The organism is Salmonella sp. SAL-020 (genome assembly GCF_017372215.1).
Lineage (GTDB): Bacteria > Pseudomonadota > Gammaproteobacteria > Enterobacterales > Enterobacteriaceae > Salmonella > Salmonella enterica.
The window spans coordinates 687,635-745,305 of sequence record NZ_CP071690.1 but is presented as its reverse complement, the minus strand read 5'-3'; the positions used below and the strand labels follow the sequence as shown (position 1 = coordinate 745,305).

The following is a 57,671-nucleotide window of genomic DNA, read 5'->3' as shown; positions in this document are numbered from 1 at the left end:
AAGAAACACTTCCACCTTGCCAAATACTTCAACACCAATGGCATTCAGTAACCCGAAAACCACTACCATGCCGACGCCAACCATCCAGGTATTGTGCTGCATGGCCACGTGTTCGCTAACAGACTCAAAGTTCACCAGCGCCATGACGCCAGCGAGAATCGTTTCTGCCGTGCCGGCAAAAATGTGTACGATCAGGTAAGCGCAAAGCGCACCGGTGATAGCGAAAAAACGCCCCATCCCGCAGGAAATATAGTCGTAGACGGAGCCAGTCGTGGGAATAAGCGTTGCCGCTTCGGCAAAGGTGGTAATCTGCGCTTGCATCATAATAAATGCCAGTAATACCGCAAGAGCAAAGGTATCTCCCCCTGAGCCAAAACCACTGGTCACGGTCAGGATCACCGGGCTTGCCATAATCAGCCCGACGGAGCTGGCAAGCGTCGTGGGGAAACCAATAACGCCACGTTCAAGATGGCTGGCAAGTCTGTTTTTAAACATGGTCAACCTCTTCACTATTATTACAACAATAAATTACCGCTCCGGAATAACGCTTATTTATGGCAGGCACCGTATCTAACAGGTATCGTCCTGAAGAGGGATAACGGTAAATAACGTTGTGACGCCGTCCCCGCATGCGCTAATAGCAAGTGGGGAGCGCGTTATTCTCCCCAGTGATGCCAACGCTACTGACGAACAATTAAAGGATTCAACCCTGCTTATGGCTTTCAACTTTTGCCAGATAATGTTTTACAAAACGGGGCGTTAAAACTTTCCATGCCACTTCGGTTCCCTGTTCAACAAACCAACTATCGCCTGGTGAAAAACGTATCGGTTCCTGACCCGCAACAGTGAGTTCCACTTCCCCTTCCAGCACGGTTGCGTGCTCGGTAAAGGGATAAATCATAGTGAAACCGCCGCGGGTCGATGAAAACAGTCCACAGGTAAATACGTCCTCAGGTTTACCGTAAATCATCGCAACGGCGACCTGGGGATCGCCTTCTGTTGGCAACGCCCCCAACAGGCTGACACTCCCGATTGGCTGTAATTCAGGAACAGGTTGATTGAGTTTAAAAGCGTGCATTAATGTTCTCCTGGTTAATTCCGGCCTTTCCAGAAACCGGCTGTTTGATGTATCAGTTTTCCCGCACTGACCAGCAATAGACGTAGACTGTCGCGACCATAAATTGTCGCGTGGGGAATGCTACTCATCAGACGATACCGCTCGGAACCGCCATTTATTCCTTCGGCCAGGATTTTGCATACAATATGGGAAGGCGTGACGCCAAATCCGGAATAACCCTGAACATAAAAAACATTATTGTGCTCACGAAGCGTGCCAATCTGCGGAAACAGATTCGCGCTACAGGCCATCGGTCCGCCCCAGGCAAAATCGATTTTAACGTCTTTCAAATAAGGAAAGACCTCCGTCAACAGAGTGCGGTTCCAGGCAGCAAAATCGTGCGGGGTATATTCAAGAAACCTTGTGGCGCTGCCAAACAGCAGACGGTTTTCTTTTGTGAGACGGTAGTAATTTATCACCGGGCGGATATCACTAAAAGCCCCGCGCAAGGGACTGATCCGCTCAACAAGCTCGCTGGAGAGAGGTTCTGTAGAGACCTGATAAGAATAAGTAACCAGCGTTTTCTTATAAATTTCTGGTTCCAGATTATTGAGAAAACTATCACAGGCCCACAGCAATTTGGCCGCTTTTACGCTGCCCATCGCAGTACGTACCCGCACAGTTTTACCGTAACTGACCTCAACCACAGGTGAATATTCGAATATCTTCACCCCCAGCGAATTCGCAGCCTGAGCGGAGCCCAGCAATAAATTCAGCGAGTGGACATGCCCTCCCCCCATATGCTTGAGAACACCGCAGTAGACGTCGGAACCAATAACCTGCTGCACGTCTTTACCGGTATAGAGTTCAATATCATCTTCCGGCGTAGCAGCTTTGAATTCTTTTTCCCATTGTTGCAGCGTTTTTAACTGCCGCTGGTTGTAGGCCAGATAACCATATCCGGGGACAAAATCAGCCTCAATATGGTATTTACGAATTCGCTCCCGAATAATACCTGCGCCGAGGTTCGAGATTTTAAACAGCGTCTCCATTCCCGCTGCGCCTACATATTTTTTAACGGCTTCGATGTCGTGACCTATACCGGCCATCACCTGACCGCCGTTTCGCCCGGTGCCGCCATACCCAAGATGGCGGGCTTCCAGAACGACAACATTAGTGATCCCCTGCTCCGCCAGTTCCAGCGCGGTATTGATGCCTGAAAAGCCACCGCCAATGATCACCACATCGGCATCAATATCGTCTTGCAGAGCAGGAAAATGCAACGGGTATTTTTTCGTCGCGCCGTAGTAATTCAACGCATCGATTTTTGTATTCATCGCGTTACCTTGTCATCACGCTTGACTAAGACCGCTATCACAGCACGGTAACGTTTTACAAAATATCGTCCGGAAGAATGACGTTCTTTGGAACGATATTCAGTTCCAGGCAAGTATGTTGAGATGGAAAAACGTACATTCCTGACCTACAGGCACTTCTGATGAGCGACGTGACATTACTTGCCGAAGTAACGACTTTTTTACGCCAACGACACGGACAATTTATTGCAGGTGAACGTCAGGCCGGAAACGGCACGAACTTCTCGGTCACTAACCCAGCCACCGGCAAAATCATCGCCGACGTTGTGTCGGCAACCCCTGCGCAGGCAGAAGAGGCCATGCAGAGCGCCAGACGGGCGTTTGATGTCTGGCGTAAAATGCCAACGTTACAACGCGGCGCATTACTGCTGAAACTGGCTGATACTCTTGCCGCTCATCGTGAAGAGTTAGCTCAACTGGAAAGCGTCTGTTCAGGTAAAACGATTACGCTGTCGCGCGGTCTTGAACTCGATCAGTCAGTGGCCTTCCTGCGTTACTTTGCCGGTTGGGCAGGAAAAATAACCGGTGAAACGCTGAATGTCTCCCTGCCATCAATGGGAGAAGAGAGATACACAGCGTTTACCCAACGCCAACCCATTGGCGTGGTCGTCGGTATTGTGCCGTGGAATTTCTCAATTATGATTGCTATCTGGAAGCTGGCCGCAGCGCTGGTATGTGGCTGCACCATCGTCATTAAACCAAGTGAATATACCCCGCTGACACTGCTGCGAGTCGCTGAACTGGCTAAAGAGGCAGGTTTCCCTGATGGCGTAATTAACGTGGTAAACGGTGCTGGCGGTGAGATAGCGCAACAGCTGATCGCGCATCCAGATTGCGCCAAAGTGAGTTTCACCGGGTCAGTTGAGACAGGTGAGAAAGTCCGGCGTTCGGCAACATCGTCAGGAAAACGCGTTACCCTCGAACTGGGAGGGAAAAATGCGGCGCTGTTTCTCAATGATCTCTCGGCACAAGCCATGGTCAACGGTATTCTTGAAGCCGGTTATCTGAATCAAGGACAGATTTGTGCTGCCGCAGAGCGTTTTTATCTGCCCCAGGAAAAACTGGATACGGTCATGACGCTCCTCAGGCAACGGTTATCGGAGATCGTGCCCGGCTCGCCTTTAGATGAAAAAACGGTGATGGGCCCGCTGGCGAATCAGGTTCAGCTTGAAAAAGTGCTGCATCTGATTCAACGCGCACGGGAAGAAGGGGATACTATTGTTTACGGCGGTGAAACTTTACCCGGCGGAGGGTTCTTTTTACAGCCGACAGCGGTAAAAGTGCGTAGTAAAAACAGTACGCTGATGCACGAGGAGACCTTTGGCCCTGTCTGTAGCTTTATCGGTTATCAGAATGAAAAAGAGGCGCTTTCGCATATCAACGCTTCGCCATTCGGCCTTGCTGCAAGTGTGTGGTCGGAAAATATGTCTAAGGCATTACGCTACGCTGAAGATATTGATGCTGGCATGGTGTGGGTCAATATGCATACCTTCCTCGATCCCGCGGTACCCTTTGGAGGGATGAAAGGATCGGGTAGTGGTCGTGAATTTGGCAGCGCGTTTATTGATGACTATACCGAACTTAAATCTGTCATGGTCCGTTATTAACCATCCTGAAAATGATGCAGGCAGATCAACCATACCGAAAGGTGGACTGTCTGCCTGATTATCAGGTTCGCTCGCTGCGTTTTTTTGCTTTTGGGATAATGTTAAACGCCCGGCCCGGCGTTCCTTCCTGCATTACTAGCGCCATCTACCGTTAGAGTAGGCTATCTCCAGCCTTAACGGTTCAGACTCATCCTGTAACATCGCTTCCAAAGACAACGCCAGCGTCTGATGATGGGCATCTTTTACACTGACTTTCAGCATGTTGATGCTCGGTTCATAACGTAAAATAGCAGCGCGAAGCTCACGGCAAAACCAGTTGAGAACCCGTTTGTCACCCACATTCACCTCGTGCCATTCCGGCATACCCCGAGTGAGCAGCGGCGGTAATGTCTCGCCACCTGGCACGGCGCAAGAGTTGAATAAACACATTAACTTGCGTCGTACCAATTCATGTGGGCTTATCCCCTCAACCAAGAGCCTGTCGAATAGCGCGACCGGAATGGTTGGCGTCATCATCATTTCCCTATCTGGTCCATCGCCAGATCCCATACTGACGTTCTGGACTCCTGCTGAGCGCCGTCTGATTTCTCGGCAGTGATTTGCCATTCGATTTTCGTGAAGTTCAGCGACATCGTTTCCACCGGCTTACCGCCGGCGCCGCCGCTAACACTGAGTTGTGATATCAGCACGTTTGTCAGGGTATAAACGATAAGCGACCGCATTTTGCCGTCGTCATTGCGGCACAACGTCAGCACCGCGGTTCTAATTAGCCTCCCGCTACAGCAGTACTCATTGAGCACAGGCGTGGCGAGGTCGACAAATTTGGTGAGCGACATTTCACCAACATGCGCGCGCCCGGAAGTCCGCTCAGTGAGGCTAACATCGTTATTTACCTGCATTGCCACATTGTGGCTATAAGACATGATCTCTATCTGATCTTCAAAGCCTTCAACCTGGCTTTCGCCTTTGATATTGTCGAGCTTTAAAAAAATCGCATCCATGATTTATCTCCTTGTTGATCAGGTGGCAGTTCAGCAGCCAGACGAATACCGGCGGCCAGCGCTTGTGACTCTTATTAAAAGCGCAACGACCAAAAAACACAGCGTGAAAAGCGCCAGGTTTGCAGGGATTTTGCCGACGTTTACCCACGTCTGATGAACGTTATTCCGCTGGTTGCAAAGCAATAGAGGGTTTTGGCCCGCTGTGGCCAAATACAATTGAGGTTATACTGAACGCTCTCTGCCATATTCAATCCCTTTTATCGCAAAGTATCCCTGGTGCCGGTATCACAGCGTCGTTATTCAAAAATTGACATTTCAGAATAATAATCAGCTATATATAAAAAACACATCAAAAAGCAAATATCAACTTAATTTTTACTTATTTAATAAAAAAATCCAAATTGATTTACATCAATTAACACACACAAAAACATTAAAAATCAAAGGGTTAAATGAAAATTAATCACTATGGAAATTTTATTTTTCTTAATACTCACATTATAAATGTTATTTGCTTATTATCCTGTGAAAACTAAAAAATGATTTAAATCAAAAAACAAACTATTCTCGTTGATTAACGTTTTGACCGAAATAAAAAAGATTTTATACGTCCCGGGATAGTCTCCCTTTCTGATGGACAATATGCATTAACGAGCGGGCAAACAGGTAACTTCTGCCCGGGTAATCCGTTACCCGACTGATATTAACATTGTCATGAGGTGATATCATTTGCCCGGCCAGCCATAATCATCCGGAACCGGCGCTACGCCACGAACATCAGGACGGAGCATTTTTTGTCGATCCTCTTCGTCATCCACCCAGACACTGGCTATCTCTTCACAGGTTGCAAACCATACGCCATCATGCCCTTTAATATGTTCAATCAAACGTGACAACATCATCATATGATGCCCATGACCGATTATCTGCGGATGAAGGGCCATCGCATATAAACCGTTTTCCTGATGGTGATAAGCATAGGTAAAAATATCCTTCCAGCGTCGCAGAACACCGTCAGTATCGCTCATCCCCTCCTGGTTGCCGGTATACGCCAGTGCGGGAAAATCATCCAGATACCAGCTAACAGGAATTTCCAGAATCGCGCTGGCCGGGCCTGCGATATTTCCCGTCTCCCAATTCACCTGCCAACGTTGAGGATGGTAAGGCACAAGATCTCTCGCCATCAGGCTACTGTCATAGAGAAAACCGGCTTCCTCCAGAAGATCCAGCGTATTCTCGCTATAATCCCAATAGGGAGAACGGTATCCCACAGGGCGTATGCCGAAATGTCTTTTATAACAGGCGAACGCCAGATCCATAAGTCGGCGTTCTGTATCACGATTCACCAGCGTCGGATTTTCATGATAGTAGCCATGGTGAGCGATTTCATGCCCGGCATCAAAAATTGCTTTAATGATTTCCGGGAAGGTGTCTACAGTGTGTCCGGGAATAAAAAAGGTGGTTTTGATATTATTTTCTTTGAACAATTTCAGAAGCCTTGGTACGCCAACTTGAGCACCAAACTCTCCTCGTGACATAAAGGATGGCGACGGTCGATTAAATCCGCCCAGCCATAAAGACTGAGCATCTACATCAACACCAAGATTGACCGCAATCCTTTTACCCTCAGGTAATTTTAAATATCCCATAACGACCTCCAGCTAATACATAGAAGGGACACATTCTGTTATTTAATGTGTGATGGCCAGATATTATATATGCCTGCTTTTCTGCGTCTGTCCTTGAACGTTGTTGCTGCCCCCCCAAGTCTATTTTCATATAGAACATCGAGGTTAATTTCTCCTGAAATGACATCCTCTTGATTGACGTGCGCCTCTGCGATAATACCTTGTGGATTTTTCCACACGACATCACAGGGGCTTAAAATTGAACTTCGGGCCCAGCAGCCTGGCAGTGGCCCGCCCGGGTTTCCGCCCAGGCAACAGTGAACAAGATAAATTTGATTTTCAATACAACGTGCGTGGCAACAATGCCTGACTCGCCAAAATCCCTGTTCAGTAAACGTAGCGGAAGGCGTTAAAATTAACTCCGCACCCTGTTCCGCCAGCGTCGCGGCACACTCCGGTATTTCTGCTTCATAACAAATATTAAAACCCACCTTTGCAAATGGCAGTTGAAAAACAGCCATTTTATCGCCTTCCTGAGTATACCAACCCCGTTCAGCCGGGAAGATATGCGTCTTACTGTGAGCATAATGTTCGCCATCGGGTCCCCATATATGCGCAACATTCTCATAGCGATCTGCTCCAGTCTGCTCCAGATGAGAGCCAGCAATAATGAACTGTCCTCTTTCTTTCGCTTCCTGTTGAAAAAGCTGCTTATAGGCATCCGTGAACTGATCAATTAAAGTAAGGTGTGAAATGGGTCTTTCTTGCCATTTTTTCAATAATGTAAATAACTCAATGGTAAATAGCTCCGGGAAGATAACGACATCAGCACCCTGACTTTTATTAAGAAGTATCCTTACTTTTGTTATGAAATCTTCAAAAGTGTTTATTTCGGTAACAATATACTGACAGGCTGAAACAGTAAAATTACGTGACATCGTGATATCCCCGGCATGAAATTTAAACTTAAATTAACGTATAGCGCATGGAGAATATTAGGGAGCGGACATTACGACATCAGGTTATTTTTTGTGAAGCTGCGCAAAATATATGGGGAAAAGAGTAGAAGCATTTAACCTTTATTTACATAAAGGGGACTTTATCGATGATCGCAGCGAGACAGAGAGTCGATAAAAATCCAGGCGAAAAACAATAACCCTTACCACAATATTATTTTCAGCATCTGAAAATAATCAGGCAAACTAAATGATAACGCGCTGGTATAAAACCAACGCGTATTTTTACCGATAAGGGTAATGAAGACGGCCACCCGAAGGTGGCCGTTAGAACCCGGTAGCGCTTCGCTTATCAGGCCAGTGAAACCGAGACAGCTTTAGCGGTGAGACGCCAGCGGCTGTTCCGTCATTGGCGGGTGGTGCTTTTCTGGATCTTTAATCAGTACCCACAGGATGATGGCGCCGATAATATCGAACAGACTGAGTGCAATGAAGAACGGGCCGTAACCGATAATAGCGACCAATGCCCCCATAAACAGGTTGAAGCTTAACTGTCCCATCCATGCCGCAGATCCTGCCAGACCGGCAACCGTCGCGACCTCATTTTTCTTGAACAGGTCAGCGCTCATGGTAATCACGACGGTAGACAGCGTCTGGTGCGCAAAACCGCCAATACTCATCAATGCAATGGCGACATACGGGTTAGTCGTAATGCTGACAAAACCGATCGAAATCATCAAAACAGCGCCGATGGTAAAGCTACAACGACGCGCATTGATCGTGGTCATGTGCATCTTTTCCATGAAGAACTTCGCCAGGAAACCGCCTGCAACGCAGCCAAAGTCCGCCGCCAGGAACGGCAGCCAGGCAAACATGGCGATCTCTTTTAACGGCAGATGCATCACGTTAATCAGATACAGCGGCATCCAGAAACTCAGCGTTCCCCATGCCGGGTCAGCCAGAAAACGGGTAATCGCCAACGCCCAGAAGTTACGCTTTTTAACGATCTCTTTAACGGCCGGTTTTTTATTATCGTCCTGGAGATAGCTTTCCTGGCCGTCTTCGATATAACGCAGCTCTTTGTGGGTGATCCACGGGTGTTTATTTGGCGAGTTATAAATCAGGAACCAGGTGATGGCGAACAGCACGCCGATCCCACCGGTAATCACAAACGCCATTTCAGTACCGATGCCGCTATCAGCAAAGGTCAGCATCGCCCAGACCACCAGCGGCGGCGCCAGCATCGCGCCAATCGAAGTACCGATATTAAACAGTCCCCCCGCAATACCGCGTTCTTTCGTCGGGAACCATTCGGCGCTGGCTTTAATCCCGGCCGGAATCGCTGACGCTTCGGTTAGCCCCATCAGACCACGCAGAAATGCCAGACTTATCCAGCCGCCGGCCAGCGCGTGCGCCATGTTGATCAGCGACCATAACAAGGCAAAGATAAAGAAGCCGATTTTCAGTCCGATGACATCCATCAAATAGCCGGTGATCGGCTGCGCAATGGTGTAACAAAGCTGGAAGGCGCTCACCACCCAGGAATATTGTTGCTCATCAAAATGGAGTTCTTTCATCATCGCTGGCGCCGCAACGCTAAGCGAGCTACGGGACAGGTAGTTTACGATGGTCCCTACGCAGACCAGGCCGATAATCCACCATCTTAATTTTGTCATCTTCATGATAAAGCCTCGTTAAAAAACATTAGCTCCGCGCCGTCTGACCTGTAGCGGGAAAACTGAAATCACAAAAATTGGTTGACCAATCAATATTTTCTCATCCGGACCGGTCAAAATCTGGCGGCAACTCCCGCCCTTAATATTCTTGAAATAAATACATCAACTCATTTCAAGTTGAATGGTGAATGCTTTTCACCCAGCAAAAATTGACACAGATCAAATAAATAAAATTGGCAGACCGTGAATGATGATATTTGTGATTTGGTTAGCCAATTTAGACAATAAGGTTGACATGAGAAAAATTTTGGTTGAATTTAGGGGTCAGAACGGGTTTACAAAGCACGTTTCGATGTTGGCTGGCAATGGGTCAACCACGAAGACGTTATCGCAAGAAGAGGAAACGAGATATGAAACAAACCTGGCGCTGGTACGGACCTAACGACCCGGTAACGCTGTCAGATGTACGCCAGGCTGGCGCAACCGGCGTGGTAACGGCGTTACACCATATCCCGAATGGAGAAATTTGGTCGATAGACGAGATCCAGAAACGTAAAGCTATCGTTGAAGAGGCGGGTCTGGAGTGGTCTGTGGTAGAGAGCGTACCTATCCACGAAGATATCAAAACCCACACCGGTCAGTACGATTTATGGATCAAAAACTACCAGCAAACGCTGCGTAACCTGGCGCAATGCGGTATCTATACGGTTTGCTATAACTTTATGCCGGTGCTGGACTGGACACGTACGGATCTGGAATACGTATTGCCGGATGGTTCAAAAGCGTTGCGTTTTGACCAGATTGAATTCGCCGCGTTCGAACTGCATATCCTGAAGCGTCCGGGAGCAGAAGCCGACTATACGGCAGAAGAAATTGCTCAGGCAGAGCGACGTTTCGCCACCATGAGCGAGGAAGACAAAGCACGTCTGACCCGCAACATTATTGCCGGTTTACCTGGCGCGGAAGAAGGCTATACGCTGGATCAGTTCCGTCAACACCTGGCGACGTATAAAGATATCGATAAAGCAAAACTGCGTGAACATTTTGCCTATTTCCTGAAAGCCATTATTCCGGTTGCCGACGAGGTTGGCGTGCGTATGGCCGTTCACCCTGACGATCCGCCGCGCCCTATTCTCGGCCTGCCGCGCATTGTCTCTACCATTGAAGACATGCAATGGATGGTGGAAACCGTTAATAGCATGGCGAACGGCTTCACCATGTGTACCGGATCTTACGGCGTGCGCGCCGACAACGATCTGGTTGATATGATCAAACAGTTTGGTCCGCGCATCTACTTTACGCATCTGCGCTCTACGCTGCGCGAAGAGAATCCGAAGACCTTCCACGAGGCCGCCCATTTGCACGGCGATGTGGATATGTATGAAGTCGTTAAAGCGATTGTGGAAGAAGAGCACCGTCGTAAAGCCGAAGGTAGCGACGATCTGATCCCAATGCGCCCGGACCACGGTCATCAGATGCTGGACGATCTGAAGAAGAAAACGAATCCGGGTTATTCCGCCATTGGCCGTCTGAAAGGGCTTGCGGAAGTCCGCGGCGTCGAACTGGCTATCCAGCGCGCTTTCTTTAGCAAATAACCTTCTTTCGCATGGCGCGACGCGTCATGCGATTTCCCCTACTCAATGCAATAGCAACATGCCTCGCCCCGGAGATCGCGGGCGAAGACGTCGAATGACAGGAGTTTGCAATGGAACAGAATATCGCCACCGCCCAGGTTTCCGTCGCCCGCCCAAACTGGGACAAATCACGTCTGGTATCCCGTATTGTGCATCTGGGCTGCGGGGCGTTTCACCGCGCGCACCAGGCGCTCTTTACCCATCATTTACTGGAAAAGAGCGACAGCGACTGGGGCATTTGTGAAGTGAACCTGATGCCGGGTAACGACGCGCGGCTGATCGCGAACCTGAAAGCGCAAAATCTGCTGTACACCGTTGCAGAACGCGGCGCAGAAAGCACCGAACTGAAAATTATCGGTTCAATGAAAGAAGCGCTGCACCCTGAATTCGACGGCCATGCAGGGATTCTGGCGGCAATGGCGCGCCCGGAAACCGCCATCGTCTCCTTAACCGTGACCGAAAAAGGCTACTGCACCGACCCCGCCAGCGGCGAGCTTGATGTCAATAACCCGCTGATCCAAAACGATCTTGCCCATCCACAGCAGCCTAAATCCGCCATTGGCTATATTGTCGAAGCGCTAAACATGCGCCGGGAGCAAGGACTGAAAGCTTTTACCGTGTTGTCATGCGATAACGTACGCGAGAATGGTCACGTCGCGAAGGCTGCCGTCCTCGGCCTGGCAAAAGCTCGCGATGCCGCCCTCGCCGCATGGATTGCCGACAATGTGACCTTCCCCTGCACCATGGTTGACCGCATTGTTCCGGCGGCGACCGAAGAGACGCTACAACTGGTTGCCGACCAGTTAGGGGTTTATGATCCTTGCGCTATCGCCTGCGAACCCTTCCGCCAGTGGGTCATCGAAGATAACTTTGTGAATGGTCGCCCGGACTGGGACACCGTCGGCGCGCAATTCGTTGCAGATGTCGTACCGTTTGAAATGATGAAGCTGCGTATGCTTAACGGCAGTCACTCTTTCCTCGCCTATCTGGGTTATCTCGGCGGGTATGACACTATCGCCGATACCATGACCAACCCGGCTTACCGTCGCGCGGCGCTGGCGCTGATGCTTGATGAACAAGCGCCGACGTTATCAATGCCGGAAGGCACCGATCTGGAAGGGTATGCGAATTTGTTGATCGCGCGTTTCACTAACCCCTCGTTGAAACACCGCACCTGGCAGATCGCGATGGATGGCAGTCAGAAACTGCCGCAGCGTTTGTTGGACCCGGTACGTCTGCACTTGCAACAGGGCGATGACTATCGCCGCCTGACGCTGGGCGTCGCCGGATGGATGCGTTACGTCGGCGGTATCGATGAACAAGGTAAAACCATTGATGTCGTCGATCCGCTGCTCGCGCAGTATCAGGCGATTCATCAGCAATATCAGACGCCGGAAGAACGCGTTCGCGGGCTACTGGCCATCGAGTCTATCTTTGGCAGCGACCTGCCGAAGAACCACGAATTTGTGCAAGCCGTTACCGACGCTTACCAACAGCTATTGCAGAACGGCGCGAAAGCCACGGTAGAAGCGCTGGCTAAGTAAGGAGATAAATCATGGCTACGTTTATGACTGAAGATTTTCTACTTAAAAACGACATTGCCCGCACGCTGTACCATAAATACGCCGCGCCCATGCCGATTTATGACTTCCACTGCCATTTAAGTCCGCAGGAAATCGCCGACGATCGCCGTTTCGATAACCTCGGTCAGATCTGGCTGGAAGGCGACCACTATAAATGGCGAGCGCTACGAAGCGCAGGCGTGGATGAGTCGCTGATCACCGGCAAAGAGACCAGCGATTATGAAAAATATATGGCCTGGGCCAATACCGTACCAAAAACGCTGGGCAATCCGCTGTATCACTGGACGCACCTTGAACTACGCCGTCCATTTGGCATTACAGGTACGCTGTTCGGACCGGATACCGCGGAAAGTATCTGGACGCAGTGTAATGAGAAACTGGCGACGCCGGCCTTTTCCGCGCGCGGTATTATGCAGCAGATGAATGTGCGGATGGTCGGAACCACCGACGACCCGATAGATTCTCTGGAATATCACCGCCAGATAGCCGCCGACGACAGCATTGATATTGAAGTCGCGCCAAGCTGGCGCCCCGACAAAGTTTTCAAAATCGAACTGGACGGCTTTGTCGATTACCTGAGGAAACTGGAAGCGGCGGCAGATGTCAGCATTACCCGTTTCGACGATTTACGTCAGGCGCTCACTCGCCGCCTCGACCATTTCGCCGCCTGCGGCTGCCGCGCGTCGGATCATGGCATTGAAACGCTGCGATTTGCGCCGGTGCCCGACGACGCGCAGCTTGACGCCATTCTGGGCAAACGTCTGGCTGGCGAAACGCTGAGCGAACTTGAGATCGCCCAGTTTACCACGGCGGTGCTGGTCTGGCTGGGCCGTCAGTACGCCGCGCGCGGCTGGGTGATGCAGCTACATATTGGCGCGATCCGTAATAATAATACCCGGATGTTCCGCCTGCTGGGGCCGGATACCGGCTTTGACTCCATTGGCGATAATAACATTAGCTGGGCGCTCTCCCGTTTGCTCGACAGTATGGATGTGACCAATGAACTGCCCAAGACTATCCTCTATTGCCTGAACCCACGTGATAACGAAGTCCTGGCGACCATGATCGGTAACTTCCAGGGGCCGGGAATTGCCGGAAAAGTGCAGTTTGGTTCCGGCTGGTGGTTTAACGATCAGAAAGACGGTATGCTGCGCCAACTGGAGCAACTGTCGCAAATGGGACTGTTAAGTCAGTTTGTCGGGATGCTGACCGACTCCCGCAGTTTCCTTTCTTATACGCGACATGAATATTTCCGTCGTATTCTCTGTAACCTGCTGGGACAGTGGGCGCAGGACGGAGAGATTCCTGATGATGAAGCGATGCTAAGCCGTATGGTTCAGGATATCTGCTTCAATAATGCCCAGCGTTATTTCACGATTAAATAATCGCTATTAATCTGTGAGCACAGGTCTCAGGTATTTCGAGGGGCAGGAAGGCGGTAAGAGAGTGAGAAATTTAGCAGTAACGCACTTTTCCAGCCAAAGTCTGGCCGCCGATAAAAAGCAAAGATGTCGCTGATTAATCCCGAATCACTTACTAAGGTAAGTGATTCGGGTGAACAAACACAGCCATCTTCTGCGTCATGCTTCTTTTCTCTGTCCGGAATAACTCCAGTGCAGAAAGTGCGATACATCAGTCCTGTTGATGATGGCTCCTGTTGGTTATACGGTAATAACTCATGACTTCACAGTGTGGTTTCTTTTAACAAATCGACAGCCAGCATTTCCAGCTGGTTAACCACCTCATTACTGGATCGCTCCATTCTGTCGAGTTCTTGCGACATCGCATTCATATCGCCTGCGGCAAAATAGTTCAGCGCAGAGTGGCCAGCGGTATGCACCTCTTTATGAGGCGCTTCCAGACTACGGAAACTGTAGTAATTGCTAAACTGCTGTCCTTCAAAACCGTAGTACCATTTCCCCAGCCGACACTGATCGTGCATCGTTATTTTACTGTTTATGTCTTTATTTAAGAGTAATTTGTAGACTTCCATTTTCCAGATAACATGGTCAACTTTGACAATATTCAAAAACTGCACCGTAGAGATGTACTGCATGACCGATTTCATGCTCAGCGATTTATCGATGACGATGCCAATAGACTCCACAATTTGATTTATGTTAGTCGTAATATTATCAATAACCGGCTGTTGGTTATCCAGTACCTCACTCACTCTGGCCGTATTATCTTTGATTACAGAGGTTAACGTACTGACGCTTTTCGAACTGTGTTTAACATCTTCGGACAGGTTTTTCACCTCTTTCGAAATAACGCTAAAACCACGCCCGGCATCCCCTACGCGCGCGGCCTCGATCGCGGAGTTAATCGCTATCAAATTGGTCTGGTTAGCGATCTTCTGTATCTCTTTAATACACGCATTAATTTGCGTTAAGGAGGTATTTAAGTCGCCCATACGACAGCCAATATCCGATGAAGTCGTGCCAATTTCGGTGATAAATTCCACGAGCGATTTTAATGAACTTCTGGCTTTATCATTCTGTTCGTTAAGTTCATTAATGCGTTCTTTTTCAATGTTGAGCTGCTCACAGGACTTAATGATGGCATTACGAATGATATCGATCGTCGAGATCCCCATCAGAATTTTTTGACACAGTATCCGCTCATAAGGCTCAGGAGTATCCACCACCACGTCAGATGCATTAGCGCCAGATTCTGCTGGCGGCGGTATTTTTACAACATTATTATTCCAGTGGCGCAAGCCTAATACTTTTTTAAACATATACCATTCTCCTTATTATATGTGGACATCCTGATCTATGCCTGGATAAAGTATTATCAACTCATGCTAACATAATGAAAAATCGGCTGTCATCTGCCATAACCATACGTTCACCAGAATAAGACAAAACGTCCACTAAACTTAAATAATTACAGAGTAAACTATTCAATAATACCATTAATAGTCATAATGGAAGTCGCTTCGCTTTATACGGAAATATTATTTACAAGGCTGACAACAATAGCTGAATAATAATTAACTGCATTTACTTAGGTGTAGCTATATCTCGCCACGAAGATTGCAGACAGGGTTTAAACGCAAACTTTTGCAATAGAAAAATAACCTAACGTAAACTTTTTATATGACCAATAATATCATTTGGACTCATCAATATATTATGCTGTCCGTTTACCAGCCAAACAGGCATGACCTAAATCCAAAGGAATGGGGGCAGCGTAACCAGCCGCAAAAAGTATCGAGTAGTCGAAAATCAGGAAACGGATGCGCCAACGCGGCGAGCGTCACCGCCTGCGTCAGAAAAGTTAAGAATAATTTGTGATATTATTTCTCATATGTTACCAGTAAATGGCAGGCTGATAGCCGTTCGCTGGTAAACACAACAGGCGGGATATCGGCACCCACGCCGATATCCCGACGAGAATGACCCCGTTACGCTTTGATGACGATTAACGGTTCAATATCGCTCTCTTTTTTAATGACTAATGAATCATCGCCGCGCAGGCACGTACCGCCGTAGTTACCGCCCACGGTAAACGTACAGACCTGAATATACTTCCCGGCGACCTTCGGCAGGCACCACAACTGCTGATAGATATTTTTCTGCGTGGCGAACTTGCCGCTGGTTTTATCCAGGAGCTCTTCCTGATGGCTCACCAAATCAATATTACTACCGCAACGTCCGGCAATCGGTTTTACCGCATAGCCGGTCTGCACCAGCTCATCGTTAACGGTAAAATCCGTGTCGAGCAAATAGCGATGATGCGGGAAGAGCGACCACAGGATGGGCAGGATCGCTTTGTTACCCGGGATCACCGTCCACAGCGGTTCAAACACCAACACTTCCGGGCGCAGTAATACATCAATCAGCCGGACTTCATTTTCCGGGTGCCCGGTACGAATAGGCACTGCGGCATACTCCGTCTCGCTGACTTCGCGTATCTGCTCCATCGCCGTTTCCCACGCCCAGGTTTTCCAGACACAATTCACCAGCCGTCCGTCGCCATCGATCAACTGCCCGGCGTCATCCCAGCGCAACTCGCCCAGACCGCGGAGAATTTTGCTCGCGAAACCGGCCTGATGCAGCGCCTGCTGCATAAACTGCGCGTGATAGTCCTCCTCGATATCATCATCCTGCATGATATGGACGAAAGGACGCGCTTTACTGTGTTTCCAGGCGCCTGCCAGCTCGTTAATTAAGCCCTCCGCCGGGTTATGCCCTTTACCGGTATAGCCCTGCTCAGCCCATTTTTCGAGAATTAATCCCGCTTCGGTATGGCATGATGCGGAATCGGCATTGTATTCATAGACTTTCAGCCCGCGTTCATCCATGCAGAAATCCATACGACCGGTGATCATATGGTGACGACGGCGCTGCCAGGAGAGACGCAGGCGCGGCCAAAGAATTTTGGGGATATCGAATAGCGCCAGCAGATTATCGTCTTTTAAAACTTTGTCCGTGGCGTGCAGGTACATCAAATGCAACTCATTGGTCGCTTTGATAAGCTCCTGTTCAGCGCTCTCGGTGATGGTAAAATACTGGTACGGGTCCTGATTGATAACGTGTCCGTTCGCCTGTACATAGGCTTTTTGTAACGGATCGCGCTCATCCAGCCACGGACCGTCAAACTGACCTTTCTCTGGCAGTCTTGCGCCGCGAATCGCCAGCGACTGATTCGCGATGTCAGGCTGTGACAAACTGTATTGCGTGTCGTCGGTCTGGATCATCCAGCCTAAAATCGTCGTGTCATCAAAGGTGTCGCGCAGGGTGTAACACCCGTTTTCTACGACCATTTCCAGTTCGCGAGTCCACTGCTGCCCTGGCGGCAATGGCGTGTGGATAACGTTTTGCTCAGCAATACGAATTTTGTTATCCAGGAGTTGGGTGATAATCGCAACGTGCCCGGTTTCGTTAAACTCGCCGCCCTTTTGCCAGATGAGCAACGCCCCGGCCTCCGGCGCGCGCGGCGAACCGTTCGGGAAGGCCTGCAAAGGCAAAATATTGTCATTCACGACCTCGCGCAGAAAACGCAGCGAGAAAATTTCCCAGGCCATGCCGACGTCAGTAAAAACAACGCCATAATTCAGAAAGAGAAAACGGCGGGCAAATTCCACGCACTGCCATTTATGCCCCATGTATTCATCGTCGATGTAGCTACGAAAAGCTGCGTCGTCGTCGTCCCACGGATCGAGGGAATTGTAATCTGAAGAGTAGATCGCTACGCCGCCGGGGGCGTAACCCAATAATGTCCCGAAGGGGGCATCCTGACTGGTGGTTCCTTTGCTCATGCACTTACCTCAAAACAAGACCGCCTGAGCAGCCTGGCGTGATTTCGCTCTGATTGTCTGCTCTGTGACACTAACCGGACAGAGGTCGACATAATCATACACCTCAATAAGGCACACTGAGGCCAGAAGGTTAAAATTTCACTCGCCGGAATGTCCCAATCGGTTAAATGTCCGACTAGCAAGCTGCTACACTGCTTCAACACCACCACTGTGAAGGCAGGTCAATATGGCAGATAATACTTATCAACCCGCAAAAGTCTGGACGTGGGATAAATCCGGCGGCGGCGCGTTCGCTAACATTAATCGCCCGGTTTCCGGCCCGACGCACGACAAAACGCTGCCCGTCGGCAAACATCCGTTACAGCTTTATTCGCTGGGGACGCCTAACGGCCAGAAAGTGACTATTATGCTGGAAGAGCTCCTGGCGCTGGGCGTGACCGGCGCCGAATATGACGCCTGGTTGATTCGCATCGGCGAGGGCGATCAGTTCTCCAGCGGCTTTGTTGACATCAATCCGAACTCAAAAATCCCGGCGCTGCGCGATAACTCACACAACCCGCCGATTCGAGTTTTTGAGTCGGGCGCAATTCTTGTTTATCTGGCGGATAAGTTTGGCCATTTCCTGCCGCAGGATCTGGCTAAGCGCACAGAAACCCTTAACTGGTTGTTCTGGCTACAGGGCGCGGCGCCGTTCCTCGGTGGCGGTTTCGGTCATTTCTATCATTATGCGCCGGTAAAAATTGAGTACGCCATTAATCGCTTCACCATGGAAGCCAAGCGTCTGCTGGACGTGCTGGATAAGCAGTTAGCTCACCACCCGTATGTCGCGGGAGAAGAGTACACTATTGCCGATATGGCCATCTGGCCGTGGTTCGGCAACGTGGTGCTGGGGAATGTCTATGATGCAGCGGAGTTTCTGGATGCCGGAAGTTATCAAAACGTACAACGCTGGGCGAAGCAGGTAGCCGAACGTCCGGCGGTAAAGCGGGGGCGCATTGTCAACCGGACCAACGGCCCATTGAACGAACAGCTTCACGAACGCCATGACGCCAGCGACTTCGAAAACAATACCGAAGATAAACGTCAAAGTTAAACCATGATGCCGGATGAGGTAGTAATGTCGTCATCCGGCATGGTATTCCCTGCTGACGCTTCGCTTATCAGTTCTGCGAGTGTGTCATATTCGGCGCTTCACTAAACCCATGTTGCATGAGAATCAACCTCGCCCGTGCTGACAGTAAAAAGTCGGCAAGCGTTTTTCCCTGCTCGCTCAGGCAGGCAAAGCCATATTCAGCCACGGGATTATAAGGTTCCGGGATATCAACCACTCGCAGCGAATTAACCTGCCGTAGCCTGGGAGCATAGCTGGCATAGCCGATAAAGATATCGGTGTAATCATGATTGATGAGCCATTCCGCAGCCAGCCGGCCCGCCGGTAACGGCAAAGTCTGCCTGCCGCCAACCAGCGCTACCGCGCGTTTTCGGACCGCTTCGCCCTCCTTGCCCATCCGCGAAAAAAGCTGCTGCGTATAATCGCCGGAAGGATCGCAACCTGCTGTTGAGGTGCCGATCCGCAGATCCCGCCGGGTTAATAGCGACAGCCAGTCCTCGCCTTCACGCATCGCCTGTGCCCGCACGCTCAGGCACAAACGGTTCGTCGTAAAAGGCGCGACCCGCAGCGCCCGCCCGCTTTCCAGCAGCGCCTGCGGATGCGCCAGGTTCGCCGAAGCAAAAAAGTCGCACGCTTCGCCCGCTTCGATGCGTTCACGTAACAGCCCCGCCGGACCGAAATCACATACCGCATCCGCCTGAAATGCCGCCATTAGCTGCGGCCAGACGACGCGCAAGCTCCCCGCAGCCAGTATTCGCATCACTGTACGCCCTGATAGTCAGTACGGTAAAAACGTTGATACCAGTCGTTAGCGGCCTTTTGCATGTCAATATCGTGGAATTTTTCCGGATAGAGTTTTTTCGCCATCCACAGTTCGCCGATTCCCACCGCCTCCGGCATCGGATATCCCCAGGCTTTGGCATAATCCGGCATCAGGTAAACCCGATGATGCTTCACCGCGTCAATGACCTGCCACTGGGGATTGTGCAGGATCTCATTGACGACCTTTGGATAGCGATTCTGGACAAAGATTACCTGTGGATCCCAGGCGATCACCTGCTCCATTGTCACCTGCTTAAAGCCTTTCACCGAGGATGCCGCTACATTCAGCGCCCCCGCATGGGCCATCATCAGACCGGTGTATTTACCGGAACCGTAGGTGGTCAGCTCCGGATTCGCCATATAAGCGCGAACCCGCTCATTTTCAGGAACCGACTGCAAACGGTCGCTGACCATCTTGCGACCTTTATCCATCGCCTCAATCAGCGCTTTCGCCTCCTGCGGTTTATTGACGATATCGCCAATCAGCGTTATTCCTTCACGCAGCCCGCGATTATAAGCCTGCTCTTCATCGGCCAGGGTCGGGTTCATTTTAGCCCGCTCGCCAGCAACATCATGGCGCAGCGAAATCGCCACCACCGGAATGCCAAGACGGCTGATTTTGTCGATCATCTCCTGCGGAGCGTAATTCGTGACAAACACCACCTGCGGGCGCAGCGCCACCAGTTTTTCAGGATCAACGTGCGTTAGATCGCCCAGCGAGGCTTTTTGCGCCAGTTCCGGCGCCAGACGCGCATAGCCGTCGCCTAATTGCTGTTTCCAGTTCGCCATGACCCCAACGATTTTGTCAGTGGCATTCATCTGTACAAGGAGATTGAGCGTTTGATGCTGGAGCACCACCACTCTGTCGACGGTGTCGGGAACCGTGACCTGGCGGCCAAGTTGATCGGTAAAAGTACGCGCCGCCTGTGACATTAACGGCCAGCAAAAAAGCAACGCCAGCAGAGAGAGCTGGCGCAAAAATTTATTCATAGGTTTCGCCCCACAATCGATATATAAATAATTATACAGCGATTATAGAGCGATATAATAGAGGTGATTAAGGGATCACGCGCTGGTGATGTCGTACTCCATGCGGCGCAGCGCATCTAACGTGGCTTTCGCTTCGTCTTCGTCAATGATGCTCATCGCAAAACCAACGTGTACCAATACCCATTGCCCTACCAGATCGGCTGGCTTACCTTCACAAATCAGAGCAATATTGACATCACGTTTGATGCCACACACTTCCACCTGCGCAAGCTGGTGAATATCATCTCCGACGGCCAGCACCTGACCGGGGACGCCAATACACATAATTAACCACCTGAAATAAAATGCGGGTTATTCGACCTCAATACTCTTTACTTTCAACGAATCGCCGGTATCCACCCGCAGGCGATCGCCATGACAACGCGGACATTGCGCGTCATGCCTGAGAATTTCCACCACCTGACTGCAATCCCAGCACCAGGCCTGGGCCGGTCTGTAGTCGATGTGCAATTCGCACCCTTGCGCTAAAGTTCCCTGGCAGGCGATGTCAAAGCTGAAACGAACCGCGCGCTCTTCAACGCACGAAAGCGCGCCTATCTCCAGCCATACGCCGGTGACGCGCGCCACGCCGTGCTGTTCTGCCTGCTGCTGAATAATTTCAACGGCGCTTTGGCAAAGAGACAGCTCATGCATTCTCACAGCTCCGACGGCCAAACAGCAACGCACGCCGGCTTGTCTGCGGCGCATCAGGATTGCTTACCGGCAGGGATAACAGCATCCGCGCGCAGTCATCCGCCAGCCGGACGCCCTCTTCCGGCGACAGGCTACGGGAAAGCGGCGACATCAACGAGCAGGCAAGATATTGTGAAACGCCTTCCAGTTCGCCAACGGTAAAGGTCATCGTGCCATAAGGCAGTTGCAGACCGAGTTTTTCACCGATGGTACGCCCGGGCCAGATCTGGTCCGGGCCAGGGAAGATTAATGCGCTTAACATCCACGGCGTAATTACCGTGCCCGTCCATTGTCCTTCAAACAACGTAAAATCAGAGACATGCACCGGCATAGTCGGATGCAGAAACGAAAGATCGTGCATCGAACGATGGGCTATCTCTTCAAACGCCGCCTGAACCCGGGCGACGGGCGCCGTGTCGAATCCGGAAAACGTTTCAGACATGCGCCGTCTCCTTAGGAATTGCTTCGACGCCGGATTCTCGCAGCGCAGCAAGAACCTGCTCAAGCGCAGGTTCAATCATCGCCTCGACGGTTGGCGTTAAGCCGATGTGCGGTTCCAGCGACTGTGGAATAACGCCGACCAGGGTCAGTTTCTTCGGAAACTCGCCGGTAAAGCGGAGGGCCGACAATACGTCGGCCAGTCCAAGCTGATGGGGGGAGATTTTGTTGGTGAACAGCGCCGGAACTTCATCGTCGCGCAGTACCATAATGGTTCCCGGCGCGTTCTTTTTCGACACGATGGCGTCGGCAATGATCAAATGATCCCGACTCGCCATATCGCCAAGAAGTTCCATTCCCGCCGTACCACCATCCAGAATCTCAACGAAATCCGGCAGGGTGTATCGTTGCTCTAACGCTTCAACAATACGCACCCCGATGGCTTCATCGGTCAGCAAAATATTGCCGACCCCTAAGACTAATATCCGCATTACAAAACCTTCACCGAGACCACTTCATTGCCATCGGCGTCCACCACGTGTACCGCGCACGCCATGCAAGGGTCGAAGGAGTGGATGGTACGTACCACTTCCAGCGGCTTCGCCGGATCGGCGATCGGCGTACCGACCAGCGACTGTTCGTACGGCCCCACGTCATCGTTGAAGTTACGCGGACCTGAGTTCCAGGTCGATGGCACCACCGCCTGATAGTTACTGATAATACCGTCTTTAATCACCATCCAGTGAGACAGCATACCGCGCGGCGCCTCCAGGAAGCCCACGCCTTTGAACTCGCCCGTCGCCGGAATGTTCGGCTTCACAAACGTGGTGTAATCGCCTTTGCCGATATTTACAATCAGCGCGTTGTATTGATCCTGCAATATGTTTTGCAGTTCACAACAGTGAACGGTACGCCCGATGATACGACCCAGCGTAGAGTGAAGTTGCGCCATTTCCAACGTTTTGCCGGTCAGCTTCTGATAAAGCGCAATGATTTCATTGAGCTTGGTCTGCGTGGATTCACGACCTGCAGCCAGTTTACACAGCATGTTCGCCAGCGGCCCGACTTCGACGGTTTTGCCGTAGAATGTCGGCGACTTGACCCATGAGTATTTACCGTCATCCGACCAACCGTCGTAAGCCGGGATCGTAGTGCCTTCCCACGGCGCCTGCGGCGCTTCATCTTTGTACCAGGCGTGCTTCGCGCTCTCCTGAATACCTTTAATCAGGAATTCGTCGGAGTGAGAGGTGATCGGACGGTATGTCGACAGATCGGCATTGGTAATGTAACCGCCCGGGAACAGGAAACTGCCGTTTTTACCGTCGGTCGGGAATTCCGGCGCGCTCAGGTAGTTCACCGCGCCTTTGCCGCGCTCCAGCCATTCCGGATAGTAGGCCGCGATGACTGCGGTATCCACTTTATACACCTGCTCGACAAAATCGCTCAGCTTATCGATAAACGATTTGATGTACATCAGGCGTTCAAGGTTCAACGTACCGATGCTGTCGAGATTGATCGGGTTCGCCACCCCACCGACCGCCAGGTTCTGGATATGCGGCGATTTACCGCCCAGCAACGCCACCACGCGGTTAGCGTCACGCTGACATTCCAGCGCCTGCAGATAGTGGGCGACCGCAATCAGGTTGACCTCCGGCGGTAACTGCATTGCCGGGTGCCCCCAGTAGCCATTGGCGAAAATACCTAGCTGACCGCTGGCGACAAGATCCTTGATCTTGTTCTGAACTTTCGTGAACTCTTGCGCGCTGTTCAGGTGCCAGCTCGACACGCCATCCAGCATCGCGGAGGCTTTTTCCGGATCGGCTTTCAGCGCAGAGGTAATGTCCACCCAGTCCAGCGCAGAGAGCTGGTAGAAATGGACAATGTGGTCATGGGTGGTATGCGCCGCCAGAATAATATTACGGATATACTGCGCGTTGACGGGAACATCAATATTCAGCGCGCTTTCCGCCGCACGAACGGAGGAGATCGCGTGAGTTGTCGTACAAACGCCGCAAATACGTTGCACAATCATCCACGCATCGCGCGGATCGCGGTTCTTCACGATCTCTTCCATACCGCGCCACATGGTGCCGGACGCCCATGCTTTGGATACGACGCCGTTCTCAATTTCGCAGTCAATGCGTAAATGACCCTCAATACGGGTTACCGGATCAATAGTAATTCTCTGGCTCATGCTTTGCTCGCCTCATGACGATTATGATCGTTTTGTTTTAAAGGAGGAAGTATCGGCAGTAGACGAATGAGTACGATGTATGCACAAATCTCAATAGCCACAAAACCAATAGAAATCAACAATTCTTCCCAAGTTGGGAAGTAGTGGTAGCCGCCACCCGGGTTGAATGCCACCAGCGAATAGGTCAGACGCCACGTCGCGCAGCCCAACAGCGCGCTCAGCGCCGACAGGTACAGCATACGAGAGTCATTACGCAGTTTCGCCACACGCAGCACCACTAACGGGAAGACCATCAGGACGACTTCAATCCAGAACATAGCGGAGTAAAAATCGCCGGCAAACGCATAGGACAGCTTGTCGCGATAAATCAGTTCGCCAAAGCGCAGGACGACGAAAATCGCCAGCAGCACGCTGATGGTATTCGTCAGCTTAACAAACAAATTTTTCTCATCCGGACCGTTTCCTTTCAGGCCTGCCTGAACCAGCGAACCCTCAAATATGACAATGGAGAAGCCCATGATAAACGCGGTCAGAACCGAGAACAGCGGCAGCATTTCATAGCTTTGCCATAGCGGATGCACTTTATAGCCCGCCGAGATCATCAATGACCCCATTGAGGACTGGTGCATCGTCGGCAACAGCGCGCCCAGCGCGATAATAAAGAACATCACCTTATTCAGACGCTTGAGCGACACTTTCCAGCCCAGACGTTCAAACAAGGCAGGCGCAAACTCCAGCGCCATCACGCCGATGTAGATGGTCATACAGACCGCCGTCTCAAACAGTACCGAGTTCACGTTGAAGTGACCTGGAATGTAGAAGTACGGCAGGTTCCAGTAACGACCGACGTCGATAGTGATCGACAGGCCGCCCAGCGAGTAACCAAACAAGCTTGCCAGCAACGCCGGGCGCACCAACGGATGGTATTGCCCACGGTTAAAGACATATACCGCCCATGCCAACGCCCAACCGCCGCAGGCAAAGCCAGTGCCGATCAACAGGTCAAAGGCAATCCAGACGCCCCATGGGAAACCGCCGTTCAGGTCGGAAACGGAGCCCAACCCGAAGACCAGACGCTTCACGATAAGGAGCATACACAGGACGATTAACGGTCCAAAAATAATGACCGGTTTACTGATGATTTTTCCGCCCAGCGGTTTTGGATCATGACTCATGATCGTCTCCTCCATCGTGATGGTCGTTTTTGCTATTACGACGAACCAGCACGGTTAAGCCCGCCAGCGCAGCCAGGGGTAGTATCATGCCTTTATAAAGCGTGTGTTGAACATGCTCGGAGCGCGCTCCGGTTGAAAGGTCATCCAGCTTCGGCAGATCCAGATCTTCATAAGGAACGCCTGTCAGCACCAGCACCTGAGTACCACCGCCCTCTTTTTCACCGTAGAGGTGTGGGTAGTATTTAGGCACCGTATGCAGATAGGTGTCGTCCGTTTTCAACGTCTGGCGCGGATAGTGATATTCACTGCCTGGTTTGAGGGCCAGACGTTTTTTCGCTTCCGCCATCAGCTCTTCACGAGTACCGAAAATGACGGCCCCTGCCGGACAAACTTCCACACACCCAGGCAAACCGCCTTTATCCAGACGCTCAACGCCTTTCTGGTTACACAACTCACACTTGTGAAGCGCGCCAAACGGGTTGTTGTAGTCGTACTTAGGTACGTTGTACGGACAGGCGACCATACAGTAACGGCAGCCGGTGCAGACATCTTTGTCATAGTGGACGATGCCGGTTTTCGGATCTTTTTTCAGCGCCGACACCGGGCAAACGGAAACGCAGTTAGGATCAACGCAGTGCATACACTGTTTCTTGATGTAGGCATAGCCGTTCTCTTCCTGATCTTTGTTCACGCCCGTGCCGCTACGCCATACCTGAATAATGTTATTGGTATACGGCGACAGCTTGTCGTTGTTCGACCAGGTCTGCTCCCCTTCCGGGTTACGCGCCGGGAAGTTGATATCCTGACACTTTGTGACGCAGGCCTGACAGCCCACGCACAGAGTGGAGTCATACAGCATACCCAGCGAACCTGGAATCGGCGGACGGTTTTCTGCAGCCGCATGGCTGACAGACGGCGCGGCGCCCAACAGCAATGCTCCACCGGAGGCTGCTTTAATAAAGTCACGTCTGTTCACGGTTATTCTCCCCGTGAGTCAGCGTTATCTTTCTTTTGCTGACGCCCCAGTTCACGTACCGCCATCACGCTGACGCCGGCAACCAGACCGACTACGCCGCCAAGCAGACCGACAGCGCCCGCAGAGATATTGCCGCCTTCTTTCATATTGACGTCAGGTTTCTCTGAACGCGGAGTTTGGTTTTCGACATGAGCAAGCTGGTGAATGCCCTTATGGAAGCCGATACCTTCTTCGTTACAGCCATAGCAAGGATGACCGATCGCCACTGGCCAGACGCCGCCAACGTCACAGAACTGTAACGTAGAACAGTTGCCCCAGGTTTCCGGCCCTTTACAGCCAAGATGGTAGAGACACCAGCCCTGACGGTGGCCTTCGTCGCCAAATTCTTTGGCAAAACGGCCTGCGTCGAAGTGTGGACGACGTTCGCAATGCTCATGAATCAGACGGCCATAGGCAAAGGTTGGACGATTTTTCGCATCCAGCTTCGGCGGCGTGCCGTAAGTGATGATATGCGCGACGGTCGCCAGGAAGTTATGCGGGTTTGGCGGACAACCTGGAATATTGATAACCGTTTTGCCCGGTAAGACTTCCTGCAGACTGACAGCGCCGGTTGGGTTTACGCCAGCCGCAGCAACGCCGCCCCATGCCGAGCAGGAACCGATAGCGATAATCGCGGCTGCGCCGTCAGCGGCTTTGCGGATGTGATCCACGATCGGCTCGCCGGCAACCATGCAGTAGATACCGTTATCTTTTAGTGGGATAGAACCATCCACCACCAGAACATATTGCCCTTTATACTTCTCCAGAGCGTTATGTTTGTTTTCTTCGACCTGGTGACCGAATGCGGCGGAAAGTACCTCGTGGTATTCCAGAGAGATAGTCTCCAGAACGAGGTTTTCAACGGTTGGGTGTGTAGCACGAAGCAGTGATTCGGTACAACCGGTACACTCCTGAGCGCCAATCCAGATAACGGGCGGACGCTGTGGATTGGATACCGATTCTGCCATTTCTGCGGCGGCTTTGCTACTGAGCCCCATAGTAGCGGCCAGTGCTGCACAAAGCTTCATGAAATCACGACGGTTAATGCCGTGAGAAGTGATGAGAGTATTATCTCCAGTCATTTTATAGTTATTCCGTTACGAAGACCTGGCTTTTATTTTGCACTGTTCGCGAAGAAGTTATTGCGATCGGTACGCCATTTACCACACTTTTTTTATGGTTATGTGCGCCATAATACTTCGACGGAACAGTAAAACGAAGGGAAGAGGCGATAGTGTAATTAATTAAAGCAAGATAATACCCCTGTTGGATCAACCTTCGAGTCGATAACCGACCATAAAGAAGCGAACCGCCATCCCGGAATGATTCTCTTTAAAGAAATCCATCACCATTTCTTTATCCAGACCATAGCGACGCGTCAGAATTCCGGCCTCCCACGCGCTAAGTTGACGATCGCCGGTCTTTTCGAACATACGGTGTGTAAAACCCAATACAAAGCCACGTTTATACTCAGAACAGAAATTCACCGCATGATGCGCGCTATATGCATATGGCGCGTGCAACCCAGCCATTAACCCTTTCCCAAAATGATTATTCATCTGACCTCCTTAGTCGCTATATAATAAATTATATAGCGACTGATTAAATGAAGGCCAGCGCATTACGCGCTTTTTTGCTTCACATCAGAAGGAAACCCATTCATCAGTAGACTGTGCGGGAGCCGACGCCATTCTCTGAACGCCAGGCGCCGCTTTCGCCGTTACGCGTTGTTGCGGCTCACTAGCGGAAAGCCGGAACTGCTGTACGGAGCGTTGCAAATCCTCCGTCTGCCGTTCCAGCGCCGCCGCCGCCGCGGAAACCTGCTCAACCAGCGCGGCGTTTTGTTGCGTAACGCTATCCATTTGCGTGATCGCCACGCCAACCTGAGAAATACCTTTACTCTGTTCTTCGGAGGCGGACGCGATCTGTTTCATAATCGTCGTCACTTCCGTGACGCCGCGCAGGATGGCGTCCATCGTCGCGCCGGTCTCCTGGACCAACTGCGCGCCCTGCGCTACGCGACGTACCGATTCGCCAATTAAGGCTTCAATTTCTTTCGCCGCCCCCGCGCTGCGGCTGGCCAGGTTACGTACCTCACCGGCGACCACCGCGAAGCCGCGTCCCTGCTCGCCCGCTCTGGCCGCTTCTACCGCTGCGTTCAAGGCCAGAATATTGGTCTGGAAAGCAATACTATTAATTACGGTAGTAATTTCCGCGATCTGCTGCGAACTGGCGGAAATACCGTTCATTGTTTCTACCACATCGGAAACCAGTTCACCGCCTTTTCCTGCCGTTAGCGAGGCGGCATCCGCAAGCTGACTCGCCTGGCGAGCGTGTTCGGCGTTCATTTTCACCGTTGCGGTAAGCTGTTCCATGCTGGCGGCAGTTTCTTCCAGCGCGGCGGCCTGTTCTTCCGTTCGGGAAGAGAGATCGTTATTACCGGTAGAAATTTCCGTCGCGCCGCGCCAGATATTGTCGCTTCCGGCGCGGATCGTACTCACGGCTTCGCGTAAACTGTCCTGCATCGCGCGCAGTAGCGGCACCAACCGGCCTACGCAGTTACGCCCCAACGCTTCAATCGGCTGGCTAAGATCGCCTTGCGCGATACGCTGAAACTGCTGACGGATACGCTCCAGCGGTTTCACCATCATTGCAACCAGATAGCGATCGGTAAAAATCAGGATAGCAATGCCCAGAATCACCGCCGTGATAAGCAGGATGCGGATGGTATAGGTTTTACCATCGACCATCACACGGGTGTTATCCAGCATGGCGCCAGCTTCATGACTAAACCGTTCCGCGCTGGCGCCGAACGCGCGACTGAGTGCGGGCGTGACCGTACTGGCATGTTCGCTCCAGGCGGTTAGCGATCCTTGCTGCACCAGTTGCATTTGAGGAACGACGCCTTTCTCCAGCAAGGCCTGCCAGTTGGACAAGACCTCCCTTGAGATATCAGGGTTCATCGGCCCTGGCGATAGCGCTTTCATCTCCTCCAGCTTCTGACGCATATTCTCGAGCGACTGCCGGGCGGGCGCAAAATCGGGCGTGCCGCCGCCGATTTTTACATCCATCGCGCGGCTAAGGCGGGTAACAAAGCGGAAATATTGATCGTTACCCTGGCTTAGCACCGTCATTTGCCGCACAAGATGCCGGTCAATATCATTTCCTTCCGAAACTTCGGATAAAGCATGGACGCTGTATAACCCCACCCCCGACCAGAGTAGACAAAAAAGTCCCAGTATCGTCAGCATGACCATACGAATAGTAAAGTTTTGCAGCAAACGCATATGAATTTCCTTGCTGAATATAAGAGATTAGTCATCTGATGATGACGCACTCTCGTTATCGGCAAGGCGCGGAGAATATATAATGCATTCTCCATTTTTTTACAGTTATCGCCGTTTACGTACCCGCAGATGTTATATATCTGTGAACACAGAGAAAATCTTTTAGTCTTATTACTGAGTAAATGAATAGATGTAGTAAAAATATTGCGTAAGGCTGCAGGGAGACGGTTATCCGCCGTTAAAGAAGCGCTGTTTTACAGCCGGGCTCAGCGTCCTTTGCCCGACTGCCCCGCCGTTGACGGCGGCTCAATGGTTATGCCGCGTCAATCTGTCCAGATAGCCCATAACGAATGCCGACAGGACAAAGGTCAGATGGATGATGACATACCACATTAATTTGTTATCCGGGACGTTTTTCGCGTCCATAAACACGCGTAACAGGTGAATGGAAGAGATAGCGACTATCGATGCCGCCACCTTATTTTTTAGCGACGTCGCATCCATTTTCCCCAGCCAGTTCAGCTTCTCCTTGCCCGCAGAGATATCCAGCTGAGAGACAAAATTCTCATACCCGGAGAACATGACCATCACCAGCAATCCGCCGACCAGCGTCATATCAACCAGCGATAACAGCACCAGAATCAGATCGGCCTCCGCCAGGGCAAAAACGTTCGGCAGAACGTGTAGAATTTCCTGGAAAAATTTTAGCGCTAAAGCGATCAGCGCCAAAGAGAGGCCAAAATACACCGGCGCGAGCAGCCAGCGAGACGCATACATTACATTTTCAAGAAAGCGTTCCATAGGGACCTGTCAGGTAACTAAAACCAGCAACAGTATATCTCAACCATGCAACATCAGATCAACATGCCAGTTAAGAGCCTATCCCACCAGGCGTTATTGGCGCAGCCAGTTTGGACACGGACAGCGCGCAAAAACCGGAGCGTACACGTAGTACGTGAGGTTTGACTCGCTACGCTCGCCCTTCGGGCCGCCGCTAGCGGCGTTCAAAACGCTAACGCGTTTTGGCGAGCACTGCCCAGGTCCAAAATGGCAAGTAAAATAGCCCTAATGGGATAGGCTCTAAATCTCATCCGGGTTAACCTGCGGGCGCTGATATTCCGGCCATACCAGCGCGACCAATGCCGGGTAGGCTTCAAGACTGAACTCGCGAAAACACTGGCGTAAATTAAGGACGTCCAAATCCGAATACGGCACCTTTTCTCCGTTCAGACAACGCTTCTTAATATTGTCGTAATACTTATAAACGGCAGAGTTAAGGTCGCTGCAACGACGCTGTGCGTCAAATAATCCAGGCGTTTCATTCAACTCAGTCATTGTCATTCGTTTTATCGTTGCATGAAGGAAATCGATATATTCATGGTTAACGCGCCAGTACCATACCGGCGTTATCGAATTCATTAATACTGAGAAATGATCTTCGCCCTCTTCCTTTGTCATGGGTTCAGTTTGATTTAAATTTACGATTTTTCCACCAGGACGTTTTTTATTAACCTCCCACATCAGGAAGAGTATCGCGCCGGTCAGTAATAGCAATATAATAACAGAATAAAAAATACTGTTCATAGCAGGCTCCATTTTTTTTGATTTTAAAATTACGCCATGTTATTGTCAACGAAACCTACACTATTAAAAATAGTATACCACTGATCGTAAAGGATATTTAGTCATGCTTCCTGAGCATCTGGTTTCCTCTCATTTTCGCCTGTCATCGCCGCCCCCTGAAGCCACAGAAAACAGTAAAAATTTGCCTCAGGGAAAGACAAAACTCAGCGATTACGAGCCCGATATTTTAATTTGCGCTAACGCAACCGGGCAACACAGAAACGTATTATTTGAAGAACGCGACCGTCATATTAAAGAACGTCTGTATTGTGTGGCTAAAATTGAAACGTTTGCCCGCCTGATAAACGCACTACAGGCAGAAGGCAATATTGATGCCCAAACACTAAGTAAAATACTGGCGGATAAAACCGCAATGATAAATGAAAAAGGTAATGCCATTTGGCTTAATTTAATCACTCGCGAAACCAATATGCCGCTATTTTATTCACTGGAAGATAAAGATGAAAGAAGTTGAAGACAATAACGTTTATTTGGCTTTAGACAACCATAAAAGTGATGAATTTATCTTAAAGCAAAATCTTGCAGCGCTAATCGCCAGTAAAAATGCCACCCTGGAAAAGGTAACGCAGGAGGTGGTATCCATACCGGCGGCGTTAGTGCGCCTGAAGTGGCAAAACCGACGAGAGATGTATACGTTACAGGTCAAAGAGGAGATTTATGGCGCGACCATCAATGCTATTATCGAGCAGCATCCTGAATTACGAGACAAAATTATGTCTCGTCTTGAAAGTGACTGGCAGCATCTGCTGGCTCGCGAGACGGCAACCTTACGTCTGACGCGTAAGCTTTCCGATGGCGACTACCGGACGCGCAACGTCACCACCGTCGCACGGCAAGAAAAATAACCTTCATGGCTAGTTAACTCTGTTGTGAATACGGGCGAAGCATAAGGATCGTTCTGATTCTCCCTCTTACGGTAGTAAAAGTGTCTACGCTTAAAGGGTGTTCAACCTGAAGGGAGAAGCTCAATGTCTCATCTATACGACCCTACCACGCAGTATTACACCGGCGAATATCCTAAGCAAAAACAGCCGGCGCCCGGCGTCCAGGCGAAAATGACGCCTGTTCCTGACTGTGGCGAAAAAAGTTATGTCGGCAGTGGTCGCCTTAAAGATCGTAAGGCGCTGGTGACAGGGGGCGACTCCGGGATTGGGCGCGCTGCCGCTATCGCTTACGCGCGTGAAGGCGCAGATGTCGCGATCAACTATCTGCCAGCGGAAGAAGAGGACGCCCAGCAGGTTAAAGCGCTGATTGAGGAGTGCGGTCGTAAAGCGGTGTTATTGCCAGGCGATCTTAGCGACGAATCCTTCGCCCGTTCGCTGGTCCATAAGGCGCGTGAAGCGCTGGGCGGGCTGGACATTCTGGCGCTGGTAGCCGGTAAACAGACGGCAATCCCGGAGATAAAAGATCTGACCAGCGAGCAATTTCAGCAAACCTTCGCCGTTAACGTTTTTGCCCTGTTCTGGATAACCCAGGAAGCGATTCCGCTGCTGCCAAAAGGCGCCAGTATTATCACGACGTCGTCTATCCAGGCGTATCAGCCCAGTCCGCACCTGCTGGATTATGCGGCAACCAAGGCGGCAATCCTCAATTACAGCCGTGGCCTGGCGAAACAGGTGGCGGAAAAAGGAATTCGTGTGAATATTGTCGCGCCTGGCCCTATCTGGACAGCGCTGCAAATTTCCGGCGGTCAAACCCAGGATAAAATTCCGCAGTTTGGTCAGCAGACGCCAATGAAGCGGGCCGGCCAACCGGCAGAGCTGGCGCCGGTGTATGTCTATCTGGCAAGCCAGGAATCCAGTTACGTTACCGCAGAAGTGCACGGCGTGTGCGGCGGGGAGCATTTAGGCTAACGCATGAAGTCGATTAAGGTGGCGCAATTCTGTTAAGCAAGGCACCATCTTAGGCAATAAAAAAGCCGGGTGGCGACTTCGCCTTACCCGGCCTACAGCGTCAGCAGAATACTTATTTCGCTTTCGCGGTCTCTTCGCCGACCAGACCAATCTTGAGATAGCCCGCCTGATGCAGCATATCCATCACTTTCATCAGGGTTTCATACTCTACGGTTTTATCCGCACGGAAGAAAATCGTAGTATCCTTTTTCCCTTCCGTCAGGGCCGTTAGCTCGGCAATCATCGTATCATCCGTCACCGGATCGTTACCGATAAACATGGTGTTATCCGCTTTCACCGACAGATAAACCGGTTTTTCCGGACGCGGCTGTGGCGTACTGGTAGAAGCGGGCAGATTCACCTTGACGTCCACCGTCGCCAGCGGCGCAGCCACCATAAAGATAATCAGCAGAACCAACATGACATCGATAAACGGCGTCACGTTGATTTCATGCATTTCGCCGTTGTCATCCAGGTTCTCGTTAAGACGCATTGCCATGACGCATTACCCTACCCGTAATTTCTGCGCGGCGCGTACCGGCTGCGCACTGGCGCTCGCATTCAGATCAAGATCGCGGCTTTGCAGCAGCAATACCTGCGCCGCCACGTCACCCAGCGTCGCTTTGTAACTGCCTATCTGACGTGCGAAGATGTTGTAAATGACGACCGCCGGGATCGCGGCTACCAGCCCAATCGCCGTCGCCAGCAGCGCTTCCGCAATACCAGGAGCGACCACCGCCAGGTTGGTGGTCTGCGTTTGCGCAATACCGATGAAGCTATTCATAATGCCCCATACGGTGCCAAACAACCCGACGAAGGGGGAAATGGCGCCGATCGTCGCCAGATAACCGTTGCCTCGTCCCATGTAGCGGCCAACCGCTGCGACGCGACGTTCCAGACGGAAGCCGGTACGTTCTTTAATCCCTTCGTTATCTTCGCTGCCCTGAGAGAGTTCCAGTTCATTCTGCGCTTCATTGATGAGCTGTGCGCTGAGGCTTTTTGCGCTGAAACCTGCCGCAATGTCGGAAGCCTGATCTAAAGAGCGCGCATCGGCTAATTGCAGTTGTTCGCGCTTTAAGCGGCGCTTTTGCGTGAAAAATTCAACGCTTTTACTGAAGAAGATAGCCCAGGTGACGACTGACGCCAGAATCAAACCAATCATCACGCACTTCACGACAATATCGGCGTGCTGATACATGCCCCAGACGGAAAGATCCGTCTGCATCAAATTATTACCCACTCTGTATCTCCAGGACGCAAATCACAAAATCTGAGCATAATAATATCAAAACAACGTCGAATTGATAGTCGTTCTCATTACTATTTACATACTGCCGCACCTTTACTGCTTTTTCTTTGCGCTTACGCATTAAAAAAGCCACCTGTTTTTATTTTGGCAAAATTTTCATCTGTATCACACGTCGCCAGGGTGCAGATGGTTATATTCATGCTAGTTTAGACATCCAGACGGTTAAAATCAGGAAACGCAACATGACGGATAAACAGTTGGATACCAAACTGGTAAACGCAGGACGCAGCAAAAAATACACGCTTGGCTCAGTGAATAGTGTGATTCAACGCGCTTCTTCACTGGTGTTTGACACCGTCGAGGCCAAAAAACACGCTACCCGCAATCGCGCCAACGGCGAATTATTTTACGGACGCCGGGGAACGCTGACCCACTTTTCGCTCCAGGAAGCCATGTGTGAACTGGAAGGCGGCGCCGGATGCGCGCTCTTCCCGTGCGGCACGGCGGCGGTCGCCAACACCATTCTGGCATTCGTTGAGCAGGGCGACCACATCCTGATGACCAACACAGCCTATGAACCCAGCCAGGATTTCTGCAGCAAAATTCTCGGCAAACTGGGCGTGACGACAAGCTGGTTCGACCCGCTCATCGGCGCTGATATCACGCAACATATTCAACCGAACACGAAAGTCGTATTTCTGGAATCCCCCGGTTCTATTACCATGGAAGTACATGATATTCCGAGCATTGTTAGTGCGGTCAGACGCGTCGCGCCAGAAGCCGTCATCATGATTGATAATACCTGGGCGGCTGGCGTTCTGTTCAAAGCTCTGGAATTCGATATTGATATCTCTATCCAGGCGGGCACTAAGTATCTGATTGGTCATTCTGATGCGATGGTCGGTACTGCCGTTGCAAATGCGCGCTGCTGGGAACAATTGCGGGAAAACGCCTATCTGATGGGGCAAATGCTCGACGCCGACACGGCTTATATGACCAGCCGCGGTCTGCGCACACTCGGCGTGCGACTGCGCCAGCATCAAGAAAGCAGCCTCAAAATCGCCGCATGGCTGGCGAACCATCCTCAGGTCGCGCGCGTTAATCATCCGGCCCTGCCGGGTAGCAAAGGTCATGCGTTCTGGAAACGAGACTTTACAGGCAGCAGCGGCCTGTTCTCCTTTGTGCTCAATAAAAAGCTGACCGAGGCAGAATTATCAGCCTATCTGGATAACTTTTCGCTGTTCAGTATGGCCTACTCCTGGGGAGGCTACGAATCGCTGATTATTGCTAATCAGCCGGAACAGATCGCCGCGATTCGTCCCGCAGGCGGCGTAGATTTTACCGGTACGCTGGTCCGGGTGCATATTGGTTTAGAGAGTGTTGATGATTTGATCGCTGATTTAGCCGCCGGCTTCGCCAGAATTGTGTAAAGTTGCCGGGGATGGACATATATGCAGACAATTTCCGTGGAAAAGTCTGCGTTTGTTGCGTCCGGGATCAAGGCATCCCGGACGATTCAGGAGTACAATAGGCGAATAAAAGCATAAATGCTGTTCCACAGGAAAGTTCATGGCTGTCATTCAAGATATTATCGCTGCGCTCTGGCAACATGATTTTGCCGCGCTGGCGAATCCACACGTTGTTAGCGTCGTCTACTTTGTCATGTTCGCCACGCTATTTTTAGAAAACGGTCTGCTGCCAGCATCATTCTTACCTGGCGATAGTCTGCTGCTACTGGCAGGCGCGTTGATCGCCCAGGATGTGATGCATTTTTTGCCGACGATTGGCATTCTCACCACCGCGGCCAGTCTCGGCTGCTGGCTAAGTTATATCCAGGGACGCTGGCTCGGTAATACGCGTACCGTCAAAGGCTGGCTGGCGCAGCTTCCGGCAAAATATCATCAGCGCGCCACCTGCATGTTTGACCGCCACGGTTTGTTAGCGTTGCTTGCCGGGCGCTTTCTGGCGTTTGTCCGCACTCTGCTGCCAACAATGGCGGGTATTTCCGGCCTGTCCAACCGCCGGTTTCAGTTTTTTAACTGGTTAAGCGGCCTGCTGTGGGTGACTGTCGTGACCAGCTTCGGCTACGCGCTCAGTATGATCCCGTTTGTTAAGCGCCATGAAGACCAGGTAATGACATTTTTAATGATCCTTCCCGTCGCGCTACTGGTCGCCGGACTGTTAGGTACGCTGGTCGTGGTGATTAAAAAGAAATACTGTAACGCCTGACGTATCCATAATCGGCCAGGATGGCCCGATTACGCTTCGTTGACCCGTGGCGGGATGCCCCACTTAGCTCCCTTGCATTGTCCGCATTCTTGCCGCATCTTCGCCCGGCGTAACGCCAAAATAACGTTTAAACTCCCGGCTAAACTGCGATGCGCTCTCATAGCCGACCCGCATCGCCGCGGCGCTGGCCTTCATACCGTCGTGAATCATCATCATCCGCGCTTTATGCAGTCGGTAGCTTTTTAAATACTGCAACGGCGAGGTGCTGGTGACCGCCTTAAAATTATGGTGAAACGCCGACACGCTCATGTTCGCTTCTGCCGCCAGTTGCTCAACATTCAGGTTCTCGGTGTATTTCATTTCGATCTGTTTAAGTACGCGACTGATCAGGCTAAAGTGCGTCTGGCGACTAACCAGTGCAAGCAGCGCCCCGCCGCGCGGTCCCATCAGCACATGATAAAGAATTTCGCGAATAATTTGTTTTCCCAGAATCCGCGCATCCAGCGGGCGCTCCATCACATCCAGCAATCTTTCCACCGCGCATAAAATCTCGTCCGACAGCGTGGCGGAGTTAATCCCACTGGCCGCCATCGGCAACTGGAAACGTTCATCTTCGCCAATGTCCATGAGCAACTCTTGCAGTTGCAGCACATCAATGTCGAGCCGAATACCGGCCAGTGGTACCTCCGGCGTTGCCCAGGTCTCGCATTCAAAAGGGAGCGGCACGGTCAGTAAGAGATATTCATTAGCGTCATAACGAAACTTGCGCTTGTTAATATAGCCAATTTTATGGCCGGAAAAGAGAAATATGATGCCAGGCTGATACATGACCGGCGTGCGCGGCCCCGGTTCAACACCATACAACAGACGAATGCCCGCCAGCCGCTCGCTGATTATTTTATCATTATTTTTTAAATGATTAATTTTATCCGCCAACTGTAAGCAAATTGCTTCACGATTCATAACGCGCCATTTTTTCATCAAATCCACTCCGCTGGATTGTGCGCATTTTTAGCGATTTTCTCCAGCATTCTGGAGAAATAGGCAAAACATTGGCAGAAATGTGCATTGAGAGACATCCCTCACAAGACCACAATGATGACCATCAGGCAGACAGCCGCCTGCCCTCTTTTTACCCACATAAGGGAATGAGCAATGAACAATTTCAAATTACATACCCCTACCCGCATTCTGTTTGGTAAAGGCGCTATCGTCGATCTTCGCGATCAAATCCCGCAGGACGCCCGCGTGCTGATTACCTATGGCGGCGGTAGCGTGAAAAAGACCGGCGTACTGGCGCAAGTTCAGGAAGCGTTAAAAGGACTGGATGTTCGGGAGTTTGGCGGTATTGAACCGAACCCGTCCTATGAAACGCTGATGAAGGCCGTGCAGCTTGTGCGCGACGAAAATATTACCTTCCTGCTGGCCGTTGGCGGCGGTTCCGTACTGGACGGCACCAAATTTATCGCCGCAGCGGCGCAGTATACGGACGGCGTCGATCCGTGGCACATTCTGGAAACCGGCGGTACTGAGATTCGTAGCGCAATCCCGATGGGGTCTGTGCTGACCCTACCGGCAACCGGCTCAGAATCGAACGCCGGCGCAGTCATTTCCCGTAAAACCACTGGCGACAAACAGGCCTTCCACTCCTCGTTCGTGCAACCGGTGTTTGCCGTACTGGACCCGGTCTACACCTATACATTGCCGCCGCGCCAGGTTGCGAACGGCGTCGTGGATGCTTTCGTCCATACCGTTGAGCAGTACGTCACTTACCCGGTTAACGGCAAAATTCAGGATCGTTTCGCCGAAGGTATTTTACTCACACTGATCGAAGAAGGTCCCAAAGCGCTGCAAGAGCCTGAAAATTATGACGTCCGCGCTAACGTGATGTGGGCCGCTACTCAGGCGTTGAATGGCCTGATTGGCGCTGGTGTTCCGCAGGACTGGGCGACACATATGCTGGGCCATGAGCTTACCGCGATGCACGGTCTCGATCATGCCCAGACGCTGGCTATCATTCTGCCTGCGCTATGGAACGAAAAACGAGACGTTAAACGTGCAAAACTCCTGCAATATGCTGAACGTGTATGGAATATCACCGACGGTTCCGACGACGAGCGTATTGATGCCGCCATTGCCGCCACCCGCCGTTTCTTTGAACAGATGGGCGTGCCTACCCGTCTGTCCGATTACGGTCTGGATGGCAGCACTATTCCGGCGCTACTGGCTAAACTTGAGGCGCATGGATGCACAAATTTAGGTGAAAATCAGGATATTACGCTGGATGTCAGCCGTCGGATTTATGAAGCGGCGCGCTAAGGTTTTTTCGCCTCTGACTTTCGTTTTTGGCCATTTCGTCCAGACTTAAGTCACTTAGTCTCGCCGGACCCGACTCCGGCGAGCCAATTAAAAGAGGAACACATCATGGCTAATCCAACCATTATCAGGCTACAGGATGGCAACGTAATGCCACAACTTGGGCTGGGAGTCTGGAAAGCAAGCAATGAAGAGGTGATCGCGGCGATTCATAAAGCGCTGGAGGTGGGCTATCGATCGATTGATACCGCCACAGCATATCAGAATGAAGAAGGCGTCGGCAAAGCGCTAAAAGCAGCGAGCGTGGCGCGGGAAGAGCTGTTTATCACTACCAAGTTGTGGAATGACGATCAAAAACGTCCCCGCGAAGCCCTGCAGGAGAGTCTGAAAAAACTGCAGCTTGATTATCTCGATCTCTATCTGATGCACTGGCCCGTACCGGCTATCGATCACTATGTCGACGCCTGGAAAGGCATGATCGCGCTGCAAAAAGAGGGGCTGGTAAAGAGTATCGGGGTCTGTAACTTTCAGATCCATCACCTCCAGCGTCTGATCGATGAAACCGGCGTTACCCCTGTGATCAACCAGATCGAGCTTCACCCCTTGATGCAACAGCGCCAGCTACATGCGTGGAATGCGACGCATAAAATCCAGACCGAGTCCTGGAGCCCGCTGGCGCAGGGTGGCGAAGGCGTATTCGATCAGAAAGTGATTCGCGAACTGGCGGATAAATACGGCAAAACGCCCGCCCAGATTGTTATTCGCTGGCATCTGGACTGCGGGCTGGTCGTCATTCCGAAATCCGTCACCCCTTCCCGTATCGCGGAAAACTTTGCTGTCTGGGATTTCCGTCTCGATAAAGATGAATTAGGCGAGATCGCAAAACTGGATCAAGGAAAACGCCTCGGTCCCGATCCGGATCAGTTCGGCGGTTAAGCCGGATTTATCGCACGCCATGCCCGACGATGTCGTCGGGCTTTTTTGCATTCCGAAACATTAAGAAACAATTACGCGCATTTAACAGTATATTTCCCCCACACACAAGCGCAGAATTATTCTGATTTTGTGAATATTTATTCATATTTATTATGAATTTACTTAATACATATAAAATATTTATGGATGTGTAATTGTGGCGGAAAAAAAATCTCAGGGCGTCAAATGGCTCCCATTTATTCTTATTCTGGTTATCGCCGCCGGACTGTGGCAGCTAACGCCCCCTTCCGGGTTAAGCGCGCCGGCCTGGCATTCCGCGATTATTTTTGTCGCGACGATCGCCTCTATCGTGGCGAAAGTGCTGCCTATTGGCGCAGTCGGTATTATCGGCATCACCGTCTTTGCGCTCGCCTATGCTGCCGGCGACAAAACGGCCAGCGGCGCGATTACCACGGCCTTGAGCGAGCTGAACAGTTCGCTGATCTGGCTTATCGTCGTCGCCTTTATGATTGCCCGTGGGTTTATCAAAACCGGGCTGGGTCGGCGTATCGCCCTACAAATGATCCGTCTGTTAGGTAAACGAACGCTGGGTCTGGCTTATGGTCTGGCGTTTGCCGATCTGATCCTCTCCCCCGCGATGCCCAGTAACACCGCGCGCTGCGGCGGCGTGATTTACCCGATCGCCGACTCGCTGGCGCGCAGCTTTGATTCACATCCGGAAGATGAGTCTCGCAGCAAAATCGGCACCTTTCTGATCACCTGTATTGGCAATGTTAACGACGTCACCGCCGCACTGTTTATGACCGGTTATACGGGTAACCTGCTGGCGGTAAAACTGGCGGCGAACGCCGGCGTTACGTTGAGCTGGGGAAGTTGGTTTATCGCCGCGCTCCTGCCTTGCCTGGTCTCTTTTCTTATCGTCCCGCTGCTGGTCTACTGGCTGACGCGTCCGGAAATTAAACATACGCCGGATGCGCCGGATTTGGCGCGCAAAGAGCTGGCGCAAATGGGCAGTATGACGCGCGGCGAGTGGCTCATGCTGGCGACCGTCGGCGTGTTGCTGGTGCTATGGATTTTTGGCAGCTCGCTCGGCGTGGATGCCACGACGGCCTCTTTTGTCGGTCTCTCTATTTTATTACTGAGCGGCGTGCTCACCTGGGAAGACGTTAAAAGCGAAAAAGGCGCCTGGGATACGTTGATTTGGTTTGCCGCGCTGCTGATGATGGCTAACCAGTTGAAGAAACTAGGATTCACCAGCTGGTTTGGCAACCTGATTGGCGACAGCATCGGCAGCACGATGCATGGAACCAGTTGGATAATCATCCTGCTGCTGCTTAACGCAGCCTATTTTTATACCCACTATTTTTTCGCCAGCGGCAACGCGCAAATCGCCGCGCTGTATGCGGTATTTCTGGGCGTCGGTCTGCATCTGAATATTCCGGCGGCGCCGATGGCGCTCATGCTGGCGTTTACCAGCAGCCTGTACTGCTCTCTTACGCAGTATACCCACGCACGCGGCCCCATTCTTTTTGGCGCCGGCTATGTACCGACGGGCGTCTGGTGGCGAACGGGATTTATTATCAGTCTCTTTAATCAGGCGGTCTTTTTGACAGTCGGCCTCGCATGGTGGAAAGTGTTAGGGTTGTATTAAACGCTTAACTCATCGATAAGCCCCTCGGTTAACGGAGAAATGGAATGACCTGCATTTTCTGTCAAATAGTTGAAGGTAAAGCACCTTGTCATAAAGTTTGGGAAGATGAGCATCACCTGGCTTTTTTGTCGATTTTTCCGAATACCGATGGGTTTACCGTAGTGATCCCGAAAAAACATTACCCCAGCTACGCGTTCGATCTACCGCCGCAGGCGTTAGCGGACCTGATGCTGGCGACCCAAAAAGTGGCTAAGAAACTGGATAAGGCTTTCCCGGATGTCAGTCGTACGGGAATGTTCTTCGAAGGTTTCGGCGTAGACCATGTGCACAGTAAATTAAGCCCCATGCACGGTACTGGCGATTTAACCCACTGGAAACCGATTGAATCGCGGCAGAATAAATTTTTCGAACAGTATGAAGGATATCTGTCGTCACACGATCATGAACGGGCTGATGATGAAAAACTGGCCGCGCTGGCGGCCAGAATTCGTGAGGCATAAATACGGAGCACTTCTGCCGGATGGCGGTGTAAGCACCTTATCCGGCCTACAAAACTGTGCTATTCATAGACCTGATAAGCGCAGCACCTTCAGGCATTATACCTTAGATTATATACTTCTTATCTATTTTAATATATCAACCCTGGTAGGTTAAATATTACGGCGCGTGGCTAAATATTTCGTACAAAAACCATCCAGGAATAGCGGCAATAACACCCATTAAAATTATCCCTGCAAGAGTCATTTGCCTATCTTCACGTTTTTCCATACTACATGCTTTAATAGCCATTATGAATATAACAACAGCTATTATAGCAATTACGATAAAACAGGGAATAATAATCATACCCATGATATCCCCTCCTCTGGGGCTGTATAAAAGCATCATGCCTTAATCATTAAGGTAATATATAATTAATTTATACAATCAATAATATTTAAATAAAATATAAAGCTCCCCGTAATTTAGCAATTACTAAAGACCGATACAATATATTTAGATGTCTGTTACTTCCAAAAACATTAGCTTCCAGAAGCAACAGATTCAAAGGTAATTAACGCCCTGCGCCTTTCCCGCGCTTCTTATTAGCGGCAAGCCCCTGCCGCTGATGTTCCACCGGCGTATGCTTGGTCAACGCCGGGCGGGTATTGCGGTTCTGGCGACGCGCTTCGCGCATCTCTTCAATGGTCGGCGCAGGCACCAGACACTCACGGCGACCGCCAATCAAATGCTTTTTCCCCATCGCTTCCAGCGCCTGGCGAATCAGCGGCCAGTTCGCCGGATCGTGATAACGCAGCAGCGCCTTATGCAAGCGACGTTGCCTGTCTCCCTTCGGCACCACCACATCTTCACTCTTATAACCAATTTTACCCAGCGGGTTTTTGCCGGTGTAATACATGGTGGTCGAATTCGCCAACGGCGACGGGTAGAAGTTCTGCACCTGATCCAAACGGAAGCGGTGGCGCTTGAGCCACAGCGCCAGATTCACCATATCCTCGTCCCGCGTGCCCGGATGCGCGGAGATAAAATACGGGATCAGATACTGCTCTTTTCCGGCCTGTTTAGAGTAAAGGTCAAATAACTCTTTAAAGCGATCGTAGCTGCCCATACCCGGCTTCATCATTTTCGACAGCGGACCTTCTTCAGTATGCTCCGGCGCAATCTTCAGATAGCCGCCCACATGATGGCTCGCCAGCTCTTTAATGTAGCGAGGATCTTCTACGGCGATGTCGTAGCGCACGCCGGAGGCAATTAAGATTTTCTTAATGCCTTTCAGCTCACGGGCGCGGCGATAAAGATTGATCGTCGGCGTATGGTCAGTATCCATATGCGGACAGATATCCGGATAGACGCATGACAGGCGACGACAGGTCTGCTCCGCACGCGGCGACTTACAGCGCAGCATATACATGTTCGCGGTAGGACCGCCCAGATCGGAGATCACGCCGGTAAACCCCGGCACCGTGTCGCGGATCGCTTCGATCTCGTTGATAATAGAGTCTTCCGAGCGGCTCTGAATGATGCGCCCTTCATGTTCAGTGATCGAGCAGAAAGAGCAGCCGCCAAAGCAGCCGCGCATGATATTGATCGAAAAGCGGATCATCTCATAGGCCGGAATACGGGCATTGCCGTAAGCCGGGTGCGGCACACGCTGATACGGCAGCGCAAACACGCTATCCATCTCTTCAGTGGAGAGCGGTATGGCGGGCGGGTTGATCCAGACATAGCGGTCGCCGTGTTTTTGCATCAGCGCCCGCGCGCAGCCAGGGTTAGTTTCGTGATGCAGAATACGCGACGCATGGGCGTACAGCACCTTGTCGCCTTTCACCTTTTCAAAGGATGGCAGCAGGATATAGGTTTTTTCCCACGGCTTCGGACGCGGCGGCTGCACGGTAATCGCTTTAGCTTCCTGCTTTTTCGGCGCGACCGGCTTGTTATCCGCGCACGGCAGATCCTCACCATAGGGATGGGGAATTGGATCGATTTTACCCGGCGTGTCCAGACGAGTGGAGTCGACGCCGCTCCAGCCAGGCAGCGCTTCTTTAACCATAATCGCAGTGTTACGCACGTCGCGAATCTGATCGATGGTTTCGCCCATTGCCAGACGGTGCGCCACTTCCACCAGCGGACGCTCGCCGTTGCCAAACATCAGCATGTCGGCTTTGGAATCGACTAACACCGAACGACGCACAGTATCAGACCAGTAGTCGTAATGCGCGGTACGGCGCAGACTGGCCTCAATGCCGCCAAGGATCACCGGGACATCTTTCCACGCTTCTTTGCAACGCTGGGTATAGACCAGCGTGGCGCGGTCCGGGCGTTTGCCCGCGACGTTATCCGGGGTGTAGGCGTCGTCATGGCGCAGCTTACGGTCGGCGGTGTAACGGTTGATCATCGAGTCCATGTTGCCGGCGGTGACGCCGAAGAACAGGTTCGGTTTTCCCAGACGCATAAAGTCGTCTTTGCTGTTCCAGTCAGGCTGGGCGATGATCCCCACGCGGAAGCCCTGCGCTTCCAGCATACGACCGCAAATCGCCATGCCGAAGCTCGGATGGTCGACGTAGGCGTCGCCGGTTACCAGAATAATGTCGCAGCTATCCCAGCCAAGTTGATCCATCTCGTCACGTGACATCGGCAAAAACGGCGCCGGCCCAAAGCAGGCGGCCCAGTACTGCGGCCAGGAGAAAAGGTCGCGATCCGGTTGGATCAGGGAGATAGCGCTCATATTGCTTCCAAAACGATTGGCAAAAAAATAATCAAAGGTCGGGGATTATAAGCCGTATCTATAGCGAAAATGAAGGAGATTATCGCCTTATATGCAGGGCTGGCGCGAAATAGAAACAACTTTAAACGGCCTGGCCTGATGTGTTTGAAATTGGTCTTATGAATATCTCCAAATTGGTATGCAATTAATTATACCCACGTCTAAAAACGCAGTATCGCCATAACAACAAAAAGTAAAAAAATATCATATTATCAGTAATATATAAAAAAACTTCGCTGAATTGCTCACGGCACTGTTTTTACCATGACTTTCTTCTGTGAACCAGATCTCTTTCTTTGGTCTATTGATTAAATTAAATTGGCTGACAGAGTTCAGGGGATAAAGAACACCATCACCACGCCTTTCCCCTACGCAATACCTTACGTATCAGCAGGTTATTAATTAATCAACGATAACCACAGGAATCCCAACCTATAAGGAAGCAGATATGAAAAACACACGTTCATTCACAACATCAGCGGTATTACTGGCCGGCTGTTTGCTACTGGCATTTCCAGCGCTCGCCAAAACCACGCTGAAACTGAGCCACAATCAGGATAAAAGCCACGCCGTTCACAAAGCGATGAGCTATCTGGCCGATAAAGCGAAAGCCTATTCGGACGGCGAATTAAATATTCGTATTTACCCCAACGCCACGCTGGGCAACGAACGTGAATCGCTGGAATTGATGAACTCCGGCGCTCTGCAAATGGTGAAAGTCAATGCGGCATCGCTGGAGTCTTTTGCGCCGGAATATAGCGTGTTTAGCCTGCCGTTTTTATTCCGCGACCGCGATCACTACTACAACGTACTGAAAAGCGACTTAGGGAAACGCATTCTCGCGTCCTCCGAAAGCAAAGGCTTCGTCGGCTTAACCTGGTACGACGGCGGCGCCCGCAGTTTTTACGCTGGTAAGCCCATCACTCAACCCGACGATTTAGCCGGTATGAAAATCAGAGTGCAGCAAAGCCCCAGCGCTATCGCGATGGTGAAAGCGCTCGGCGGCGTGCCGACGCCGATGGCGCAAGGCGAACTCTATACCGCGCTCCAGCAAGGCGTGGTCGATGGCGGCGAAAACAACCCCGTGGTTTATGCCGATATGCGTCATGCGGAGGTGGCGAAATTCTATTCCCGCGACGAGCACACGATGGTGCCGGATGTCCTGGTCATCAGTACCAAAGTACTTAACAAATTGAGCGATAAAGAGCGGAAAGCGTTATATAAAGCCGCAGATGAATCCATGCAGCAAATGAAAGACGTCATCTGGCCCGCCGCGGAAAAAGAGGCTTATGAGAGCATGAAGGCCATGAATGCGACCGTTGTTGATATTGATAAATCCGCGTTCAAACAGCGTGTTAAGCCCTTGTTTGATGAGTTCCGCGCGAAAGATGCTCAATCAGCGAAGGATCTGGAATACATCGAGAATATGTAAATCTGCCGGGCAGGGTTCTCCTGCCCTTTACAGGATGTAATATGCGAATACTCACCAATGCACTGAACAAAATACTGGCCGGGTGCTGCTGTATTATTCTGGCGATCATGGTTGCCTGCGTATCCTGGCAGGTGGCGGCGCGCTTTATATTCAACGCGCCAAGCAGCACGCTCGACGAATTCACCCAGATTCTTTTTATGTGGATGATTCTGTTAGGCGGCGTCTATACCGCCGGATTAAAAAAACATTTAGCTATCGATTTGTTAGCGCAAAAACTCTCCCGAACGCCCGCCCTCGTGCTCGACAGTATCATTCAGGTGATTATTACCGTGTTCGCGCTGATTTTTATGGTGTACGGCGGTGATATTATTGTTGAAAAAGCGGCGCACGTCAGCCAAATGTCCCCGGTATTAAAATGGCCTATGGATAAAGTCTATTGGGTCATGCCGATTAGCGGCGTCATCCTGGTGTACTACACCATTGTGAACGTTATTGATAATTATCATCAGCGCCATCTTCGCTAACGAGGGATATATGGACTTTGAATATATTTACCCAATAATTGTTTTATTTGGCAGCTTTGCCATTATGCTGGCGGTCGGCGTTCCTATTACATTCGCTATCGGGCTGTCGTCCTTATTCTCAATCCTGATAGCCCTTCCCCCGGATGCGGCAATCTCGGTTATTTCGCAAAAAATGACCGTCGGTCTCGATGGCTTTACGCTGCTGGCGATCCCCTTTTTTGTGTTAGCCGGCAATATCATGAATACCGGGGGAATCGCCCGGCGCCTGGTGAATCTGGCTCAGGCGTTAGTTGGCCGCCTTCCCGGTTCGCTGGCGCACTGCAATATTCTGGCGAACACCCTGTTTGGCGCGATATCCGGCTCGGCTGTCGCTTCTGCGGCCGCGGTGGGCGGCATCATGTCGCCATTACAGGAAAAAGAGGGCTACTCTCCGGCGTTCTCTACGGCGATCAACGTCGCTTCGGCGCCGATTGGCCTGATGATCCCGCCCAGCAATGTGCTAATTGTCTATTCGCTGGCTAGCGGCGGCACCTCTGTCGCCGCCCTGTTTTTGGCGGGCTACCTGCCCGGCATCTTAACCGCGCTGGCTTTAATGACGGTAGCGGCGCTGTATGCCCATCGCCACCATTACCCGGTTGCCGAACGCATCAACCTGCGGCAGTTTCTGTCGGTATTCCGCGATTCATTGCCCAGCCTGTTGCTGATATTTATTATTATCGGCGGCATTATCGGCGGCGTATTTACGCCAACAGAGGCCTCTGCGATCGCGGTAATCTATAGCCTGGCGCTGGCGGCCATTTATCGAGAAATTAATGTGAGTAAGTTGCGCGATATTCTGCTGGATTCGGTAGTAACCAGCTCTATTGTTCTCTTACTGGTCGGCTGCTCAATGGGAATGTCATGGGCGATGACCAATGCTGATGTTCCTGAACTGATTAATGAAATGATTACCAGCGTGTCCGAAAATAAATGGGTCATCTTGCTGATTATCAATCTCATTTTGTTACTCGTCGGGACGTTTATGGATATTACCCCGGCTATTCTGATCTTTACGCCTATTTTCCTTCCCATTGCTCAACATCTGGGAATCGACCCTGTCCATTTTGGCATTATTATGGTTTTCAATTTAACCATCGGACTGTGTACGCCCCCGGTAGGCACTATTTTGTTCGTCGGTTGCAGTATCGGCAAAATCAGTATTGATAAAGTCGTCAAACCGCTATTACCGATGTTTCTGGCACTCTTTGTGGTCATGGCGATGATTTGCTACTTCCCGCAGTTGAGTCTGCTGCTTCCCACGCTGTTTGCTCCTTCCTGAAAACCCTGACGGGTCTGCGCTATTCAGACCCGTACTCGGACGCTTTACGACGCCGGATTCACCAGCATTTGCCCAATCGAGCCGCGGTCAGCCATTTCCAGCGTCTGGCTGTTGAAATAGAACGGGAAGTGCGGCCAGGACGGCTGACCGTAATAGACCAGCAATTCGACTTGCCCATCCACCCAGACGGTATCTTTCCAGCCTCTATCTTCCGGGAACGGCATAGCGCCGTTGACGTTACGAATCAGGAAAGAGACGCCCTCAATATGGAACGACTGCGGCATATCGGCGCGTACCGTCCAGCGCTCCCAGGTGCCTTGTTGGGCGGTAATATCAATGCGATTCACATCCCACAGTTGGCCGTTAATCCCCGGATCGTCGCCAAGACTGATGTCCCGACTGCGGACAGGCGCGCCGCTCATGATCTCCGTCGGCAACAGACGCATCGGCAGATTATCGGTCACCAGCGGCAGCAATCCGGTTGGCCGTAACGTCAGCACCAGGGTCGAAACCAGAATACTGGAAGGCTCAAAGAAACCGCGAATCCGATCGACTATGCTGGCCGCTTCCCCGCAGGTGATCGAGACTTCGTCGCCGTTGGTCATATCAACCAGGATTTCACGTCGCTCGCCGGGCGCCAGTGACAACTGTTTGACGGAAACCGGCGCAGGTAAAAAGCCCTGATCGCCTGAAATCACATGCAGCGCCCGGCCATCGCTCATCTGAAGCTGATAGCGCCGCGAGTTCGAGGCGTTCAACAACCGTAACCGCACCCAGCCGCGGGACACTTCGACATAGGGGCTTTGCGCGCCGTTCACCAGCAGCGTATCGCCGACAAAACCACCGCTTCCCGGTTCGCTGTACTCCGGCGTCCCAAAGTTATCCAGCCGTTTATCCTGGATAATGACGGGAAAATCATCCACGCCGTAATGGTTCGGAATGGGCAGCGTTTTACTAATGTCGTCTTCGACCAGCCACATTCCGGCCAGGCCGTTATACACCTGCTGCGCAGTGCGGTTAGGCGTGTTAGCGTGATACCACAGCGTCGCGGCGCTCTGACGAATCGGCAACACCGGCGCCCAGTCCGCGTTCGGCGACATCATACGCGCCGGGCCACCCATCAGCGGCCCCGGCACCAGTAAACCAGCAACCGTCATGGAGACATTTTCCGCCAGGCGGTTGCTATAGATGAGTTTAACGTCATCGCCTTTCCAGACGCGGATTGTCGGCCCCAGATAACGACCGTTCACTCCCCAGACCGGCGCGCGCGTGCCTTGCGTAAAGGACCAGTGCGCTCGCTGTAGCGTCATAAACAACGGCTGCCCGCGACGGGACTCCAGCAACGGCGGAACAGGCAACGGCTGTTGCTGACCGGCAGCATTCGCCCTGAGGGGAATCGCGCCTGCACATAGTGCGATTCCCGATGCCTGAAGAAACTGACGCCGACTGAATGACATATAAGCTCCATGTAAAACAGGCTAAAGAGTTGTGCCTGAAAAAATGATTTCTACAATAACAGAGTAAGACTGCTTAAACCTTACCGGTCGCTTCACGTTCCGCAACCTCTTTATCAAGTTCCGCGATTTTTTGCTCCATTAACGCACGGCAGTGGGCCGCCAGCTCGCGAACCTGATCTTTACCATATTCGCTGACATCGACTGGCGGCAGCATTTCCACAATAACCAGTCCGTTGTTCAGGCGGTTTAGATTGACTTTGTTAGAGGTGTTGGAAACGCAGACAGGAATGATCGGCACACCAGCCGCGATAGCCGCATGAAACGCGCCGGTTTTAAACGGCAGCAGACCGCGTCCCCGGCTACGCGTACCTTCAGGGAACATCCAGATAGAAATACGGCGCTTTTTAAAATGGTTAACCACTGCCGCAATGGTGCTATGCGCTTTGGCGCGGTTATTACGGTCAATCAACAGATTACCGGTCAGCCAGTACAGTTGCCCAAAAAACGGGATCCAAAGCAGGCTTTTTTTCCCCACCGTCACCGTTGGAGGCTGCACAATATTCGCCGCCGTGACCATATCATAATTATTCTGGTGGTTAGCAATATAGATAGCATTGCCATAGTTTTCCGCGTCGGCGGGTTTGCGGCACTCCACTTTCAGGCCAAACAGCGGGGCCAGACGACCGAACATATGTCCAAACGTCGCCACGTGTTTTGGGTTACGTGGGCTGAAAAGGCAGTAAATAGAACCGAAAACACAGACCAGAATGGAGTAAATAACGGTAACAATAAGACGAAAAATATATAGCATAACAACCTCTGAAGGCCTAAGAGCCCGGCATTCTACGTCACCTGAAATTCAGGTTAGGATTTTGGTAAGTGTGGCTCTCTGGAAAAACGTATTGTTAATCGCAATGCACGAATAAACAACGGTTTTACGGGAAATTTTAATGTTAATCCGATCTGAAACCGTAGGCCGGATAAGACGCTACTGCGTCGTCATCCGGCAACGGCAGAGCGCCGGATGGCGGCTTAGATGCCTTGTCCGGCCTACGGGCGCCCCTGTCTTACTCTTCGCTGTCGCCATGACTTACGCGATGCGGCGAATCAATCTCAATGCGATCGATACGCTGCAGGCCGCGCATTAATGTGCCACGGCGTCCGCGTTCACCGACTACCTTTTGTAACTCTTCAGGGCGCAGTTTGATTTTGCGCTTCCCGACATGGATAGTCAGAGTGCTTTGTGGCGGCAGCACGTACAGGTGCGCCAGTCCATCATCGCCTTTCGCCGCTTCTGCAGAGGGGATATTAATGATCTTATTCCCTTTGCCTTTCGACAGCTGCGGCAGAGAGTCTACCGGGAACATCAACATCCGTCCGGCCTGGGTAATCGCCAGCAGCATATCGTGCTCGTCTTCAATCACCAGCGGCGGCATGACGTGCGCATTTTCCGGCAGTGTAATCAACGCCTTACCGGCACGGTTACGGGCAACCAGATCGTTAAACGTACAAACGAAGCCGTAGCCCGCATCCGACGCCATCAGCAGTTTCTGGTCATCGCCTTCCATCAGCATATGCTCTACGGTCGCCCCCGGCGGCAGCGTGAGTTTGCCGGTCAGCGGCTCGCCCTGCCCACGCGCCGACGGAAGCGTAATGGGATCAATAGCATAGCTGCGCCCGGTGGTATCAATAAACACCACCGGTTGATTACTCTTACCTTTCACCGCGGCTTTAAAGCTGTCGCCCGCTTTATAGTTAAGCCCCGGCGCATCAATATCATGACCTTTGGCGCTGCGCACCCAGCCCATCTGCGACAGCACGATAGTCACCGGTTCGGACGGCAGCATGTCGTGTTCGCTCATCGCTTTAGCTTCTTCGCGCTCACGCAGCGGAGAACGGCGATCGTCGCCATAGGCATCGGAATCTGCCTGTAGCTCTTTTTTCAGCAAGGTATTCATTTTGCGTTCGGACGCGAGAATGCCCTGCAACTGGTCACGCTCTTTTTCCAGCTCGTCCTGCTCGCCGCGAATTTTCATCTCTTCCAGTTTGGCGAGATGACGCAGTTTCAGTTCGAGAATCGCTTCCGCCTGGGTTTCGCTGATGCCGAAACGCGACATCAGCGCGGGTTTCGGCTCATCCTCGTTACGGATAATCTCGATCACTTCATCGATGTTGAGAAACGCCACCAGCAAACCTTCGAGGATATGCAGGCGCTTAAGCACTTTCTCCAGACGATAGTTCAGACGACGGCGCACCGTGTCGCGGCGGAACGCCAGCCACTCGGTGAGGATCTCCAGCAGGTTTTTCACCGCCGGACGACCATCCAGACCGATCATGTTCAGGTTAATACGGTAGCTTTTTTCCAGATCGGTGGTGGCGAACAGATGGTTCATCACCTGCTCCATATCCACACGGTTGGAGCGCGGGACAATCACTAAACGCGTCGGGTTTTCGTGATCCGATTCATCGCGCAGGTCGTCCACCATCGGCAGTTTTTTATTGCGCATCTGCGCAGCAATCTGCTCCAGCACTTTTGCGCCAGATACCTGATGCGGCAACGCGGTGATCACCACGGCGCCGTCTTCTTTGGTCCATACCGCGCGCATACGCACGGAGCCACGCCCATTTTCGTAAATTTTACGAATTTCCGCACGAGGGGTAATGATCTCCGCTTCGGTCGGGTAATCCGGCCCCTGGACGATATCCAGCAACTGATCCAGCGTCGTTTTCGGCTGCTCAATCAGCGTAATCGCCGCTTTCGCCACTTCGCGCAGGTTATGCGGCGGAATATCTGTTGCCATGCCCACCGCAATACCGGTGGTGCCGTTCAGCAGGATGTTCGGCAGACGCGCCGGTAACATTTTCGGTTCCTGCATGGTGCCGTCGAAGTTTGGCACCCAGTCCGCCGTCCCCTGACCGAGTTCGCTTAACAGCAGCTCGGCGTATTTGGACAGGCGGGATTCGGTATAACGCATCGCCGCGAATGACTTCGGATCATCCGGCGCGCCCCAGTTCCCCTGGCCATCGACCAGCGGGTAACGGTAAGAGAACGGCTGCGCCATCAGCACCATGGCTTCATAGCAGGCGCTGTCGCCATGCGGGTGATACTTACCCAGTACGTCACCAACGGTACGGGCGGATTTTTTAAATTTAGCGGTGGCGTTCAGCCCCAGCTCTGACATCGCATAGACGATGCGGCGCTGTACCGGCTTCAGGCCGTCGCCAATAAACGGCAACGCACGATCCATGATCACGTACATGGAGTAGTTTAAGTAGGCGTTTTCCGTAAATTCATGTAGCGCAAGGCGCTCTGCCATATCGCTCATTAACAGGGGATCCTCAATCTGCATGCTGACCGTTCGGACGGCAATATTGCCGCAGATAATACCCTATCTCACGGTCTGAGTCACAAACCGTGAGACAGGTGGCGAGGAAGTTAACGAAGCGGCAGATAGATATCCGTCAGCAGCTCATGTTCCGCGACCTCATGGACGAAATTCAGGTACTGGAAGAAGACCGGAAAATCGCGCGGCGTCTCACCGCTGGCGGGTAGCCATTCGCGGAATAAATACCACACGCTCTCCGGGAGGCTGTCGAGCGATCCCTGATGGCGCACCACCGCGCAGCGCCCGCCAGGAATCTCGCTATTCACCACGCCAACGTCATTTTCGGCTATCGGCTGGCGGACGCTGCCGCAGATATCAAAGCGGAATTGAGCCGGCGGCGTCGTCTGCGGGTCGTGCCAGGCAATACCAAAAGTTTGACTGCTGGCAATCGGCGACTGGCCCGTTTCGCGTCGCCATGCAATAAATTTCGCCGCGCTGGCGTTGACCTTATCCGGATGCCCCAGATGCGTCAGCATCGCGACGCGGGTAGGTGGAAATTCAACGATTTTTACGTCCATGACATGCTGCTCCTGTAACGCAAGTTTAGGAACGCGTTGGTGCCAGGCCAGCCAGTCCGGCGATTGCCGAAACCGGCACGGGCTTTGACCAAACGCGGTTTTGAAAGCACGTGTGAACGACTCCGGATTCTGAAATCCGGCATCCAGCGCGATATCGATAACTTTATCTTGCGGATTAAACGCCAGCCGCCATGACGCCCGGCGCAAACGCAGCCACTGGATATAGCGATAGAGCGGAAGCCCGCTCCAGACGGTAAACTGCCGGTGAAAATGAAACGGCGAGCTGTGCGCCATCCGGCTTAACGCCTCAAGCGACAGAGGCTCATCCAGATGACGCTCAATGTGGTCGCAAACGCGCCGCAGACGTTCGGAATAAGCCGCGCTGATCAGGTCATTCATCACTGCCTCCTTGTGGCCTATTCTGCCCACCGGGCGGCTGTGAATCCTGACCGATCTTGCGCAATGTGGGATTACGGATTCACTTTACGAATCTGTTTTACGTCGATTTCGACAGAGTTCCAGTCTTTATCCACTTCACCCTGAATTTCAACGGTATCCTGCGGGGTTACGGTCAGGCCGTTCCAGCGCTTGTGGTCAATATCCACATTGATAGTACCGGTCGCATCTTTAAACACATACAGGTCGTCGGAAATGCGCTCGACGATATTCCCGCGCAACGTTACCCACGCATCGTCACGCAGCGATTTAGCGCTCTCTACCGTCGTGCTGCTGCCGTTCGGGCCGACAAATCCGCCGCCTTGCGTTTGCGTCGCCGACGGGCCGGAGAAACCGCCCTGCTGAGCCGCCAGAACCGGGGTAGAACACAGTGCCATAACGGCAACGATTGCAGCTAATTTTTTCATGATTACTTTTCCCTTTCATGTCGTTTCAGATCCATTTAATAAGGTAATCCTTAACAACTTCTTAAGGCAAAAAAAGAATCTTTTTTTCTGTACATCGCCTGCGGCGACAAGGTTAACTGACGGTAACGCGAGTTACCGCAAGGAAGAACAGATGCGAATTTTACTGGTAGAAGATGACACACTTATTGGCGATGGCATAAAAGCGGGCCTGAGTAAAATGGGTTTCAGCGTCGACTGGTTTACCGAGGGACGTCCGGGCAAAGAGGCGCTTTACAGCGCGCCTTATGATGCGGTTATTTTAGATTTGACGCTGCCAGGCATGGACGGACGGGATATTTTGCGCGAATGGCGCGAAAAGGGTAAACAGGAACCGGTACTGATCCTGACGGCGCGCGACGCGTTAGCAGAGCGCGTCGAGGGGCTACGTCTGGGCGCCGATGACTATTTATGTAAACCTTTCGCGCTCATTGAGGTCGCCGCCCGTCTGGAGGCGCTGGTACGCCGCGCCAGCGGTCAGGCCAGTAGCGAATTGCGCCACGGCCAGGTGACGCTCAATCCAGGCAATCTCGTCGCGACGCTTGCCGGCGAACCGCTGGCCCTAAAACCAAAAGAGTTCGCGTTGCTGGAACTCTTACTGCGCAACAAAGGTCGCGTGCTGCCGCGCAAGCTTATTGAAGAGAAGCTGTATAACTGGGATGACGACGTGTCCAGCAATGCAGTGGAAGTCCATGTTCATCATTTACGCCGCAAGCTCGGCAGCGAATTTATTCGCACCGTGCACGGCATCGGCTACACCCTGGGTGACGCATGAAATTGACGCAACGTCTCAGCCTGCGCGTCAGGCTGACGCTTATTTTCCTGATTCTGGTCTCCATCACCTGGGCAATCTCCAGTTTTGTGGCCTGGAGAAAGACGACGGATAATGTCGACGAGCTGTTTGACACACAGTTGATGTTGTTCGCCAGACGGCTTAGCACCCTCGATCTTAACGAGCTCAACGCCCCGCAGCGCATGGCGCATACGCCAAAGAAATTAAAACATGGGCATATCGATGACGATGCGCTGGCGTTCGCCATCTTTTCCGCTGATGGCAAAATGTTGCTGCATGATGGCGACAACGGCCAGGATATTCCGTATCGCTATCGCCGGGAAGGTTTCGACAATGGCTATCTGAAGGATGACAACGACCTCTGGCGTTTTTTGTGGTTGAACTCGGCGGACGGCAAGTATCGTATCGTCGTCGGTCAGGAGTGGGATTACCGCGAAGATATGGCGCTGGCGATCGTAGCGGCGCAATTAACGCCGTGGCTGATCGCCCTTCCCTTCATGCTGCTGATTTTATTGCTCCTGCTTCACCGCGAGCTCAGACCGTTGAAAAAACTGGCGCAGGCGCTACGCTTCCGGTCGCCGGAATCGGAAACGCCGCTCGACGCCAAAGGCGTACCGAGCGAGGTTCGCCCACTGGTCGAAGCGCTTAATCAGCTTTTTAGCCGCATCCACTCCATGATGGTGCGCGAACGGCGATTTACCTCCGACGCCGCCCATGAATTGCGCAGCCCGCTGGCCGCGCTGAAAGTACAAACCGAGGTGGCGCAGCTCTCGGGCGACGATCCGCTATCGCGTGATAAAGCGCTGACCCAGCTCCATGCGGGGATCGATCGCGCCACGCGGCTGGTCGATCAGCTACTGACGTTATCGCGTCTCGACTCGCTCAATAATTTGCAGGATGTAGCGGAGATTTCGCTGGAAGAGCTGCTGCAGTCCGCGGTAATGGATATTTATCATCCGGCGCAGCAGGCGAATATCGACGTGCGTTTACAGCTTAACGCCCATGACGTCATACGTACCGGCCAGCCGCTACTCTTAAGCCTGTTAGTGCGTAACCTGCTGGATAATGCGATTCGCTACAGTCCGCAAGGCAGCGTCGTCGACGTTACCTTACATGCCCGCAGCTTCACCGTCAGAGATAATGGCCCTGGTGTAGCGCCAGAGATTCTGACGCATATCGGCGAGCGTTTTTACCGCCCGCCTGGCCAAAGTGTGACCGGCAGCGGTCTGGGATTATCAATCGTCCGTCGCATCGCTACGCTGCACGGCATGACGGTGTCGTTTGGCAACGCCGCGGAAGGTGGATTTGAGGCCGTAGTAAGTTGGTAACACAGACTTTTGCCAAAAACGCAAAAGACTTTGCACATTTTGCTAATTTCACCGCACCGCCCGTCAGCGTAGAATCAGCAGCAAACGCATTTCTTGAGGACACAAAATGAGTAACATCCTGATTATCAACGGGGCGAAAAAATTCGCGCACTCCAACGGCCAGTTAAATGACACCCTGACCGAAGTTGCCGATGGGCTGCTGCGCGATCTGGGTCATCAGGTTAAGATCGTCCGCGCCGACAGCGACTATGACATTAAAGAAGAGGTGCAGAATTTCGTCTGGGCTGACGTGGTGATTTGGCAGATGCCAGGCTGGTGGATGGGCGCGCCATGGACAGTAAAAAAATATATGGATGATGTCTTTACCGAAGGTCACGGCACGCTCTATGCCAGCGATGGCCGCACGCGTTCCGATGCCGCTAAAAAGTACGGTTCCGGCGGTCTGGTGCAGGGGAAAAAATATATGCTGTCACTGACGTGGAACGCGCCGATGGAAGCATTTACCGAAAAAGATCAATTTTTCCACGGCGTAGGCGTAGATGGCGTCTATCTGCCATTCCATAAAGCCAACCAGTTCCTGGGCATGGACGCGCTGCCAACGTTTATTGCCAACGACGTGATTAAAATGCCGGATGTTCCGCGCTATACCGCAGAATATCGCAAGCATCTGAGCGAAATTTTTGCTTAACTGGTCATCCTGGAATTAGAAGGAGTTAACCATGCTTACCGTCATTGCCGAAATTCGCACGCGTCCGGGCCAACATCACCGTCAGGCCGTCCTCGACCAGTTTGCGAAAATTATTCCAACCGTTCTTAAAGAAGAGGGGTGCCACGGTTACGCACCGATGGTGGATCATGCCGCGGGCGTGAGTTTTCAGACTCTGGCGCCTGACTCGATCGTGATGATTGAACAGTGGGAAAGCGTTGCGCACCTTGAGGCGCATCTGCAAACCCCGCATATGAAAGCCTACAGCGACGCGGTAAAAGACGATGTGCTGGAAATGAATATTCGTATTCTGGAATCCGGCGTTTAAGTTATTACCCTCGTCTGACGTCTCCCTGATGCGATGCGCAAGTGTCGCCATCAGGCTGCGGCGTCATGTCGAATTCGCTTATCCGGCCTGCGGCGCGCAGACCGGATAAAGCGTGCAACAATCGTTACACGTCGAGATCCGCGAGATCGCCTTTTTCCTGTAGCCAGTTGCGTCGATCTTCAGAACGTTTCTTCGCCAGCAGCATATCCATCATCGCGTTAGTACGCTGATCGTCTTCATCGCTAATGGTGA

General features: G+C 51.8%; 55 protein-coding genes and 1 pseudogene (2 of these 56 running past the window's edge). 21 read left to right on the top strand and 35 right to left on the bottom strand.

Features of this window, described 5'->3' with window-relative positions; translation table 11 throughout:
• The 3 genes from J1G48_RS03565 to J1G48_RS03555 all read right to left on the bottom strand — a co-directional run.
• Nucleotides 1-495, bottom strand: the 5' portion of a protein-coding gene (locus J1G48_RS03565; RefSeq protein ID WP_000475960.1) for an APC family permease. 1,005 nt of this gene lie to the left of the window's left edge; the window shows 495 of its 1,500 coding nt (coding positions 1-495); it begins with the start codon at nt 493-495; its stop codon lies off the left edge, out of view.
• A 208-nt stretch (nt 496-703) separates the two neighbouring features.
• Entirely contained in the window at nt 704-1,078 is a 375-nt protein-coding gene (locus J1G48_RS03560) for a cupin domain-containing protein (RefSeq protein ID WP_000542979.1), read from the bottom strand.
• A 14-nt stretch (nt 1,079-1,092) separates the two neighbouring features.
• A complete protein-coding gene (locus J1G48_RS03555; RefSeq protein WP_001092818.1) occupies nt 1,093-2,394 on the bottom strand; it encodes an FAD-binding oxidoreductase in 1,302 nt (433 codons plus the stop codon).
• 161 nt (nt 2,395-2,555) lie between these two features.
• On the opposite strand from J1G48_RS03555, the gene J1G48_RS03550 reads away from it, so the two are divergent.
• On the top strand, nt 2,556-4,040 hold the full coding sequence (locus tag J1G48_RS03550; protein ID WP_001286397.1) for an aldehyde dehydrogenase family protein: 1,485 nt from the start codon (nt 2,556-2,558) through the stop codon (nt 4,038-4,040).
• A gap of 135 nt (nt 4,041-4,175) precedes the next feature.
• Here the strand turns inward: J1G48_RS03550 and iraD are convergent, their stop codons facing one another.
• The 5 genes from iraD to J1G48_RS03525 all read right to left on the bottom strand — a co-directional run bounded on the left by iraD (nt 4,176) and on the right by J1G48_RS03525 (nt 9,307).
• A complete protein-coding gene (gene iraD / locus J1G48_RS03545) occupies nt 4,176-4,556 on the bottom strand; it encodes an anti-adapter protein IraD (protein ID WP_000988938.1) in 381 nt (126 codons plus the stop codon).
• The gene (locus J1G48_RS03540) at nt 4,556-5,041 is read right to left on the bottom strand and encodes an Hcp family type VI secretion system effector (protein ID WP_000338753.1); all 486 of its coding nucleotides are present in this window, start codon (nt 5,039-5,041) and stop codon (nt 4,556-4,558) included. The genes iraD and J1G48_RS03540 overlap by 1 nt, the downstream gene beginning before the upstream one ends.
• 725 nt (nt 5,042-5,766) lie before the next feature.
• Nucleotides 5,767-6,690 (bottom strand): polysaccharide deacetylase, encoded by a 924-nt coding sequence (locus J1G48_RS03535; protein WP_000540888.1) that lies wholly within the window; start codon nt 6,688-6,690, stop codon nt 5,767-5,769.
• 38 nt (nt 6,691-6,728) lie between these two features.
• Complete coding sequence (locus J1G48_RS03530) at nt 6,729-7,607, bottom strand: carbon-nitrogen hydrolase family protein (RefSeq protein WP_000089254.1); 879 nt, start codon at nt 7,605-7,607, stop codon at nt 6,729-6,731.
• Nucleotides 7,608-8,002: 395 nt separating this feature from the next.
• Nucleotides 8,003-9,307: an MFS transporter gene (locus J1G48_RS03525; protein ID WP_000784371.1), complete on the bottom strand. Its 1,305-nt coding sequence runs from the start codon at nt 9,305-9,307 to the stop codon at nt 8,003-8,005.
• A gap of 404 nt (nt 9,308-9,711) precedes the next feature.
• Here J1G48_RS03525 and uxuA point away from each other — a divergent pair, with 404 nt between their 5' ends.
• From uxuA to uxaC, 3 genes are all read left to right on the top strand, one after another.
• Nucleotides 9,712-10,896 (top strand): mannonate dehydratase, encoded by a 1,185-nt coding sequence (uxuA, locus tag J1G48_RS03520; RefSeq protein ID WP_000815479.1) that lies wholly within the window; start codon nt 9,712-9,714, stop codon nt 10,894-10,896.
• 110 nt (nt 10,897-11,006) lie between these two features.
• Nucleotides 11,007-12,479 (top strand): fructuronate reductase, encoded by a 1,473-nt coding sequence (locus J1G48_RS03515; protein WP_000437127.1) that lies wholly within the window; start codon nt 11,007-11,009, stop codon nt 12,477-12,479.
• A gap of 11 nt (nt 12,480-12,490) precedes the next feature.
• On the top strand, nt 12,491-13,903 hold the full coding sequence (uxaC, locus tag J1G48_RS03510; protein ID WP_000190182.1) for a glucuronate isomerase: 1,413 nt from the start codon (nt 12,491-12,493) through the stop codon (nt 13,901-13,903).
• A 299-nt stretch (nt 13,904-14,202) separates the two neighbouring features.
• On the opposite strand, the gene J1G48_RS03505 is transcribed toward uxaC, so the two are convergent.
• Together J1G48_RS03505 and gss are read right to left on the bottom strand one after the other, a co-directional pair.
• Nucleotides 14,203-15,258 carry a methyl-accepting chemotaxis protein gene (locus J1G48_RS03505; protein WP_000475253.1) on the bottom strand — a complete coding sequence of 352 codons (1,056 nt, stop codon included), beginning with the start codon at nt 15,256-15,258 and terminating at the stop codon, nt 14,203-14,205.
• 669 nt (nt 15,259-15,927) lie between these two features.
• Complete coding sequence (gene gss, locus J1G48_RS03500; protein WP_000033685.1) at nt 15,928-17,784, bottom strand: bifunctional glutathionylspermidine amidase/synthase; 1,857 nt, start codon at nt 17,782-17,784, stop codon at nt 15,928-15,930.
• A gap of 226 nt (nt 17,785-18,010) precedes the next feature.
• On the opposite strand from gss, the gene yghU reads away from it, so the two are divergent.
• Complete coding sequence (yghU, locus tag J1G48_RS03495) at nt 18,011-18,877, top strand: glutathione-dependent disulfide-bond oxidoreductase (protein ID WP_000774853.1); 867 nt, start codon at nt 18,011-18,013, stop codon at nt 18,875-18,877.
• A 67-nt stretch (nt 18,878-18,944) separates the two neighbouring features.
• Here the strand turns inward: yghU and J1G48_RS03490 are convergent, their stop codons facing one another.
• From J1G48_RS03490 to J1G48_RS03425, 14 genes are all read right to left on the bottom strand, one after another.
• Nucleotides 18,945-19,655, bottom strand: a complete 711-nt coding sequence (locus J1G48_RS03490) for a molybdate ABC transporter substrate-binding protein (protein WP_001220943.1) — start codon at nt 19,653-19,655, stop codon at nt 18,945-18,947.
• Complete coding sequence (locus J1G48_RS03485) at nt 19,655-20,707, bottom strand: ABC transporter substrate-binding protein (RefSeq protein ID WP_001032020.1); 1,053 nt, start codon at nt 20,705-20,707, stop codon at nt 19,655-19,657. Before J1G48_RS03485 ends, J1G48_RS03490 begins: the two co-directional genes overlap by 1 nt.
• A 75-nt stretch (nt 20,708-20,782) precedes the next feature.
• Nucleotides 20,783-21,031 carry a hydrogenase maturation factor HybG gene (gene hybG / locus J1G48_RS03480; protein ID WP_000334889.1) on the bottom strand — a complete coding sequence of 83 codons (249 nt, stop codon included), beginning with the start codon at nt 21,029-21,031 and terminating at the stop codon, nt 20,783-20,785.
• A gap of 27 nt (nt 21,032-21,058) precedes the next feature.
• A complete protein-coding gene (gene hypA / locus J1G48_RS03475) occupies nt 21,059-21,400 on the bottom strand; it encodes a hydrogenase maturation nickel metallochaperone HypA (protein WP_000544946.1) in 342 nt (113 codons plus the stop codon).
• Nucleotides 21,393-21,881: a hydrogenase-2 assembly chaperone gene (gene hybE, locus J1G48_RS03470; protein ID WP_000004950.1), complete on the bottom strand. Its 489-nt coding sequence runs from the start codon at nt 21,879-21,881 to the stop codon at nt 21,393-21,395. Before hybE ends, hypA begins: the two co-directional genes overlap by 8 nt.
• Nucleotides 21,874-22,368 carry a HyaD/HybD family hydrogenase maturation endopeptidase gene (locus J1G48_RS03465; RefSeq protein ID WP_001221962.1) on the bottom strand — a complete coding sequence of 165 codons (495 nt, stop codon included), beginning with the start codon at nt 22,366-22,368 and terminating at the stop codon, nt 21,874-21,876. The genes hybE and J1G48_RS03465 overlap by 8 nt, the downstream gene beginning before the upstream one ends.
• Nucleotides 22,368-24,071, bottom strand: coding sequence for a hydrogenase 2 large subunit (gene hybC / locus J1G48_RS03460; protein WP_000083044.1), 1,704 nt, complete (start codon nt 24,069-24,071; stop codon nt 22,368-22,370). Before hybC ends, J1G48_RS03465 begins: the two co-directional genes overlap by 1 nt.
• Nucleotides 24,068-25,246 (bottom strand): Ni/Fe-hydrogenase cytochrome b subunit, encoded by a 1,179-nt coding sequence (gene hybB, locus J1G48_RS03455; protein ID WP_000017678.1) that lies wholly within the window; start codon nt 25,244-25,246, stop codon nt 24,068-24,070. The genes hybC and hybB overlap by 4 nt, the downstream gene beginning before the upstream one ends.
• Nucleotides 25,236-26,222 (bottom strand): hydrogenase 2 operon protein HybA, encoded by a 987-nt coding sequence (gene hybA, locus J1G48_RS03450; RefSeq protein WP_001081721.1) that lies wholly within the window; start codon nt 26,220-26,222, stop codon nt 25,236-25,238. The genes hybB and hybA overlap by 11 nt, the downstream gene beginning before the upstream one ends.
• Nucleotides 26,223-26,224: 2 nt before the next feature.
• A complete protein-coding gene (gene hybO / locus J1G48_RS03445; protein WP_000145429.1) occupies nt 26,225-27,343 on the bottom strand; it encodes a hydrogenase 2 small subunit in 1,119 nt (372 codons plus the stop codon).
• A 189-nt stretch (nt 27,344-27,532) separates the two neighbouring features.
• Nucleotides 27,533-27,820 carry a DUF2623 family protein gene (locus J1G48_RS03440; protein ID WP_001059120.1) on the bottom strand — a complete coding sequence of 96 codons (288 nt, stop codon included), beginning with the start codon at nt 27,818-27,820 and terminating at the stop codon, nt 27,533-27,535.
• Nucleotides 27,821-27,904: 84 nt separating this feature from the next.
• Entirely contained in the window at nt 27,905-29,548 is a 1,644-nt protein-coding gene (locus J1G48_RS03435; RefSeq protein WP_001238438.1) for a methyl-accepting chemotaxis protein, read from the bottom strand.
• Nucleotides 29,549-29,854: 306 nt separating this feature from the next.
• Entirely contained in the window at nt 29,855-30,349 is a 495-nt protein-coding gene (locus J1G48_RS03430; RefSeq protein WP_000439335.1) for a TIGR00645 family protein, read from the bottom strand.
• Nucleotides 30,350-30,628: 279 nt separating this feature from the next.
• Nucleotides 30,629-31,132, bottom strand: a complete 504-nt coding sequence (locus J1G48_RS03425; protein ID WP_001519110.1) for a hypothetical protein — start codon at nt 31,130-31,132, stop codon at nt 30,629-30,631.
• A 103-nt stretch (nt 31,133-31,235) separates the two neighbouring features.
• Between J1G48_RS03425 and J1G48_RS03420 the strand changes: the two genes are divergently transcribed.
• From J1G48_RS03420 to J1G48_RS03410, 3 genes are all read left to right on the top strand, one after another.
• On the top strand, nt 31,236-31,646 hold the full coding sequence (locus J1G48_RS03420) for a hypothetical protein (RefSeq protein WP_000936450.1): 411 nt from the start codon (nt 31,236-31,238) through the stop codon (nt 31,644-31,646).
• Nucleotides 31,633-32,037 (top strand): hypothetical protein, encoded by a 405-nt coding sequence (locus tag J1G48_RS03415; RefSeq protein ID WP_000665661.1) that lies wholly within the window; start codon nt 31,633-31,635, stop codon nt 32,035-32,037. Before J1G48_RS03420 ends, J1G48_RS03415 begins: the two co-directional genes overlap by 14 nt.
• A 123-nt stretch (nt 32,038-32,160) precedes the next feature.
• On the top strand, nt 32,161-33,045 hold the full coding sequence (locus J1G48_RS03410) for an SDR family oxidoreductase (RefSeq protein WP_000019032.1): 885 nt from the start codon (nt 32,161-32,163) through the stop codon (nt 33,043-33,045).
• Between the two features lie 112 nt (nt 33,046-33,157).
• Here J1G48_RS03410 and exbD read toward each other — a convergent pair whose 3' ends face one another.
• A complete protein-coding gene (gene exbD, locus J1G48_RS03405) occupies nt 33,158-33,583 on the bottom strand; it encodes a TonB system transport protein ExbD (RefSeq protein ID WP_001251476.1) in 426 nt (141 codons plus the stop codon).
• A 6-nt stretch (nt 33,584-33,589) separates the two neighbouring features.
• Entirely contained in the window at nt 33,590-34,324 is a 735-nt protein-coding gene (gene exbB, locus J1G48_RS03400) for a tol-pal system-associated acyl-CoA thioesterase (protein WP_000527859.1), read from the bottom strand.
• A 251-nt stretch (nt 34,325-34,575) separates the two neighbouring features.
• Here exbB and metC point away from each other — a divergent pair, with 251 nt between their 5' ends.
• Nucleotides 34,576-35,763 carry a cystathionine beta-lyase gene (gene metC, locus J1G48_RS03395; protein WP_000130274.1) on the top strand — a complete coding sequence of 396 codons (1,188 nt, stop codon included), beginning with the start codon at nt 34,576-34,578 and terminating at the stop codon, nt 35,761-35,763.
• 139 nt (nt 35,764-35,902) lie between these two features.
• Nucleotides 35,903-36,562: a DedA family general envelope maintenance protein YghB gene (gene yghB / locus J1G48_RS03390; protein ID WP_000268444.1), complete on the top strand. Its 660-nt coding sequence runs from the start codon at nt 35,903-35,905 to the stop codon at nt 36,560-36,562.
• A gap of 63 nt (nt 36,563-36,625) precedes the next feature.
• Here yghB and J1G48_RS03385 read toward each other — a convergent pair whose 3' ends face one another.
• On the bottom strand, nt 36,626-37,525 hold the full coding sequence (locus tag J1G48_RS03385) for an AraC family transcriptional regulator (protein ID WP_001078198.1): 900 nt from the start codon (nt 37,523-37,525) through the stop codon (nt 36,626-36,628).
• Nucleotides 37,526-37,717: 192 nt separating this feature from the next.
• Here J1G48_RS03385 and yqhD point away from each other — a divergent pair, with 192 nt between their 5' ends.
• The 4 genes and pseudogenes from yqhD (at nt 37,718) to J1G48_RS03365 (ending at nt 41,965) form a co-directional block, all read left to right on the top strand.
• Nucleotides 37,718-38,881: an alcohol dehydrogenase gene (gene yqhD, locus J1G48_RS03380; RefSeq protein ID WP_001058722.1), complete on the top strand. Its 1,164-nt coding sequence runs from the start codon at nt 37,718-37,720 to the stop codon at nt 38,879-38,881.
• Nucleotides 38,882-38,986: 105 nt separating this feature from the next.
• Nucleotides 38,987-39,814: a 2,5-didehydrogluconate reductase DkgA gene (dkgA, locus tag J1G48_RS03375; RefSeq protein WP_000013100.1), complete on the top strand. Its 828-nt coding sequence runs from the start codon at nt 38,987-38,989 to the stop codon at nt 39,812-39,814.
• A 165-nt stretch (nt 39,815-39,979) separates the two neighbouring features.
• Nucleotides 39,980-41,465: pseudogene (locus J1G48_RS03370) on the top strand (DASS family sodium-coupled anion symporter).
• Between the two features lie 44 nt (nt 41,466-41,509).
• The gene (locus J1G48_RS03365; protein ID WP_000128242.1) at nt 41,510-41,965 is read left to right on the top strand and encodes an HIT family protein; all 456 of its coding nucleotides are present in this window, start codon (nt 41,510-41,512) and stop codon (nt 41,963-41,965) included.
• A gap of 157 nt (nt 41,966-42,122) precedes the next feature.
• On the opposite strand, the gene J1G48_RS03360 is transcribed toward J1G48_RS03365, so the two are convergent.
• Both J1G48_RS03360 and J1G48_RS03355 read right to left on the bottom strand, forming a co-directional pair.
• A complete protein-coding gene (locus J1G48_RS03360) occupies nt 42,123-42,317 on the bottom strand; it encodes a hypothetical protein (protein ID WP_000525384.1) in 195 nt (64 codons plus the stop codon).
• A 202-nt stretch (nt 42,318-42,519) separates the two neighbouring features.
• Entirely contained in the window at nt 42,520-44,691 is a 2,172-nt protein-coding gene (locus J1G48_RS03355) for a YgiQ family radical SAM protein (RefSeq protein WP_001274458.1), read from the bottom strand.
• A 487-nt stretch (nt 44,692-45,178) separates the two neighbouring features.
• On the opposite strand from J1G48_RS03355, the gene J1G48_RS03350 reads away from it, so the two are divergent.
• From J1G48_RS03350 to J1G48_RS03340, 3 genes are read left to right on the top strand one after another with little or no spacing between them, the layout of a single operon-like run.
• Nucleotides 45,179-46,162, top strand: a complete 984-nt coding sequence (locus J1G48_RS03350) for a TRAP transporter substrate-binding protein (protein WP_000799367.1) — start codon at nt 45,179-45,181, stop codon at nt 46,160-46,162.
• Between the two features lie 41 nt (nt 46,163-46,203).
• Nucleotides 46,204-46,686: a TRAP transporter small permease gene (locus J1G48_RS03345; RefSeq protein ID WP_001221825.1), complete on the top strand. Its 483-nt coding sequence runs from the start codon at nt 46,204-46,206 to the stop codon at nt 46,684-46,686.
• A gap of 10 nt (nt 46,687-46,696) precedes the next feature.
• Nucleotides 46,697-48,004, top strand: coding sequence for a TRAP transporter large permease subunit (locus J1G48_RS03340; protein ID WP_000345261.1), 1,308 nt, complete (start codon nt 46,697-46,699; stop codon nt 48,002-48,004).
• Nucleotides 48,005-48,048: 44 nt separating this feature from the next.
• On the opposite strand, the gene ftsP is transcribed toward J1G48_RS03340, so the two are convergent.
• The 5 genes from ftsP to J1G48_RS03315 all read right to left on the bottom strand — a co-directional run bounded on the left by ftsP (nt 48,049) and on the right by J1G48_RS03315 (nt 54,228).
• Nucleotides 48,049-49,461, bottom strand: coding sequence for a cell division protein FtsP (ftsP, locus tag J1G48_RS03335; protein WP_000010658.1), 1,413 nt, complete (start codon nt 49,459-49,461; stop codon nt 48,049-48,051).
• 73 nt (nt 49,462-49,534) lie between these two features.
• Nucleotides 49,535-50,272: a 1-acylglycerol-3-phosphate O-acyltransferase gene (gene plsC / locus J1G48_RS03330; protein WP_000965730.1), complete on the bottom strand. Its 738-nt coding sequence runs from the start codon at nt 50,270-50,272 to the stop codon at nt 49,535-49,537.
• 256 nt (nt 50,273-50,528) lie between these two features.
• A complete protein-coding gene (gene parC / locus J1G48_RS03325) occupies nt 50,529-52,787 on the bottom strand; it encodes a DNA topoisomerase IV subunit A (RefSeq protein WP_001281910.1) in 2,259 nt (752 codons plus the stop codon).
• A gap of 110 nt (nt 52,788-52,897) precedes the next feature.
• A complete protein-coding gene (locus tag J1G48_RS03320) occupies nt 52,898-53,764 on the bottom strand; it encodes an AraC family transcriptional regulator (RefSeq protein WP_000998803.1) in 867 nt (288 codons plus the stop codon).
• Between the two features lie 71 nt (nt 53,765-53,835).
• Nucleotides 53,836-54,228, bottom strand: a complete 393-nt coding sequence (locus tag J1G48_RS03315; RefSeq protein WP_000731552.1) for a YgiW/YdeI family stress tolerance OB fold protein — start codon at nt 54,226-54,228, stop codon at nt 53,836-53,838.
• 151 nt (nt 54,229-54,379) lie between these two features.
• On the opposite strand from J1G48_RS03315, the gene qseB reads away from it, so the two are divergent.
• The 4 genes from qseB to J1G48_RS03295 all read left to right on the top strand — a co-directional run bounded on the left by qseB (nt 54,380) and on the right by J1G48_RS03295 (nt 57,419).
• Nucleotides 54,380-55,039: a quorum sensing response regulator transcription factor QseB gene (gene qseB / locus J1G48_RS03310; RefSeq protein ID WP_001221574.1), complete on the top strand. Its 660-nt coding sequence runs from the start codon at nt 54,380-54,382 to the stop codon at nt 55,037-55,039.
• Complete coding sequence (qseC, locus tag J1G48_RS03305) at nt 55,036-56,385, top strand: quorum sensing histidine kinase QseC (protein WP_000779338.1); 1,350 nt, start codon at nt 55,036-55,038, stop codon at nt 56,383-56,385. The genes qseB and qseC overlap by 4 nt, the downstream gene beginning before the upstream one ends.
• A 106-nt stretch (nt 56,386-56,491) precedes the next feature.
• Nucleotides 56,492-57,073: an NAD(P)H-dependent oxidoreductase gene (locus J1G48_RS03300; RefSeq protein WP_000065416.1), complete on the top strand. Its 582-nt coding sequence runs from the start codon at nt 56,492-56,494 to the stop codon at nt 57,071-57,073.
• A 31-nt stretch (nt 57,074-57,104) separates the two neighbouring features.
• Complete coding sequence (locus tag J1G48_RS03295) at nt 57,105-57,419, top strand: putative quinol monooxygenase (protein ID WP_000958587.1); 315 nt, start codon at nt 57,105-57,107, stop codon at nt 57,417-57,419.
• Between the two features lie 124 nt (nt 57,420-57,543).
• On the opposite strand, the gene parE is transcribed toward J1G48_RS03295, so the two are convergent.
• A protein-coding gene (gene parE, locus J1G48_RS03290; protein ID WP_000195318.1) for a DNA topoisomerase IV subunit B crosses the window boundary here: on the bottom strand, nt 57,544-57,671 show its final stretch. Its footprint extends 1,765 nt past the window's final position; only the last 128 of its 1,893 coding nucleotides appear in the window; its start codon lies beyond the right edge, outside the window; it ends in the stop codon at nt 57,544-57,546.

Bases quoted from the DNA above. Each gene is read 5' to 3' on its own strand.
- J1G48_RS03350 (WP_000799367.1), top strand. From the start codon at position 45,179: ATGAAAAACACACGTTCATTCACAACATCAGCGGTATTACTGGCCGGC.
- J1G48_RS03420 (WP_000936450.1), top strand. From the start codon at position 31,236: ATGCTTCCTGAGCATCTGGTTTCCTCTCATTTTCGCCTGTCATCGCCG.
- J1G48_RS03525 (WP_000784371.1), bottom strand. From the start codon at position 9,307: ATGAAGATGACAAAATTAAGATGGTGGATTATCGGCCTGGTCTGCGTA.
- dkgA (WP_000013100.1), top strand. From the start codon at position 38,987: ATGGCTAATCCAACCATTATCAGGCTACAGGATGGCAACGTAATGCCA.
- J1G48_RS03365 (WP_000128242.1), top strand. From the start codon at position 41,510: ATGACCTGCATTTTCTGTCAAATAGTTGAAGGTAAAGCACCTTGTCAT.
- J1G48_RS03505 (WP_000475253.1), bottom strand. From the start codon at position 15,258: ATGTTTAAAAAAGTATTAGGCTTGCGCCACTGGAATAATAATGTTGTA.
- J1G48_RS03435 (WP_001238438.1), bottom strand. From the start codon at position 29,548: ATGCGTTTGCTGCAAAACTTTACTATTCGTATGGTCATGCTGACGATA.
- J1G48_RS03295 (WP_000958587.1), top strand. From the start codon at position 57,105: ATGCTTACCGTCATTGCCGAAATTCGCACGCGTCCGGGCCAACATCAC.
- J1G48_RS03465 (WP_001221962.1), bottom strand. From the start codon at position 22,368: ATGCGGATATTAGTCTTAGGGGTCGGCAATATTTTGCTGACCGATGAA.
- uxaC (WP_000190182.1), top strand. From the start codon at position 12,491: ATGGCTACGTTTATGACTGAAGATTTTCTACTTAAAAACGACATTGCC.
- hybG (WP_000334889.1), bottom strand. From the start codon at position 21,031: ATGTGTATTGGCGTCCCCGGTCAGGTGCTGGCCGTCGGAGATGATATT.
- hybE (WP_000004950.1), bottom strand. From the start codon at position 21,881: ATGTCTGAAACGTTTTCCGGATTCGACACGGCGCCCGTCGCCCGGGTT.
- J1G48_RS03490 (WP_001220943.1), bottom strand. From the start codon at position 19,655: ATGCGAATACTGGCTGCGGGGAGCTTGCGCGTCGTCTGGCCGCAGCTA.
- plsC (WP_000965730.1), bottom strand. From the start codon at position 50,272: ATGCTATATATTTTTCGTCTTATTGTTACCGTTATTTACTCCATTCTG.
- J1G48_RS03355 (WP_001274458.1), bottom strand. From the start codon at position 44,691: ATGAGCGCTATCTCCCTGATCCAACCGGATCGCGACCTTTTCTCCTGG.
- J1G48_RS03440 (WP_001059120.1), bottom strand. From the start codon at position 27,820: ATGAATAATCATTTTGGGAAAGGGTTAATGGCTGGGTTGCACGCGCCA.
- J1G48_RS03385 (WP_001078198.1), bottom strand. From the start codon at position 37,525: ATGAATCGTGAAGCAATTTGCTTACAGTTGGCGGATAAAATTAATCAT.
- J1G48_RS03320 (WP_000998803.1), bottom strand. From the start codon at position 53,764: ATGAATGACCTGATCAGCGCGGCTTATTCCGAACGTCTGCGGCGCGTT.
- J1G48_RS03485 (WP_001032020.1), bottom strand. From the start codon at position 20,707: ATGAATAAATTTTTGCGCCAGCTCTCTCTGCTGGCGTTGCTTTTTTGC.
- parC (WP_001281910.1), bottom strand. From the start codon at position 52,787: ATGAGCGATATGGCAGAGCGCCTTGCGCTACATGAATTTACGGAAAAC.
- qseC (WP_000779338.1), top strand. From the start codon at position 55,036: ATGAAATTGACGCAACGTCTCAGCCTGCGCGTCAGGCTGACGCTTATT.
- J1G48_RS03530 (WP_000089254.1), bottom strand. From the start codon at position 7,607: ATGTCACGTAATTTTACTGTTTCAGCCTGTCAGTATATTGTTACCGAA.
- iraD (WP_000988938.1), bottom strand. From the start codon at position 4,556: ATGATGACGCCAACCATTCCGGTCGCGCTATTCGACAGGCTCTTGGTT.
- J1G48_RS03535 (WP_000540888.1), bottom strand. From the start codon at position 6,690: ATGGGATATTTAAAATTACCTGAGGGTAAAAGGATTGCGGTCAATCTT.
- hybO (WP_000145429.1), bottom strand. From the start codon at position 27,343: ATGACTGGAGATAATACTCTCATCACTTCTCACGGCATTAACCGTCGT.
- hybB (WP_000017678.1), bottom strand. From the start codon at position 25,246: ATGAGTCATGATCCAAAACCGCTGGGCGGAAAAATCATCAGTAAACCG.
- J1G48_RS03345 (WP_001221825.1), top strand. From the start codon at position 46,204: ATGCGAATACTCACCAATGCACTGAACAAAATACTGGCCGGGTGCTGC.
- hypA (WP_000544946.1), bottom strand. From the start codon at position 21,400: ATGCATGAGCTGTCTCTTTGCCAAAGCGCCGTTGAAATTATTCAGCAG.
- J1G48_RS03360 (WP_000525384.1), bottom strand. From the start codon at position 42,317: ATGGGTATGATTATTATTCCCTGTTTTATCGTAATTGCTATAATAGCT.
- yqhD (WP_001058722.1), top strand. From the start codon at position 37,718: ATGAACAATTTCAAATTACATACCCCTACCCGCATTCTGTTTGGTAAA.
- J1G48_RS03340 (WP_000345261.1), top strand. From the start codon at position 46,697: ATGGACTTTGAATATATTTACCCAATAATTGTTTTATTTGGCAGCTTT.
- J1G48_RS03555 (WP_001092818.1), bottom strand. From the start codon at position 2,394: ATGAATACAAAAATCGATGCGTTGAATTACTACGGCGCGACGAAAAAA.
- yghU (WP_000774853.1), top strand. From the start codon at position 18,011: ATGGCAGATAATACTTATCAACCCGCAAAAGTCTGGACGTGGGATAAA.
- J1G48_RS03415 (WP_000665661.1), top strand. From the start codon at position 31,633: ATGAAAGAAGTTGAAGACAATAACGTTTATTTGGCTTTAGACAACCAT.
- ftsP (WP_000010658.1), bottom strand. From the start codon at position 49,461: ATGTCATTCAGTCGGCGTCAGTTTCTTCAGGCATCGGGAATCGCACTA.
- J1G48_RS03300 (WP_000065416.1), top strand. From the start codon at position 56,492: ATGAGTAACATCCTGATTATCAACGGGGCGAAAAAATTCGCGCACTCC.
- J1G48_RS03430 (WP_000439335.1), bottom strand. From the start codon at position 30,349: ATGGAACGCTTTCTTGAAAATGTAATGTATGCGTCTCGCTGGCTGCTC.
- J1G48_RS03425 (WP_001519110.1), bottom strand. From the start codon at position 31,132: ATGAACAGTATTTTTTATTCTGTTATTATATTGCTATTACTGACCGGC.
- gss (WP_000033685.1), bottom strand. From the start codon at position 17,784: ATGAGCAAAGGAACCACCAGTCAGGATGCCCCCTTCGGGACATTATTG.
- metC (WP_000130274.1), top strand. From the start codon at position 34,576: ATGACGGATAAACAGTTGGATACCAAACTGGTAAACGCAGGACGCAGC.
- qseB (WP_001221574.1), top strand. From the start codon at position 54,380: ATGCGAATTTTACTGGTAGAAGATGACACACTTATTGGCGATGGCATA.
- J1G48_RS03550 (WP_001286397.1), top strand. From the start codon at position 2,556: ATGAGCGACGTGACATTACTTGCCGAAGTAACGACTTTTTTACGCCAA.
- J1G48_RS03515 (WP_000437127.1), top strand. From the start codon at position 11,007: ATGGAACAGAATATCGCCACCGCCCAGGTTTCCGTCGCCCGCCCAAAC.
- J1G48_RS03540 (WP_000338753.1), bottom strand. From the start codon at position 5,041: ATGGATGCGATTTTTTTAAAGCTCGACAATATCAAAGGCGAAAGCCAG.
- exbD (WP_001251476.1), bottom strand. From the start codon at position 33,583: ATGGCAATGCGTCTTAACGAGAACCTGGATGACAACGGCGAAATGCAT.
- J1G48_RS03560 (WP_000542979.1), bottom strand. From the start codon at position 1,078: ATGCACGCTTTTAAACTCAATCAACCTGTTCCTGAATTACAGCCAATC.
- J1G48_RS03315 (WP_000731552.1), bottom strand. From the start codon at position 54,228: ATGAAAAAATTAGCTGCAATCGTTGCCGTTATGGCACTGTGTTCTACC.
- J1G48_RS03410 (WP_000019032.1), top strand. From the start codon at position 32,161: ATGTCTCATCTATACGACCCTACCACGCAGTATTACACCGGCGAATAT.
- yghB (WP_000268444.1), top strand. From the start codon at position 35,903: ATGGCTGTCATTCAAGATATTATCGCTGCGCTCTGGCAACATGATTTT.
- uxuA (WP_000815479.1), top strand. From the start codon at position 9,712: ATGAAACAAACCTGGCGCTGGTACGGACCTAACGACCCGGTAACGCTG.
- hybC (WP_000083044.1), bottom strand. From the start codon at position 24,071: ATGAGCCAGAGAATTACTATTGATCCGGTAACCCGTATTGAGGGTCAT.